General features: G+C 67.2%; 53 protein-coding genes and 1 pseudogene (2 of these 54 running past the window's edge). 15 read left to right on the top strand and 39 right to left on the bottom strand.

Annotated elements, in window-relative coordinates:
- From ACP15I_RS17195 to ACP15I_RS17175, 5 genes are all read right to left on the bottom strand, one after another.
- Positions 1 to 1,289: the 5' portion of a TRAP transporter large permease gene (locus ACP15I_RS17195; RefSeq protein WP_424965533.1), read on the bottom strand. Its footprint begins 1 nt before the window's first position; only the first 1,289 of its 1,290 coding nucleotides appear in the window; the start codon lies at positions 1,287 to 1,289; only part of the stop codon is in view: it crosses the left edge, with 2 bases visible at positions 1 to 2.
- A gap of 1 nt (position 1,290) precedes the next feature.
- On the bottom strand, positions 1,291 to 1,881 hold the full coding sequence (locus tag ACP15I_RS17190; RefSeq protein WP_424965531.1) for a TRAP transporter small permease: 591 nt from the start codon (positions 1,879 to 1,881) through the stop codon (positions 1,291 to 1,293).
- 75 nt (positions 1,882 to 1,956) lie between these two features.
- On the bottom strand, positions 1,957 to 2,490 hold the full coding sequence (locus ACP15I_RS17185) for a flavin reductase family protein (protein ID WP_424965530.1): 534 nt from the start codon (positions 2,488 to 2,490) through the stop codon (positions 1,957 to 1,959).
- A gap of 1 nt (position 2,491) precedes the next feature.
- The gene (locus ACP15I_RS17180) at positions 2,492 to 3,382 is read right to left on the bottom strand and encodes an aldo/keto reductase (RefSeq protein WP_424976023.1); all 891 of its coding nucleotides are present in this window, start codon (positions 3,380 to 3,382) and stop codon (positions 2,492 to 2,494) included.
- A complete protein-coding gene (locus tag ACP15I_RS17175; protein WP_424976022.1) occupies positions 3,382 to 4,536 on the bottom strand; it encodes an LLM class flavin-dependent oxidoreductase in 1,155 nt (384 codons plus the stop codon). The genes ACP15I_RS17180 and ACP15I_RS17175 overlap by 1 nt, the downstream gene beginning before the upstream one ends.
- A 90-nt stretch (positions 4,537 to 4,626) precedes the next feature.
- Here ACP15I_RS17175 and ACP15I_RS17170 point away from each other — a divergent pair, with 90 nt between their 5' ends.
- Together ACP15I_RS17170 and ACP15I_RS17165 are read left to right on the top strand one after the other, a co-directional pair.
- Positions 4,627 to 5,367 carry a GntR family transcriptional regulator gene (locus ACP15I_RS17170; protein WP_424976021.1) on the top strand — a complete coding sequence of 247 codons (741 nt, stop codon included), beginning with the start codon at positions 4,627 to 4,629 and terminating at the stop codon, positions 5,365 to 5,367.
- Positions 5,360 to 6,481, top strand: coding sequence for a Gfo/Idh/MocA family protein (locus ACP15I_RS17165; RefSeq protein WP_424976020.1), 1,122 nt, complete (start codon positions 5,360 to 5,362; stop codon positions 6,479 to 6,481). Before ACP15I_RS17170 ends, ACP15I_RS17165 begins: the two co-directional genes overlap by 8 nt.
- Before the next feature lie 51 nt (positions 6,482 to 6,532).
- Here the strand turns inward: ACP15I_RS17165 and gph are convergent, their stop codons facing one another.
- Complete coding sequence (gene gph, locus ACP15I_RS17160; RefSeq protein WP_424976019.1) at positions 6,533 to 7,186, bottom strand: phosphoglycolate phosphatase; 654 nt, start codon at positions 7,184 to 7,186, stop codon at positions 6,533 to 6,535.
- A gap of 79 nt (positions 7,187 to 7,265) precedes the next feature.
- Positions 7,266 to 9,206: an acyl CoA:acetate/3-ketoacid CoA transferase gene (locus ACP15I_RS17155; RefSeq protein WP_424976018.1), complete on the bottom strand. Its 1,941-nt coding sequence runs from the start codon at positions 9,204 to 9,206 to the stop codon at positions 7,266 to 7,268.
- Between the two features lie 123 nt (positions 9,207 to 9,329).
- On the opposite strand from ACP15I_RS17155, the gene ACP15I_RS17150 reads away from it, so the two are divergent.
- The gene (locus ACP15I_RS17150) at positions 9,330 to 10,217 is read left to right on the top strand and encodes a lysophospholipid acyltransferase family protein (protein ID WP_424976017.1); all 888 of its coding nucleotides are present in this window, start codon (positions 9,330 to 9,332) and stop codon (positions 10,215 to 10,217) included.
- Between the two features lie 76 nt (positions 10,218 to 10,293).
- Positions 10,294 to 10,503, top strand: a complete 210-nt coding sequence (locus ACP15I_RS17145) for a hypothetical protein (RefSeq protein ID WP_424976016.1) — start codon at positions 10,294 to 10,296, stop codon at positions 10,501 to 10,503.
- An 18-nt stretch (positions 10,504 to 10,521) separates the two neighbouring features.
- Here ACP15I_RS17145 and ACP15I_RS17140 read toward each other — a convergent pair whose 3' ends face one another.
- From ACP15I_RS17140 to ACP15I_RS17125, 4 genes are read right to left on the bottom strand one after another with little or no spacing between them, the layout of a single operon-like run.
- Positions 10,522 to 11,442, bottom strand: coding sequence for a hypothetical protein (locus ACP15I_RS17140; protein WP_424976015.1), 921 nt, complete (start codon positions 11,440 to 11,442; stop codon positions 10,522 to 10,524).
- A gap of 44 nt (positions 11,443 to 11,486) precedes the next feature.
- Entirely contained in the window at positions 11,487 to 12,158 is a 672-nt protein-coding gene (locus ACP15I_RS17135) for an acetyltransferase (RefSeq protein ID WP_424976014.1), read from the bottom strand.
- Positions 12,155 to 13,564, bottom strand: a complete 1,410-nt coding sequence (locus tag ACP15I_RS17130) for a glycosyltransferase family 61 protein (RefSeq protein WP_424976013.1) — start codon at positions 13,562 to 13,564, stop codon at positions 12,155 to 12,157. The genes ACP15I_RS17135 and ACP15I_RS17130 overlap by 4 nt, the downstream gene beginning before the upstream one ends.
- Before the next feature lie 2 nt (positions 13,565 to 13,566).
- Positions 13,567 to 14,706, bottom strand: a complete 1,140-nt coding sequence (locus tag ACP15I_RS17125) for a DegT/DnrJ/EryC1/StrS family aminotransferase (RefSeq protein WP_424976012.1) — start codon at positions 14,704 to 14,706, stop codon at positions 13,567 to 13,569.
- A 194-nt stretch (positions 14,707 to 14,900) separates the two neighbouring features.
- On the opposite strand from ACP15I_RS17125, the gene ACP15I_RS17120 reads away from it, so the two are divergent.
- From ACP15I_RS17120 to ACP15I_RS17110, 3 genes are read left to right on the top strand one after another with little or no spacing between them, the layout of a single operon-like run.
- Positions 14,901 to 15,836: a glycosyltransferase family 2 protein gene (locus ACP15I_RS17120; RefSeq protein WP_424976011.1), complete on the top strand. Its 936-nt coding sequence runs from the start codon at positions 14,901 to 14,903 to the stop codon at positions 15,834 to 15,836.
- On the top strand, positions 15,836 to 16,483 hold the full coding sequence (locus ACP15I_RS17115) for a WbqC family protein (RefSeq protein WP_424976010.1): 648 nt from the start codon (positions 15,836 to 15,838) through the stop codon (positions 16,481 to 16,483). Before ACP15I_RS17120 ends, ACP15I_RS17115 begins: the two co-directional genes overlap by 1 nt.
- Complete coding sequence (locus ACP15I_RS17110) at positions 16,483 to 17,121, top strand: class I SAM-dependent methyltransferase (RefSeq protein WP_424976009.1); 639 nt, start codon at positions 16,483 to 16,485, stop codon at positions 17,119 to 17,121. The genes ACP15I_RS17115 and ACP15I_RS17110 overlap by 1 nt, the downstream gene beginning before the upstream one ends.
- Here ACP15I_RS17110 and hypE read toward each other — a convergent pair whose 3' ends face one another.
- The 27 genes and pseudogenes from hypE to ACP15I_RS16975 form a co-directional block, all read right to left on the bottom strand.
- On the bottom strand, positions 17,122 to 18,153 hold the full coding sequence (gene hypE, locus ACP15I_RS17105; RefSeq protein WP_424976008.1) for a hydrogenase expression/formation protein HypE: 1,032 nt from the start codon (positions 18,151 to 18,153) through the stop codon (positions 17,122 to 17,124).
- Between the two features lie 69 nt (positions 18,154 to 18,222).
- Complete coding sequence (hypD, locus tag ACP15I_RS17100) at positions 18,223 to 19,371, bottom strand: hydrogenase formation protein HypD (RefSeq protein ID WP_424976007.1); 1,149 nt, start codon at positions 19,369 to 19,371, stop codon at positions 18,223 to 18,225.
- Positions 19,368 to 19,667, bottom strand: coding sequence for a HypC/HybG/HupF family hydrogenase formation chaperone (locus ACP15I_RS17095; RefSeq protein WP_424965509.1), 300 nt, complete (start codon positions 19,665 to 19,667; stop codon positions 19,368 to 19,370). The genes hypD and ACP15I_RS17095 overlap by 4 nt, the downstream gene beginning before the upstream one ends.
- Before the next feature lie 12 nt (positions 19,668 to 19,679).
- A complete protein-coding gene (locus tag ACP15I_RS17090) occupies positions 19,680 to 21,164 on the bottom strand; it encodes a sigma-54-dependent transcriptional regulator (RefSeq protein ID WP_424965508.1) in 1,485 nt (494 codons plus the stop codon).
- Entirely contained in the window at positions 21,161 to 21,997 is an 837-nt protein-coding gene (gene hypB, locus ACP15I_RS17085) for a hydrogenase nickel incorporation protein HypB (RefSeq protein ID WP_424976006.1), read from the bottom strand. Before hypB ends, ACP15I_RS17090 begins: the two co-directional genes overlap by 4 nt.
- A gap of 1 nt (position 21,998) precedes the next feature.
- Positions 21,999 to 22,340 carry a hydrogenase maturation nickel metallochaperone HypA gene (hypA, locus tag ACP15I_RS17080; RefSeq protein ID WP_424965506.1) on the bottom strand — a complete coding sequence of 114 codons (342 nt, stop codon included), beginning with the start codon at positions 22,338 to 22,340 and terminating at the stop codon, positions 21,999 to 22,001.
- The gene (locus ACP15I_RS17075) at positions 22,333 to 23,250 is read right to left on the bottom strand and encodes a hypothetical protein (protein WP_424976005.1); all 918 of its coding nucleotides are present in this window, start codon (positions 23,248 to 23,250) and stop codon (positions 22,333 to 22,335) included. The genes hypA and ACP15I_RS17075 overlap by 8 nt, the downstream gene beginning before the upstream one ends.
- Positions 23,251 to 23,254: 4 nt before the next feature.
- Positions 23,255 to 24,130 (bottom strand): [NiFe]-hydrogenase assembly chaperone HybE, encoded by an 876-nt coding sequence (locus ACP15I_RS17070; protein ID WP_424976004.1) that lies wholly within the window; start codon positions 24,128 to 24,130, stop codon positions 23,255 to 23,257.
- On the bottom strand, positions 24,127 to 24,969 hold the full coding sequence (locus ACP15I_RS17065; RefSeq protein ID WP_424976003.1) for a hydrogenase expression/formation C-terminal domain-containing protein: 843 nt from the start codon (positions 24,967 to 24,969) through the stop codon (positions 24,127 to 24,129). Before ACP15I_RS17065 ends, ACP15I_RS17070 begins: the two co-directional genes overlap by 4 nt.
- Positions 24,970 to 24,979: 10 nt before the next feature.
- Positions 24,980 to 25,354: a hydrogenase accessory protein gene (locus ACP15I_RS17060; RefSeq protein ID WP_424976002.1), complete on the bottom strand. Its 375-nt coding sequence runs from the start codon at positions 25,352 to 25,354 to the stop codon at positions 24,980 to 24,982.
- 5 nt (positions 25,355 to 25,359) lie between these two features.
- A complete protein-coding gene (locus ACP15I_RS17055; RefSeq protein ID WP_424965501.1) occupies positions 25,360 to 25,680 on the bottom strand; it encodes a HypC/HybG/HupF family hydrogenase formation chaperone in 321 nt (106 codons plus the stop codon).
- A 4-nt stretch (positions 25,681 to 25,684) separates the two neighbouring features.
- Positions 25,685 to 26,292, bottom strand: a pseudogene (locus ACP15I_RS17050) (HyaD/HybD family hydrogenase maturation endopeptidase).
- A gap of 271 nt (positions 26,293 to 26,563) precedes the next feature.
- Entirely contained in the window at positions 26,564 to 27,346 is a 783-nt protein-coding gene (gene cybH, locus ACP15I_RS17045) for a Ni/Fe-hydrogenase, b-type cytochrome subunit (protein ID WP_424976001.1), read from the bottom strand.
- Positions 27,347 to 27,356: 10 nt separating this feature from the next.
- Positions 27,357 to 27,548: a HupE/UreJ family protein gene (locus tag ACP15I_RS17040; RefSeq protein WP_424965498.1), complete on the bottom strand. Its 192-nt coding sequence runs from the start codon at positions 27,546 to 27,548 to the stop codon at positions 27,357 to 27,359.
- Positions 27,549 to 27,562: 14 nt separating this feature from the next.
- Positions 27,563 to 29,356 carry a nickel-dependent hydrogenase large subunit gene (locus ACP15I_RS17035; protein WP_424976000.1) on the bottom strand — a complete coding sequence of 598 codons (1,794 nt, stop codon included), beginning with the start codon at positions 29,354 to 29,356 and terminating at the stop codon, positions 27,563 to 27,565.
- A gap of 3 nt (positions 29,357 to 29,359) precedes the next feature.
- Positions 29,360 to 30,451: a hydrogenase small subunit gene (locus ACP15I_RS17030; RefSeq protein ID WP_424965496.1), complete on the bottom strand. Its 1,092-nt coding sequence runs from the start codon at positions 30,449 to 30,451 to the stop codon at positions 29,360 to 29,362.
- Between the two features lie 231 nt (positions 30,452 to 30,682).
- Positions 30,683 to 32,947 carry a carbamoyltransferase HypF gene (hypF, locus tag ACP15I_RS17025; protein ID WP_424975999.1) on the bottom strand — a complete coding sequence of 755 codons (2,265 nt, stop codon included), beginning with the start codon at positions 32,945 to 32,947 and terminating at the stop codon, positions 30,683 to 30,685.
- Position 32,948: 1 nt separating this feature from the next.
- Positions 32,949 to 34,382: a nickel-dependent hydrogenase large subunit gene (locus ACP15I_RS17020; RefSeq protein ID WP_424975998.1), complete on the bottom strand. Its 1,434-nt coding sequence runs from the start codon at positions 34,380 to 34,382 to the stop codon at positions 32,949 to 32,951.
- Positions 34,379 to 35,386, bottom strand: coding sequence for a HupU protein (locus ACP15I_RS17015; protein ID WP_424975997.1), 1,008 nt, complete (start codon positions 35,384 to 35,386; stop codon positions 34,379 to 34,381). Before ACP15I_RS17015 ends, ACP15I_RS17020 begins: the two co-directional genes overlap by 4 nt.
- Positions 35,383 to 36,711, bottom strand: coding sequence for a sensor histidine kinase (locus ACP15I_RS17010; protein WP_424976099.1), 1,329 nt, complete (start codon positions 36,709 to 36,711; stop codon positions 35,383 to 35,385). The genes ACP15I_RS17015 and ACP15I_RS17010 overlap by 4 nt, the downstream gene beginning before the upstream one ends.
- 72 nt (positions 36,712 to 36,783) lie before the next feature.
- Positions 36,784 to 38,301 (bottom strand): AMP-binding protein, encoded by a 1,518-nt coding sequence (locus ACP15I_RS17005; protein WP_424975996.1) that lies wholly within the window; start codon positions 38,299 to 38,301, stop codon positions 36,784 to 36,786.
- Positions 38,302 to 38,363: 62 nt separating this feature from the next.
- A complete protein-coding gene (locus ACP15I_RS17000; protein ID WP_424965491.1) occupies positions 38,364 to 39,677 on the bottom strand; it encodes a TRAP transporter large permease in 1,314 nt (437 codons plus the stop codon).
- 12 nt (positions 39,678 to 39,689) lie between these two features.
- Positions 39,690 to 40,196, bottom strand: coding sequence for a TRAP transporter small permease (locus ACP15I_RS16995; RefSeq protein WP_424965490.1), 507 nt, complete (start codon positions 40,194 to 40,196; stop codon positions 39,690 to 39,692).
- Positions 40,197 to 40,249: 53 nt separating this feature from the next.
- Positions 40,250 to 41,260, bottom strand: coding sequence for a TRAP transporter substrate-binding protein DctP (gene dctP, locus ACP15I_RS16990; RefSeq protein ID WP_424965489.1), 1,011 nt, complete (start codon positions 41,258 to 41,260; stop codon positions 40,250 to 40,252).
- 93 nt (positions 41,261 to 41,353) lie between these two features.
- Positions 41,354 to 42,007, bottom strand: coding sequence for a 3-isopropylmalate dehydratase small subunit (gene leuD / locus ACP15I_RS16985; protein WP_424975995.1), 654 nt, complete (start codon positions 42,005 to 42,007; stop codon positions 41,354 to 41,356).
- On the bottom strand, positions 42,004 to 43,401 hold the full coding sequence (gene leuC, locus ACP15I_RS16980; protein ID WP_424975994.1) for a 3-isopropylmalate dehydratase large subunit: 1,398 nt from the start codon (positions 43,399 to 43,401) through the stop codon (positions 42,004 to 42,006). Before leuC ends, leuD begins: the two co-directional genes overlap by 4 nt.
- Positions 43,398 to 44,210 (bottom strand): GntR family transcriptional regulator, encoded by an 813-nt coding sequence (locus ACP15I_RS16975; protein ID WP_424965486.1) that lies wholly within the window; start codon positions 44,208 to 44,210, stop codon positions 43,398 to 43,400. Before ACP15I_RS16975 ends, leuC begins: the two co-directional genes overlap by 4 nt.
- A gap of 166 nt (positions 44,211 to 44,376) precedes the next feature.
- On the opposite strand from ACP15I_RS16975, the gene ACP15I_RS16970 reads away from it, so the two are divergent.
- The 6 genes from ACP15I_RS16970 to ACP15I_RS16945 are packed head-to-tail and all read left to right on the top strand — an operon-like array spanning position 44,377 to position 51,577.
- Entirely contained in the window at positions 44,377 to 44,964 is a 588-nt protein-coding gene (locus ACP15I_RS16970; protein ID WP_424975993.1) for a nuclear transport factor 2 family protein, read from the top strand.
- Positions 44,961 to 46,667, top strand: a complete 1,707-nt coding sequence (locus ACP15I_RS16965) for a hydantoinase B/oxoprolinase family protein (protein ID WP_424975992.1) — start codon at positions 44,961 to 44,963, stop codon at positions 46,665 to 46,667. The genes ACP15I_RS16970 and ACP15I_RS16965 overlap by 4 nt, the downstream gene beginning before the upstream one ends.
- Positions 46,664 to 48,739 carry a hydantoinase/oxoprolinase family protein gene (locus tag ACP15I_RS16960; RefSeq protein ID WP_424975991.1) on the top strand — a complete coding sequence of 692 codons (2,076 nt, stop codon included), beginning with the start codon at positions 46,664 to 46,666 and terminating at the stop codon, positions 48,737 to 48,739. The genes ACP15I_RS16965 and ACP15I_RS16960 overlap by 4 nt, the downstream gene beginning before the upstream one ends.
- A complete protein-coding gene (locus tag ACP15I_RS16955) occupies positions 48,739 to 49,350 on the top strand; it encodes a cysteine hydrolase family protein (protein ID WP_424975990.1) in 612 nt (203 codons plus the stop codon). Before ACP15I_RS16960 ends, ACP15I_RS16955 begins: the two co-directional genes overlap by 1 nt.
- The gene (locus ACP15I_RS16950) at positions 49,347 to 50,213 is read left to right on the top strand and encodes an isocitrate lyase/PEP mutase family protein (RefSeq protein WP_424975988.1); all 867 of its coding nucleotides are present in this window, start codon (positions 49,347 to 49,349) and stop codon (positions 50,211 to 50,213) included. The genes ACP15I_RS16955 and ACP15I_RS16950 overlap by 4 nt, the downstream gene beginning before the upstream one ends.
- Entirely contained in the window at positions 50,210 to 51,577 is a 1,368-nt protein-coding gene (locus tag ACP15I_RS16945) for an FAD-dependent oxidoreductase (RefSeq protein ID WP_424975987.1), read from the top strand. Before ACP15I_RS16950 ends, ACP15I_RS16945 begins: the two co-directional genes overlap by 4 nt.
- Here the strand turns inward: ACP15I_RS16945 and ACP15I_RS16940 are convergent.
- Positions 51,574 to 52,341, bottom strand: a complete 768-nt coding sequence (locus ACP15I_RS16940) for an ABC transporter permease (RefSeq protein WP_424966019.1) — start codon at positions 52,339 to 52,341, stop codon at positions 51,574 to 51,576. The genes ACP15I_RS16945 and ACP15I_RS16940 overlap by 4 nt on opposite strands.
- Before the next feature lie 124 nt (positions 52,342 to 52,465).
- Here ACP15I_RS16940 and ACP15I_RS16935 point away from each other — a divergent pair, with 124 nt between their 5' ends.
- Positions 52,466 to 54,556, top strand: coding sequence for a 4Fe-4S binding protein (locus tag ACP15I_RS16935; protein WP_424975986.1), 2,091 nt, complete (start codon positions 52,466 to 52,468; stop codon positions 54,554 to 54,556).
- On the top strand, positions 54,553 to 55,012 hold the 5' portion of the coding sequence (locus tag ACP15I_RS16930) for an FAD:protein FMN transferase (protein ID WP_424975985.1). Its footprint extends 452 nt past the window's final position; the window shows 460 of its 912 coding nt (coding positions 1-460); its start codon is at positions 54,553 to 54,555; the stop codon falls past the right edge of the window. Before ACP15I_RS16935 ends, ACP15I_RS16930 begins: the two co-directional genes overlap by 4 nt.

Genomic DNA, 55,012 nt, shown 5'->3' with positions numbered 1-55,012 from the left:
CATTCGACAAAGCCGGTCAGGCGGGGAATGGTCATGGAAATCGCGGGGACATAGGTGATCAGGAAGATCACGAAGATCTCCACCGCGAGGAAGGGCAGGATCGCCTTGGCGATCCGTTCCACCCGCTCGCCCGACACCGAGCTTGCCACGAAGAGGACAAGCCCCATGGGCGGCGTTGCCAGCCCCACGGTCAGGTTCACGCTCATGATGATCGCGAAATGGATCGGGTCGACGCCCAGATCGACGAAGATCGGCCCAAGGATCGGCCCCAGAATGATGATCGCCGGCCCCGCATCAAGGAACATCCCCACCACGAACAGCAGCAGGTTGATCAGCAGCAGAAGGATCAACGGGTTGTTCGACAGCGAGAGCATGAAATCGGCCATGATCTGCGGCGCGTAGCTCAGGCTGACCACGGTCTTGAACGCCATGGCCGCCCCCACCAGCAGCAGCACCACCGCCGAGGTGATCCCGGCCCGGCCCAGAATATCCGGCAGCTCGGACACCTTGAGCGTCCGCAGCACGAAGAACCCGATGAAGAGCGCATAGGCCACGGCCACGGCGGCGGCCTCGGTCGGGGTGAAGACGCCTACGAGGATACCGCCCAGAATGATGACCGGCGTCATCAGCGGGAAGAACGCCTTGAGGCTCGCTTGGCCCCGCTCGCCCCAAGTGGTCTTGGCCGAGGCGATGGGGAAGTCGTATTTGTCCGCCATCACCTTGACCATGAGCATCAGGCCCACGCCCACCAGAATCCCCGGCACGATGCCCGCGAGAAACAGCGCCGCGACGCTCTCGCCCATCACATAGGCATAGATGATCATGATGCCCGACGGTGGAATGATCGGCCCGATCACCGAGCTGGCCGCCGTGATCGCGGCGGCAAAGCGTCGGCTATAGCCCTGCTTTTCCATCGCCGGGATCAGCATGGAGCCCAGCGCCGAGGTATCGGCCACCGCCGAGCCCGACAGCCCGGCAAAGAGCATGGAGGACAGGATGTTCACATGGGCCAGACCGCCCCGGAAATGCCCCATCAGGGCCTGGGCGAACTCGACCAGTCGCATGGTGATACCGCCGCGGTTCATCAGCTCGCCCGCGAGCATGAAGAACGGGATCGCCATCAGCGGGAAGCTGTCCATCCCGTTATAGACGTTACGATAGAGCAGCGTGATGTCGCGCTCTTGCCCGTTGAGCCAGAGCAGCAGACCGGGCGCGGCCAGCAGACCGAACACCACCGGCAGGCCGATCATAAGGAAGAGCAGGAAAAGAGGCAGGAACCAGATCAGCATCTCACTCGGCCCCCGCCATCTCTGCGCCGGGGATGGCCGGCAGTTGGTCACCGCCACCCAACAGGGATATGACAGCGCGCAGGATCAGCTCGATATTGGCGGAAATCATCATGATGATCCCCACCAGCAAAGACGCCATCATCCAGCTGCGCGGCACCCGGAACCACTCGGTGAAGCCGAGATCCAGCGGCACATAGAGAGAGGCGGTCGCGAATTTGCCACCGAACCCGGTGACCTCGGACCAGCCGATCTGCACCGAGATCACCAGCACCAGCAGCATCACGAATAGCAACAGCAGCGAGAGCAGCGCGCCGACCTTCTGGGGCAACATCCGCACCACCATGTCGATCGCCACGAACCCGCCGCGTCGGAACGCCGTGGGTGCCATCAGCCCGGTCATCCACAGCATGGCGAAGCGCGCGGCCTCGTCCGGCCATGGGAGCGCGTTGTTCAGAACATAGCGGAAAAACACCTGGATCAGGATCGCGACCACCATGGCGGCCACGCAGATCACCCCGATCCCGCGGCCGAGCTTGAACACGGCCTCGTTCACGATCCGGAACGGTGCAAGCACCGCCAGTAATGCGCTCATGGCGCGTCCTCCTCCCATTGGCGGGCGGGGATCATTTGGCGTCCCCGTCTCCGCGTCCCCTTCAGGCCCGAAGGCCTAGTGACCGACGAAGCGGCCGAACATGCCTTCGCTGAAGACAAGCGCCTCGCCATCGCGATAGCCAGCTTCCAGGACCTCTCCGACGACGATCATATGATCGCCCGCATCATGTGTCTGCACTGTTTTGCATTCGAACCGGGCCAGGCAATCGGCCAGCAGCGGCACGTCATGGGGGCACGGATCAAGCTCCAGCCCCGCAAAGGCGTCCGCCCGCTGCGCGAAGCCGCGCGCGACCTCCATCTGGCCCTGACCGAGGATGTGGATGGCAAAGCGATCCGCCCCGGCAAAGGCGTCAAACCGGCTTGATTTCTTCGCCGGGCACCACATCAGAAGCGGCGGGTCGATCGACACGCTGGAAAAGCTGTTGGCGGTAATCCCCATGGGCCCGTTCGGCCCCTGCACGGTCACGACAGTGACCCCGGTCGGGAAACGCCCCATGGCGTTGCGAAACTCCCGGGCGGTCTCGGGACCGGGGGTGAAAGGCGCAAGGCGGGTCATGTCGGTCATATGCGGGGCTGCTCCATCGGCCATGTCAGGGAACCTCCGCCCCATTGGCCGCCTCATAGAGGGCAAACCATGTCTCGCGGTCCATCTTCACCTTCAAGGCATCGGAGAAGGTCGCGATGCGGTCAAGCTTGTTCGTCCCCATCACCGGCACAATTCCCGCCGGATGGGCCAGAAGCCAGGCCACGGCAACCGCCGCGCGATCCACGCCCTGCGCGTTCGCCACCTGATCGAGCGCCTTGCCCGCCGCGTGGTCACCGGTCATCAGCGACCCGCCACCCAGAGGCGACCAGGCCATGGGGGCCACGCCACGTTCCTGCAGGAAGGCGAGATCACCATTGGTGAAGGCGGCATTCGTGCTCAGGCTGATCTCGATCTGATTGGTGACCAGCGGGGTCTCCATCGCCGATTGCAGCAATGTCCAGTCATGGAGCTTGAAGTTCGACACGCCCACGGCGCGCACCTTGCCCGAGGCCACAAGGCCGTCCAGCGCCGCGCCGGTCTCGCGGTGATCCATCATCGGGTCGGGACGGTGCACCAGCAGCAGGTCGATCTGCTCGATATTCATCAGCCGCAGGGAATGCGCGACGGAGGCTTCGATATGCGCCCGCGATGTGTCGTAATGCTTTACCTTCGCGCTGGCATAGCGGCCCACGGGCGCCACGATATCGCATTTCGTGACGATCTCGCATTTCTCGCGCAGACCCGGGGCTGCCTTCAGGGCCGCGCCCAGCAGCTCCTCAGCCTCGTAGCCGCCATAGATATCGGCCTGATCCAGTGTGGTGATCCCCTGCGCGAGGCAGGCTTCGATCTTGGCCTGAATATGGGCGGGCGAGGTGTCGCTGTCCTCGTCCAGACGCCACATGCCATAGACGATGCGGCTCATGCTGAGATCTTCGGTAAGTTGGGTGCGGTCCATCAGCGGCGCTCTCCGGCGGCAAGGGGTGTGGCAGGGGGGCTGGCGGGGACGCGCCCGTAAGCCTCCGGCATGGAACAGGTTTTCAGCTCGGGCAGGACGAGGCGCCCAAAATGCTCGGCCTCCTCCAGATGGGGGTAGCCCGAGAAGATGAAGGCCCGGATGCCCATCTTCTTGTACTCTTCGATCTCCGACAGGACCTGATCGGCGGAGCCCACGAGGGCGGCCCCGCAGCCCGAGCGCGCGCGCCCGACCCCGGTCCAGAGATGGGGCTCCACATAGCCGTATTCATCTGCGATATCGCGGTTCTTGGCCTGATGGGACACGCCCAGCGAGCCCGAATCCAGCGCCCGTTCGCGGATCGCGCGGCCATACTCGTCATCAAGCTTCGAGGTGATGTGCTCGGCGTATTCCTTCGCCTCCGCCTCGGTGTCGCGGACAATCATATGCACCCGCAGCCCGTAATCGAGGGTGCGGCCCTTCTCGGCCGCGCGGGCATGGACGGCTTCCATCCGGCCCTTGATGTTCTCCTTGGGCTCCGGCCACATCAGGTAGACATCGCAATGCTCGGCGCACAGATCGAGCGCGTCGGGGCTGTACCCGCCAAAGTACAACAGCGGCCCGCCGGTCTGGTAAGGGCGTGCGGGATCCGTGGTCAGGCCCGAGAAGTTATAGACCTCGCCCTCGTGATTGATCTCGTCGCGGGTCCAGGCCTGCTTGAGGATCTCCACCACCTCGCGGGAGCGCTGATAGCGATAGGGGCTGGGTTCCTTCTGGCCCGGGAAGTCCGAGCTGATGATGTTCACCGTCAGACGGCCCTGCAGCATGTGATCGAGCGTCGCTATGGTGCGCGCCAGCATGATCGGCTGCATCTCGCCGCAGCGCACGGCCGCCAGCATGTTGATGGTCTCGGTGATCGGCGCGCAGCCCGCCACGAAGCTCAGCGTATCCTGACCCACCTGGTACGAGGACGGGCAGAGGATGTTGCGAAAGCCCAGCCGCTCGGCGGTTTTCACGATCTCGCTGCAATGGGACCAGGACGAGCGCAGGTCGCCCTCCGGCACGCCCAGATAGCGGTAATCGTCCGAACACAGGGCAGCGAACCAGGAAACCTCGGCAGCGTCGAGATCAGCAGAGGTGACAGGTACGACGGTCATGGAAAGCGTCTCCGGAAGGTGCGATTTTCATTGTGCGTAGCATCCGCCTTGATGTAGATCAATCCTGTATCAATTTTATTCCGGTCCCCGATGCCCGCCCTCGCCGCCCTTCCGAAACACATGCAGATCAGCGAAATTCTGATCCGCGACATCACCGCCGGGCGGCTGGCCGAGGGCGCGCGCCTGCCGCCCGAACGGGATCTGGCGGTGCAGATGGGCACCTCCGTCGGGACCCTGCGCAAGGCGCTGGCGCATCTGACCGAACAGGGGCTTTTGCACCGGATCCAGGGTTCGGGGAATTACGTGCGGCGCGGCGGACCTGCGGCAGGGGTCTATGCGATGTTCCGGCTGGAGCGGCTGGGCGGCGGCGGGCTGCCCCGGGCCGAGATGCTGGACAGGGCCTTTATGACCAAGCCGGTGGACCTGCCCGAATTCGGGCGCAGCACCCTTGCGACACGGTTTCGCCGGTTGCGCTATCTCGATGACCGCCCCATCGCCGCCGAGGAGATCTGGCTCGATGCCGGCGCCGGGCAGCTCGACGAAGGACCGCTCTCCGAATCGCTCTATCGCAGCTACGCGGCCCGGCTCGGGCTGACGATCACCCGGGCCGAGGACCGGGTGCGGCTCGCGCCCTTTCCGGACTGGACGCCCGCGGCCCTGCCCGCACCCGGGACCACGGCGGGTTATGTGGAACGGTTCGCCTGGGGCGGCCCCGGGGCGCCCGTGGAATACTCGCGCACCTGGTTCGATGGGACCTGCGCGCATTACGTGCAACGCCTGAACGAAGCGGCCCGAGAGACGGGCCCAATGACGGAAGACACCCATGACTGACGTAATCCGGTACGGCCTGATCGGCTGTGGCATGATGGGACAGGAGCATTTGCGCAATCTCGCGCTCCTACCCGGGGCCGAGGCTGTCGCGCTCTTCGAGCCGGACCAGGAGATGGCCGAGGCCGCCCTTGCGCTGGCCCCCGGTGCGGTGCGCGCATCGAGCCTGAGCGAGATGCTTGCGATGCCAGCGCTCGATGCGCTGGTGATCGCCAGCCCCAATTTCCGCCATATGGAACAGGTGGCCGAAATCGCCGCGACCCGCCCCCTGCCCCTGCTGGTGGAAAAGCCGCTCTATACGGATCCCGCAGACCTGCCCCGGGTCAAAGCGCTCTTTGCGCGCTACCCCGCCCCGGTCTGGGTCGCGATGGAGTATCGCTACATGCCGCCCATCGCCGCCTTCCTCGACCGGCTCGATCCCGTGACCGGCGGCGTTCAGATGTTCTCGATCCGCGAGCATCGCTTCCCGTTTCTGCAGAAGGTCGGCGACTGGAACCGCTTCAACCGCTATACCGGCGGCACCTTTGTCGAGAAATGCTGTCATTTCTTCGACCTGATGCGTTTTGCCCTGAAATCCGAACCCACACGGATCATGGCGAGCGCAGCCCCGGTGCTGAACCACCGCGGCGAGGTCTATGGTGGGCAATCTCCGGATATCCTCGATGCGGGCTATGCCATCTGCGAGTTCGAAAGCGGCGCCCGCGCCATGCTGGAGCTCTGCATGTATGCCGAGGGCGCGCGCTATCAGGAGGAACTGAGCGCCGTGGGCCCGGCAGGCAAGATCGAGGCCCGCGTCCCCGGCCCCGGCCGCTTCTGGCCCGCGGATCTCGGCCCCGCACCGGTCCCGCAGCTTGAGATCAGCCCGCGCAGCCCGCAACGCCCCGAAGTGCTCGAGGTCCCGGTGGACCCTAGATTGCTAGAGGCGGGCGACCATAACGGCGCGACCTTCTACCAGCACCAGAAGTTCCTGGCGCTTTTGCGCGGCGAAGCCGACGCACCGGAGGTCAGCGCCCATGACGGCTGGCGCGCGGTGGAAATGGGTCTGGCCGCCCAGCGCTCGATCGCGACCGGCCTGCCGGTGAGCCTCGCTCAGGATGCTGCCGAGATCAGCGCCTGAGCGACGCGCGACCGCGCGGTCCACATGTGGACCGCGCCGACCCGCCCGGCCTCAACCGTTCAGGACCAGCGGCCCCACCAGCGCAGGGCGCGCCACCTGATAGGTCGGCGCGAAATCCGGGATCGGGCGGCTTTGATAGCCGCCTTCCACGAAGACGAAATCGATCCCGGCCGCTTGCGCCGTTGCATAGTCCGTACTGCTATCCCCGACATAGAGCACATCCTCAGGCGCCACCCCCAGGCCCGCAATCGCGTGGTGCAGGGGCGCGGGATCCGGCTTCAGCACGGGCAGGGTATCCCCTCCGACCAGCACCGGAAAAAACGGCAACAGCCCCAGATGGTCGCAAAGCACCCGCGCCGGCCCCTCGGGCTTGTTCGTGCACAGCGCCAGGGCCAAACCTGCCGCGCGCAGATCGCCCAGCATCTCCATCACACCCGGATAAATCGTCGTCTCGTGGTCCACCCCGGTCTCGTAGAGCTCGAGGAACCGCGCCAAACCGGCTTCCTCATCGGCGATCCCACCGGTCGCGCGCAGGCTGCGCTGCACAAGGATCCGCGCCCCCGAGCCGACGAAGCTCACCGCCTCGGGCAGGGTCAGCGTCCGGCGCCCGCGCTCTTCGAGCATCCCGTTGATCGCCCGCCGCATGTCCGGCGCGCTGTCGACCAGCGTACCGTCCAGATCAAACACCACCGCCTTGTACCGCATGTTCCGCCTCTTTCCCTGATCCTGCTGACCTCGCGCGGACCAGCCTGAAACTCAAGCGCAAAAGCATCCGCGATCCGGATCAGAGCGCCGCATTCGCCCCGGAAAGAAACGCCCGCGCCTCGGCCGCGGTCTCGAACACATGGGGGCGGACCTCGCGAGCAAAGGCATCGCCCAGCTTCATGCGCATGAAGGCCGATCCCGAATAGCGCGTGACGGTTCCGTAATACCGGTCCTCGAGCCCGTGGACCATGGCAACCCAGGCCTCCTGGATGTCCTCATCGATCCGCGCACCATCGTAATTCACGATCACATCGACCCGGTGGCCCAGCGGCGCGCAAAGCGCCTCGACCCCCTCGCGCACCCGCGCCACATCGGCAGCCCCCCGCACGCGCATCTTCTCGAAATTCAGGAACAGCTGCTTGCGATCCGGCGAAAGCGCCATACGATCCCCCAGATCCAGATGCAGCAGATCCACGCGCAGCTCCATCGGCGCCTCATGGAAAATCCGTCCATCCATCTGGGCCAGATCCGGCGCGATATGGGGGCGGAAGGCCATATGGGCGAGGATATCCCGCTCCAGATCCATGCCCGGCGCGATCTCGATCAGTTCCAGCCCATCCCCGCGCAGCCGGAACACCGCCCGCTCGGTGACATAGAGCACGGGCTTGCGCGCGGCAGCGGCCAGCGGGCCGGAGAAGGTGACCTGCTCCACCGCGTCCACGAACTTGGCCACCCGCCCCTCGCTGCGCAATGCGAGCCCCGCATCGCTCACGGCCATATCGAGCCCAACGGAGGTGAACGTCCCGGCAAAGACCACCGCGCGGGCGTTCTGACTGATATTGATAAAGCCCCCCGCCCCGGCCAGCTTAGGCCCGAACCGCGAGACATTCACATTGCCCGACCGATCCACCTCGGCCATGCCGAGCACGGCGATGTCGAGCCCGCCCCCGTCATAGAAATCGAACTGCGCGCCCTGCGGAACGATCGCATCGGTGTTGATCGCCGCCCCAAAATCGAGCCCCGAAGCCGGTTGCCCGCCGATCACGCCCGGCTCGGCGGTCAGGGTGAGATGGGGCAGAAGCCGCTCTTCCCCGGCCACGGCGGCCACCCCTTCGGGCATCCCGATCCCGAGATTGACCACACCATTGATCGGCAGCTCGAAAGCCGCGCGCCGGGCGATGACCTTGCGCACGGTCAGGGGCATCTCAGGCGCGGCGTCGGCCTCGACCCGGAACTGCCCGGAAAAGGCGTGGCTATAGGGCGTAGCAAAGGTCTGGTGGTGGTTCTCGGGCCGGGCAACGACAACGGCATCCACCAGTGCGCCGGGGATCACCACGTCGCGCGCATTGAGCCCGCCACGCGCCACCATCTGTTCGACCTGCACGATCACCACGCCGCCGGAATTCTTGGCCGCCATGGCCTGGGCCAGATTGTCGATGACCAGCGCCTCGCGCTCCATCGAGATGTTGCCCTCCGGATCCGCCGACGTCCCCCGCAACAGCGCCACCTGGATCGGCATCGCCTTGTAGAACAGATGCTCCTCGCCGCCGATCTCCATGACCGAGACGATATCTTCGGGCGTGGCGTCGTTGATCTTGCCCCCCTGCAGGCGCGGATCCACGAAGGTGCCCAAGCCCACCCGGGTCAGGGTGCCGGGCCGCCCCGCCGCGATGTCGCGATAGAGATGGCTGATCACGCCTTGCGGCAGGTTATAGGCGGCAATCTTGCCCGCCGTGGCGAGGGCCGCGACCTTGGGGATCAAGCCCCAATGCCCGCCCACGACCCGCGACAGCAGCCCCTCCTGCCCCAGACGGTTCAGGCCCCGCGTCTTGCCATCGCCCTGCCCCGCCGCAAAGAGCAGCGTCAGGTCCCGCGGCGTCGCGGTCTCGGCAAAGCGCGTCTCGAGCGCGGCCAGCAGCTCTTCGGGTACGCCGATCCCGACGAACCCGGATGTGGTGACGGTATCCCCATCGCGAATCAGATCCGCTGCGGCCGCAGCGGAGATGCGTTTGTTCGGCATAACACCCTCTCAGCTTCCCCGCCGCGCAGTGTATCGCCGATCGCGGACAAGACCAGACCCCGCTTGCCGCCGATCCGGCCCGAGCGTCACGGCCCTGTTGCAAAGCTTTGCTCAAACACCCCCATGCAGGACAGGTTGGATCCCCTGATTGCCGAACGTGCGCCCTGGTTGTTCCGGACCGGTCCGGGCACGGCCCTGGCGCGGCGCGCGCTGACCGGGATGCTCGGCTACCGGCGCACTGTGGCGCTCGGCACCCGGCTCGCCCCGAAACCCGCCGCCGAGATCATGGAGACCATGGGCCAGCTGCTCGCGCGGGATGTCCGGGTCCGCGGGCTGGAGGCGCTGCCCCTGCACGGGCCCGCGCTGGTCGTGGCGAACCATCCGACCGGGATCGCCGATGGGATCATCCTGCATCACGTATTGGCGCCGTTGCGGCCCGACCTCTTCTTCTTCGCCAATTCCGACATCCTGCGGGTGCTGCCACAGATGTCCGCACTCATCGCGCCGGTGGAATGGCGGCCCGAGAAGCGCAGCCTGACCAGAACGCGCGAGACCATGGCCTATACCCGCAGCGCGCTTGAGGCCGGGCGGCTCGGCGTGATCTTTCCCTCGGGGCGGTTGGCCAAGCGGCGCGGGCTGCGGCTCTTCGAGCGTCCCTGGATGGCGTCGGCGGCGATGATCGCCCGGAAATTCGACGTCCCCGTCATCCCCGTCCATATCCGCGCGCGCAACTCGGCGCTCTTCTACCTCTTTGACCGGATCCACCCGACCCTGCGGGACATCACCCTGTTTCACGAGACCCTGAACAAGGCCCGCCAGCCCTTCGAGATCACAATGGGCGAGGCGATTTCCGCCGCCGCCCTGCCCGCCCGCAGCGCGGAGGGAATCGATATGTTGCGGGACGCGACCCTGGCCTTGTCGGACTCTGCGGCAGGCTTGTCGCTTTGGCAGGCATCCCGGCGGCCCGGGTGGGTCCGAGCGCCGCAGGCGCTCATGTCCGGGTTGAATTGACTCGCCCCAAGACGCGCGCCTCTGATAAAATCCGACCGGGGAATGGAGAAGCTTTCTCTCGGAAAGGTGCTGTCACATGCAACAAGATATCCGGCCTGCGGCCACTGACATTCTGGCCCTTGGGGATGACGATATCGGGGACTTTCTGCGGGATTTGATCGCGCAGAAACGCCTGAGCGATCTGGTCCACGCCCTGAACGAAGAGATCCTCGAAGGCACGGCCGAAATGGCACAGGCGGCGGCCCGCGCCCTGACCCGTCTGGGATTCGTGGACGAGCTTGCCTGAGCCCCGCCGGGCCCTGCGCTAGAGACCGCGCGTGGCCCAGCCGAAGCCGGTCTGGCCGAAACCATTGCCGTTATAGAGCATTACATGCCCCTGCCCCAGCGGCAGGACCGTGGGATAGGCCTGCATGAACCCGTCCCAATCCTCCGCGCCGGGCGGGTTGGCAAAGACCAGCGGCTCGGCTGGCCCCGCGGGCATCCCCGCCGCGTCGAGCGGCAGGGACAGGATGCGATAGGCCGCAGCACTGTCCGTGCGAAACGCACTCCGCGCGCGGTAGGAGAAAAAGAGCCGCTCGGTGCCGTCGATCCGCGCCCGCCACGGGCGTGCCAGCCCGCCGCCCTCGGGCAGGGCCGATATGCCCGGCGCGACCATCACATCCTGCGGGGTCCAGCGCAGCCCGTCCTCCGACACCGCCCGTCGCAGCCCGTAATCCGCATCCGCCGGGCCATCCGGACGCGCGGTCCAGCCCGTGGCGCTCATGTACCAGGCAGAGTACCCCTCAGGCTCTGTCTGGATATGGGCCAGCGAGACGAAATAGGGGTCTTTCGGGCCAACCGACAGGACCGGCCCCGTGCTGTGTCGTGTGAACTCTGCACCGTCCGGGCTCGTGGCGAGACCGATGGCCAGCCCATAGGGCACATCCCGGCGCAGATGCATCCCCATGTAATAGAGATGCACGCGCCCATCCCGCCACAGGGCCATGCTCGGCCCCTGTCCGGCGCTGTCGAAACAGCCCGGCGCCCCGAGCGGCAGGATGGGGGTGTCCGCGCGCGCCAGCACCCGCATCTCGTCCAGCGGGTCCACATCGACCCAGAGTATGCGCGCCCGGTTCTCCTGATCGCGGACGGCGTAGTAAAGCCGCCAGCGCCGGTCGTGAAAAATGAGTGGCGTGGGGTTCTGCGCATGGCTGCGCCACCCCGCCTCGCCCGGCTCGGGGGCCATCTGGATCACCCCGCGCCGCTGCCACCGATCTGCACCGGGGCCGCTCACAACAACCTGCGCATCCGGCTGCTCTTGAAGGGTTTGGTCTCGGGAGCAGGTCCCACGACAACGCCCTCATCGGGCACGTCCTGCGAGACCAGCGCGGCATTCAGCAGGGCGGCCGCCCGCCCGATCCTGAGCCCGTGGGTCACCGCCACCTGCCCCGCCAGATGACACTCGTCCCCGATCACCGTGGAGCCCGCGACGCCCACCTGCGACGAGATGAAGACGTGATCGCCGATGGTGACATGGTGGCCGATATGATTGCCGCTCCACAGGATGCAATTGTTCCCGATCCGGGCGAAGGGCTGGATGATGTTCCGCTCGAGGATCACGCAGTTCTCGCCGATGCTGTCCCCGTAATAGTGGCAATCCGGATGCAGAAAGCGCGCGAAATCATAGCCCCGCGCCTTGCCTTCGAGGTAGCGGTCCCGGCGGATCGTGTTCATCCGCTGATAGGTGAGCGGGCCCAGCAACTGCACCTTGTCGGGCGGGAACCGTGCCTCCAGCTGCGACCAAGGCACGAGCGGCAGCCCGTCATGGGTCTCAGCCGTGCAATAGGCATCGTCCAGCGTATAGCCAACGATGTTCAGATGGGGCGCCTCGGCCCGGATATACACGGCCACGACCGCCGCCATGTCGCCGGCACCGAACAGAACGATATCCGTCTGCGTCATGATCCACCCTCCTTGGCGGGGCCGTCCAGCCACCCCAGTGCCGTGTCGAAATCCGCGGCCGCGATCCGGTAATTCGACTGGTCCACCCAGCGATCCGTCCGTTTCGAAAACGCCCCGGCCAGAACCCGCATCTCGACCCCGGTCTGGGCATGGGCCTCGATCTGCATGGCCAGCCGCGACATGTCCGGGTGGCTGAGATACAACAGCCGCGTCCCCGCCGCCGCCAGAAGCAGCCCCAGCGAGCCCGACCCGTTCTGCACTACGATCCGGTCCGCGCCATGGATCGCGGCCATCTGTTCGGCAAAGCTGAGCTCTTCGGGAAAACAGGTGACATAGCCGCGCTCGGTGAGCCAGCCCGCCACCTCCTCCCAGTTGTCGATGGCCCGGTGACGCTCGGGTTTGCGCGCCCAGAAGAGCCGGCGGCTCTGCCCGAGACCTGCAGGCAGGGCGGGCGGCGCGGCGGCAAAGCGCGCGGCGATCTCGGCGCTGCCCGCGCGGCACAGCACCGTCAGGGCCTCGATCGTCGGGTGGATCGCGGCAATGTCGAGCCCCTGATCCGTGGTCAGCAGGTGCGGTGCGTAGAACCAGTTCTGCACCGCATAGAGCCGGTCCACATGGACCCGGTGCCCGCGCGGGATTTCGACCAATTCGATGGCCCGGTCCCCGGCGAAAAAGCGCAGGGATTGCCGATGCTGGCGCGGCATGTGCTGATCGATCAGGATCGGTAGAGGCCCCGCCCCGGGGGCGAGCCGATCCCCGAGCCGGGCACGGGCGGCGAGAAACTGCGGAAGTTGCTCCATCATCCAATGACCGAAGGACACCGTGTTGATGCCCAAGAGCGACAACGCCTCCGGGATCCGATGCGCCCGCTCCGCCGCGTCATCCTCGAGAAACATCACCTCACCCGGTCCGCAGCGCCGGAAAATCACCGGATCGAACGCCATCTCGACCGGCAGGGCGCTGGCCTCGTCCTCCTGCGCGTCAAAGAGCAGCCTCCCCTGGTGCAGCACCATGGCGGAGCGTGCGAAAACCGTCGCCTGTCGGAGCCACCCCGACCGGATCCGCCGCGCGCGGTTGCGGATCTCGGGCACCGAGGCGGGGCCATAGATCACCGGTGTCCGGTTGTGCAGATCGCCCTGCCCGTCATGAGCAATGGTGAGCCCCTCGGCGGCCTCTTCGAGCGCCGCGCCCAGACTGCCAAGCGGCAGCCGCCGCAGGGATAACCCCGTCCCGTCCCGCATCAGTTCCGCGTAGCAGGACAGCGCCTGATCCTCGGGCAGATGGGCGCACAGCTCTGTCTTGATCTGCATCGCCGCGATCAGCGAAATGGGCTTGGCCGCATCGGGGGGCGGCGCGCGCTTGACCAGCCGCGCCCAGACCGCCTCGGGCACCTGATCGGGCCGCATTCTCACCCCGCAGACCGCGAAATCGGCGGGGATACGGGCGCCACACACGCCGCGACATCCGCGATCAGCGATGGCGCAAGATCCGGCGCCATGGGCAGACCAAAGAGGCGCAGGCCCAGATCCTCGGTCACCGGCAGCGGATCGCGCGGGCAGGCGGCGAAATGGGCCATGTTGTGCAGCCCGTGCTCGTACCAGCGCCGCCAGCCGAAACTGGCCCCGGACAGGACCGCATGCAGATGCTCGGCACTGGCGCGATCCTCGGCCTCCAGCAGGGCATAGGCCGAGCTCACCTCAGGCGACACAAAGAGCCGCCCGGGCACATCGCGCGCGTCAAAGGCCGCGCGGTAGCCGCGCGACACCTCTGCATAGGCCGCCGCGCGCCGCGCATACATGTCGAGCATCGCGTGGCCGACGGCGGCGTGATACTCGCTCATCTTTCCGTTGAAGCCCGACATCCGGCATTCGCGCGAGTTCAGAAATCCGAAATTCGTCGCTTGCGAGATCAGCTCCCGCCCGGGCTGGGTATCCCAGACCACGGCGCCGCCCTCGCCGGTGGAAAAGGTCTTGGTCGCGTGAAAGCTCAGGCAGATCGGCAAGGACGAGGATCGGGCGACAGGGGTGCTCAGCACGGCCTCGAACGCCGCCGCCGCATCGACCACGACCGGCACCCCGGACTGATCCCGAAACACCTCGAACGCGGTCAGATCCGGCAGGCGTCCGTAAGGGGCCACCACCAGGACGACGCCCGCCTGCGCCAGGACCGGATGGTCGGCAAGCGCTGCGGGGTCAAGCGCCCAGCTCTGCGGGTCGACATCGACGAAGTAGGGGGTGTAGCCGCACCGATCGGCGGCAAGGGCCGTGGCCGCAAAGGTGTAGGACGGCAGCAGGGCCAGAGGCTTCTCCGCCGTGGCGCGCCCGGCGGTCGCCATGATCGACGCCTCCAGCGCGGCCGTGCCCGAGGCGGCGGTGGTCACCACATCCCGATCCGCGCCCAGCGCCTTGGACAGCCGCGTCTCCAGCCGCTGCACCAGCTCACCGCGATTGGCATACCAGCGATTGCGGTCCGGCACATCGAGATAGCCCATGATCTCCTGCGCGGTCGGCAGGAGCGGGTCGCAGACTTTGCGCAGATCCGAGGTCATGGCACTCCGTTGATCTGTCCGACGGACGGGCGCCGAAATGGGCGCGCGTGGGACGTATGACGTAACCTGCCTCGAAACCCACCGATATTGCAAACAGATCACGTGCCCCGCGCGGCTTGAGTAACCCGGCATGGGCCGTATGATCACGCAAGGCCCGACCATTGGCGTCGGAAAACTGGGGCTGCGCGCAATCCATGAAAATCAGTGTCGTCATCTGGGTCAAGGACGAAGCCGATGTCCTCGCGCTCGCCGTGCGGCAATTGCTGCGGGGGGGCGTGTATTCGGTGAACATCATGGATGACGGGTCCACCGATGGCACCGCGCAGGTCATCGCGGATCTCTGCGCCGCCCATGATCAGGTCCACCCGATCCCCCGCACGCAGATCCTGTCCGAGGCGCTGCAGCTGGACGGGCCGGTCTTTGGCCCGGTCGTCGCGCGGGACGGGTCGGACTGGCTGATGGTCACCGATCCGGATGAATTCTGGCTGCCGCGCAATGGCGATCTGCGCCAGACCCGCGCGCTGGAAAACCATGACGTGGTCGTGGTCGAACGGTTCAACGCGGCCTTGCCTGTGGGGCCCGTGGCGCTGGACCCGCTCGGCACGGATGCAGGGCTGCGCGATCTGCCCCTGCTGGTGGCGCGCACCCCGCTTTCGCGTCAGGCCATGGCCGAGGATCCCGACCTGCGCTGGGTCACCCACCGGATCGGGCCCAAGCTGATGGTGCGCCCCGAAACCGTGCAAAGCTATGGGCTGGGCATGCATCAGGTCGCCACTGCGGATGAAAGCCTGCTGCGCCGGGCCCGGGGGCAGGATATCGTCGTGGCCCATCTGCCCTTCACCACCTATGCGCGCTTCGAGCGCAAGGTGCAGAACATCGCCCATGTCTTCGACCGGTATGACGACGCCCATAGCGGCAACATCGCCTGGCACTGGCGGCGCTGGCTCGAGATCTACCGGGCGGGCGGGCTGCGTGCGGAATTCGACCGGCAGTTCTACACGCCCGAAGACCTCGCCGCGATGACCGAGGCCGGCAGCGTTCGAACCGCCCACGGGATTTTCGAGGACCGGCGGGCCGAGGCCCTGGCCCGTCGCGCCGCACGCGCAGCCGCCGAGGCGGGCGGGTCCTGATGCGGGTCGCGGTGATGCAGCCCTATCTCTACCCCTACCCGCTCTATTTCCACCTGATCGCGTCGGTAGACCTCTTCGTGCTCTTCGACTGCGTGCAGTTTCCTCGGCGCGGACGGATCCACCGCGCCCCCCTGCCGGACGGGGGCTGGCTCACCCTGCCGCTGTCGCGCCAGCCGCGGGACACCCGCATCGCGGACCTCGCCTTCGCTGACGACGCCCCCACGCTCTGGGCCGAGCGCTGCGCCGCCCTGCCCTGGCTCTCGGCCGAGATGGCAGAGACGCTCGCGGCCCCGTTCGCGCAAGGCGTGACCACCTATCTGGAGGGACAGCTCCGGCGCGCCTGTACCATGCTGGGGATCGAGACGCCCTTCCTGCGCAGCTCGACCCTCGCATTGCCCTCGAATCTGCGCGGTCAGGACCGGGTGATGGCCGCGGCCAGGGCGGTGGAGGCGACCACCTATGTGAACCTGCCCGGCGGACGCGAGCTCTACAGCCCCGCCGCGTTCCGGGCCAAGGGGCTCGGGCTTGCCTTTCTCGAACCCTATGCGGGCCCGCGGGTCTCGCTCCTCCATGCCCTGTCGACAGAACCCCATGATGCACTGCGCGCCGAACGTGCCGCGCTGCCCCCGCCCCAGGAGGCCCTCTGATGATGGATCACAGCCCCGAGGCGCTGCAGCGCTACTACGACACCCGCCTCGCGGATCATGGCGACACCGCCCAGGGCGCAGGCTGGCCGAACGAGGCCGACCGGCAAACCCGGTTTCAGGTGATGCGCGCGCTGGCCCCGGAGGGCGGGATGAAGGACCTCTGCGATCTGGCCTGCGGCACGGGCGCGTTTCTCGATCACCTGACCGCAGCCGGCCAGCCGCCCCGGCGCTATCTCGGCCTCGACATTTCCGACAGCGCGATCACCGCCGCGCAGGCCAAACACGACCCCGCGCAGTTCCAGCGTCACGACATCCTGCGCGACCCCGCGCCGGGATCCTTCGACTATGTGGTCGCCAACGGGCTCTTCACCGTCAAGGACAGCCTCAGCCATGAGGAAATGTGGGCCTTCCTGCGCGCCACCACCACCGCCATGTGGGGCATGACCCGCGTCGGCATGGCCTTCAACGTCATGTCCGCCGTGGTCGATTGGCAGCGCGACGACCTCTTCCACGTGGAAAGCGACGCGCTGTTGCGCTGGCTCTACGGGCTGGCCGGGCGGCGGGTGATCCTGCGCGCGGATTACGACCTTTATGAATACACCGCCTATGTCTATCGCGCGCCGGTTTCGGAACGCTGATCAGCAGATGCGCGGCAACTGCTCGCCCACAAGCATATCGACGATCCGCGTGCCGCCGAACAGGGTCGTCATGACCACGCGTCCTGGATGCTCGGCCACCGCGCGCCCGACGATGCAGGCCGCGCGCCCGGCCTCGGTGGCTTGCATGGCGGCCAGTGCGGCGGCCGCCTCCGCCTCGGGGACAAAGACGACCAGCGTGCCCTCATTGGCGAGATAAAGCGGATCGAGCCCGAGGATCTCGCAAGTGCCGCGCACCTCGTCGCGCATGGGGATCGCCGTCTCTTCCAGCACCACGCCCACGCCCGCCGCCTCGGCAATCTCGTTGAGCGCCGAGGCCAGACCGCCCCGCGTCGCATCCCGCGCGGCCCGCGCATGGGGCGCGGCAGCCAGAACCGCCTCCATCAACCCGTTGAGCGACTGACAATCCGAGGAAATCTCTGAACTCAGCGCCATATCTCCGCGCGCCGCGAGGATCGTCGCGCCATGGTCGCCCAGCACGCCGTTCACGATCGCCACATCCCCGGGGCGCACATGCCCCGCCGCCAGATCCCGTCCCGGCGGGATGACCCCGACCCCCGAGGTGGTCACAAAAATCTTGTCCGCCGAGCCGCGCCCAACCACCTTGGTATCGCCGGTCACGATGCGCACCCCGGCTGCCGCCGCCTCCCGCGCCATGGAGGCAACCACCCGCTGCACCAAGGCGATCTCCACCCCCTCCTCAAGAATAAACGCAGCCGAAAGCCACAGCGGCTGCGCCCCGCCCACCGCCAGATCATTCACCGTCCCGCAGACCGCGATCTTGCCGATATCTCCGCCGGGGAACTCCACCGGATCGACCACGAAACTGTCCGTGGTGAAGGCCAGCTGCGCGCCGGGCTCGGCCAGCGCATCGGCGGTCAAACGGGCCTGATCCTCCATCCCGTCGGGCTCGAAGACCGAGGTGAACACCACCTCGATCAGATCCCGCATCGCCTTGCCACCGCCCCCATGGGACAGGGTCACCGCCGTGTCGCGCAAGCTCTTGGCCGTCATCGCGCCCACCTTCTCATTGTTCGTCAAATACTCCGGGGGAGCGCGCATCGCGCGCGGGGGCAGAGCCCCCTACTCCGCCGCCACAGGGTCCAGCGCCCGGGCCCCGCCATACTGGTAATAGGCCGCACAGGCCCCTTCCGAGCTGACCATCAGCGCGCCCAAAGGCATCTCCGGCGTGCAGCCCCGGCCGAATTGCGGACATTGCACGGGCTTCATCCGCCCGGTCATCACCGCCCCGCATTCGCAGCCCTCGATCTCTTCGACCACACGGCGCTCGGCGCCATAGCCGATCTCGAACTTCTCTTCCGCGTCGAACGCCGCATAGGCCGCGCGGATCCGCAGACCGCTCGCATCGATCTCGCCCAGCCCGCGCCACTCGAACGTCGGGCGCGGCTCGTAGACATCGGCAATCGCCGCAAGGCTCACCGGGTTGCCATGTTCGGGCACCACACGGGCATACTGGTTCTCGATCTCGGCGCGCCCGTCGCGGATCTGCTCCAGCACCATGAGCACCGATTGCAACAGATCCAGCGGCTCGAACCCGGCCACCACCAGCGGCTTGCCATACTCCTCGGCGATGAAGTCATAAGGATGGATCCCGATCACCATGCTCACATGGCCCGGCCCGACAAACCCGTCGAGCACCATATGCGGATCATCGAGCAGCGCCTTGATCGGGGGCGGCACGGTGATGTGGTTGCAGAACACGCTGAAATTCGTGAGGCCCTCGCGCGCGGCGGCCTGAATGCTCAGCGCGGTCGAGGGCGTCGTGGTCTCAAAGCCCAGCCCAAAGAACACCACCTCGCGATCCGGGTTGCGCCGCGCCAGCTCCAGCGCGTCGAGCGGGGAATAGACCATGCGGATATCCGCCCCATCGGCTTTGGCCTGGAGCAGGGACTTGCGGGTCCCCGGCACGCGCATGGCATCACCAAAGGTTGTGAAGATCACCTCCGGACGTTCGGCCAGCTCCACGCATTCATCGACCCGGCTCATGGGCAGCACGCAGACCGGGCAGCCCGGCCCATGGATGAACTCGATCCCCGGCGGGGTCAGCTTGTCGAGCCCATAGCGAAAGATCGCGTGGGTGTGCCCACCGCAGATTTCCATGATGTGGACGGGTTTCTCGGCGGTCGCACCGATCTCGTCGCAGACTTTTTCAATTGCTGCGAGCACGCCCTTGGCCGCCTTGGGATCCCGGAATTCCTGAACATATTTCATCGCGCACCCTCCCCGGCGAGCATGGCATTGGAGGCCTGCATGGCCTCGATCTCTTCCTGGGCCTCACCCAGTTCGCGCAAGGCCTCCAGCGTCTTGGCGGCCTCGTCGGCATCAATCGCGCTCATGGCGAAGCCCACATGGATCAGCGCCCAGGTCCCGATCAGCTCCTCAAGCGGTCGGTTGCCCGCGACGCAGGCCACATTGACCTCGCGCTTCACGCCCGACACATCGACCTGCGCCATTAGGCGCTCGGGGTCGGTGATGGCCGTTATCTGGCCCGGAATTCCTAGACACATTGGGTTTCCTCCTCAGTCCAGCTCGCGCGCGGTGGTCTCCGGCGCGGGCGTGATGCCGTAGCGGTCGAGCTTGGCGCGCAAGCCGACACGGCTCAGCCCCAGTTCCGCCGCCGCCCGGCTCTTGTTCCATTTCAGCCGCGTGAGCGTCTCGCGCAGGATGCGCATCTCGATCAGCTCGACCCGATCCTTGAGCGAGCCATCGGTCATCGCCGCGGGATCCGCCATCCGGTCATCCGACCCCTCGCCCGGAGCGGTCTGCAGGATATGGCGCGAGATCAGCTCGGCCCCCAGCACATCCTCCTGAGCAAAGATCAGCATCCGCGTGACCTCGTTTTCCAGCTCGCGCAGGTTCCCGGGCCAGTCGTAGTTTTCCAGGAACGACAGCGCGCCATCGGTGAAGCCGCGGACCTTCTTGCCATGCTGGCTGGCCGCTTCGAACAGCATATGGGTCGCAAGGATCGAGATGTCCCCGGGCCGCGCCCGCAGGGGCGGCATGGTCAGCTCGGTCGAGGCCAGCAGGTAGAACAGATCGCTCCGGAACCGGCCCTCGGCCATCATCGCGCGCAGATCCTTGTGCGTCCCGGCCAGAAGCCGCACGTTGGTGGTCTGCACCTCCGTCGCGCCCACGGGCTGGAACGCGCCCTCGCTCAGCACCCGGGTCAGCCTGAGCTGGAATTCCGGGCTGAGCGTGTCGATCCCGCCGAGATAGAGCGTCGCCTGATCGGCCTTGCGCAAAAGCCCGATCTTGTTGGCATTGGAATGCTCCAGCGCGCCGCGGCGCGCGCCAAAAAGCTCGGCCTCCAGAAACGCATCCGGCAGGCCCGCGCAGTTGAACGCGTAGAAGGGGCGATCCGCCCGCAGGGAGGCGTAATGCATCGCCCGCGCCAGATCGGTCTTGCCTGTTCCCACCTCGCCCGTCAGCAGCACGGGCACATCGAAACTCGCGAATTGCCGCGCCTGGGCCACGGTTTCGTTGGTGGGAGAGTTGGTCGCGCGGAGGATGGTCTCGAACCCCATCCCCTCGCGCAGAGCGGCGCGCTGTTTGTCCAGCTTGGTCTGTGCCGTGGTCCCGAGATAGCGCATCTCAAGGCTCATCCGCTCATTGTCACGGCTCAGAGAAAAAAGTTCGGCAGCATTCCGGGCCACCATCAGAAGCTGGTCGGGATGCCAGGGCTTGGGAACGAATTGATAGATCCCCGCCTCATTGATCGCCGCGACCATGGATTCGCCATCCGTATAGCCGGTGATGATGATCCGCACGGTTTCAGGCCAGCGCTCGCGCACATCCGACAGAAGCTCGACCCCCGTCTTCCCGGGCATCCGCTGGTCGCAGAAAATCACCTGGATCCACTCGCGCTCGAGGATGTCCCAGGCCGTCTCTGCGTCAGGCGCGGTGAAGATCTCGAACTCATCCTCCAGCGCCATCCGCATGGAGGTCAGCGAATGCGCCTCGTCATCGACGAGCAGCACCGCTGGCAGGGGCGGTGCCTTGGTCATTCCGCCGCCGCCGCGGTCGCGGTCTTGGCGGCCAGCGCGCGGTGCAGCCAGGCGATCCAGTCGTCCATGCCCTCGCCCGTGCGGGCCGAGACGCGCAGGATCTCGATCTCCGGGTTGACCCGGCGCAGGTTCGTCTCGATCAGGTCGAGATCGATATCGCAATAGGGCGCAAGATCGATCTTGTTCAGGATCGCGAGCCTGGAGGCCGTGAACATATCCGGGTATTTCAGAGGCTTGTCCTCGCCCTCGGTCACCGACAGGATCGCGACCTTGGCGTCCTCGCCCAGATCGAACGCCGCCGGGCAGACAAGGTTGCCGACATTTTCGATGAACAGCATCGCACCCGGATCCAGCGCCAGATGCTCCAGCGCATGGCCCACCATATGCCCGTCCAGATGACAGCCCTTGCCCGTATTGACCTGCACCGCCCGGGCACCGGTCTCGCGGATCCGGTCTGCATCCGCACTCGTCTGCTGGTCGCCCTCGATCACCGCCAGCGGCTGATCGCCCAGCGCCTGGATCGTCTTGCAGAGCAGCGTCGTCTTGCCCGAACCGGGCGACGAGACAAGGTTCAGCGCCAGCGTGCTCAGCTCGGCGAGCTTTGCGCGGTTCTGGTCCGCATAGGCGTCGTTCTTGGACAGGATGCTGGTCTCGATCTCGATCAGCCGCTCCTGACTCATTCCCGGCACTTCCACCCCGGCAGGGCCCTCGCCGAAATGGATGTCGTGACCGTGGTGGTGGTGATGATGGTGATGATCCTGTCCATGGGCATGGCTGTGCCCGCCCGCCTCGATCTTGGCCCCATCGCCGTCGCATCCGCATACCGTGCACATCTCAAGCCACCTCCATATCCTTGATCCGCATCTCATCCCCACCCTGGGGCATCATCTTGCCGCTGCCGCAATCCGGACAGGGGTCCAGGCGGTCATTGATCTCTTTTTCGCTCATGCAGTCATAACAAAGTGCGACCCCCGGCAGGTCGATCAGCTCCAGCGCCGCGTTTTCAGCGGGCGAGCCGCGCATGACCACTTCGAAGGCAAAGCGCAGGGCCTCCTTCTCGACACCGGCAAAGCGCCCAATCTCGAGCCGCAGCCGCGTCACCCGGTCAAAGCTGTGGGTCCGGGCCTGATCCTCGACAATGCCGCGGATCCCTTCGCAGAGGGACATCTCATGCATGGGCGGGCTCCGGTTGTTCGGCAACGGGGGCGCAAGGGTCGAGGATCGCCAGCAGCAGGCCGACCCGCGCCCGCGTCGGGGTGTTCAGCCGCGCGAGGGCCTGATGCATCGGGCCCTCCGGAGCGGTGCCGTGATCCGTGGGGGTCGCACGGGCAAACTCCGTGACCCGACCTTGCGCATCGCAACGGGCGCGACAGAAATACGTACCACGCGCGGCGGCAACCTCGGCGGTGCCATCGGCACGGCGGCGCGCGCGGGGCTGCCAGCCCTGGGCCAGCGCCTCGGCCTCCAGCGCCCGGGCCGTCGCACGCCAGAGGGGGCCACGGCCATAGAACCCTTCGATGTCACTCAGCAGCGGATGATCGCCCCGCCGCCCGGCCGCCGAGTTCTCACACGCGGCGCCGTTGAATGGATCGCCGGTGCCGGCCAGGGGCAGCGGCGCGCAGACCGCATCGCCCGGCCCGAACTGCGCCTCGATCCGGCGCAGCACCGCTAGCCCCGGCGCATCCGCATTGCGCAACAGGTCGAGAAAGCTCGTCAGCGTATGGGGCAGCGGGTCCGGACCAAACAGCGCCGCGCGCAAGCCCTCCCCCGCCAGGTGGAGCAGCTCGGGGCGGGCAGAGAGCCCCAGATGGCCGGGCCAGCGCAGGGCAAAGACCAGCACATGCTCGCGCAGGATCTCGGCATGGAGCGCCTGCCCCTCGCCCGGCAGGGGCGGCAGGTCCAGCGCCAGCCGCGCCGCCACCCGCTGGGTCACCGCGCAGACATTGAAGATCCGGGGCAGCAGCACGGCGGCCTCCTCGGCGGGCCGCCCGGACAGGTAGGCCCCGATCGGCATCGCAGCCCCGGGGATCAGGCGCGGGGGGGCGCCTGCCTCGGTCCAGTGCAACTGCAGCCCGGTGCCCGCCATGATCTCAGCTCTCGCCCCCGGCCAGACCACCGGAAATTACCGCCCGGCGCGATGGGGCCTCGGCAAGGATCGCGGCCTTGGCGGCCTCGGTCTCGGCCACCGCGCGGGCCTTGGCCTCCGCCTCGGTCTCTGCATCCGCCGCCGCTTCGGCCTCGGCCACCGCATCAAGCTCGGCCTGCCGGGTCGCGCGGATCTCGGCGGCGCGGTCGGTCTCGGCCCGGTTGTTCTCGTCAAAGAGCGCAACCATCACCGCGCGGGCCGTATCCAGCGCCTGCATCTGGCTGTTGAAAGCCTCCATCGGCGAGAAGAGCGAGCAGGCCTTGTAGCCCCCCACGGTCTCGCGCGTGTTGTGCAGGAACTCATAGGTGCCCGAGGGGAAATCGTGGTTCTCCTTGGCGCCGGGGGTCAGGTCGGCCCAATCCTCCTCGCGCCCGGGCAGCAGAACGAGGTTCATGAACCAGGGCGACACCAGCACGCCGAGATAGCCCGTCCCATGGCCGCGGAAGCCCACGGCCTCCACATGGAGCGCCTTGTTGATGATCGGCACGTCGCGCATCTTGGCATGATAGATCTCGGTGAAATCCGCCACGAGAGCGCGCACGGCCTCCTCCATATGGGCGGAGGTCTCGGCGGCGACCGAGCCCGGATCGTCCAGAACCAGAAACTGCTCCTTGGGCGCGTCGCAATTGGGGCAGGACCAATCCTCGGGCAGCGCGCTGAAAGGTGTGCCCGGCAGGACCTGACGATGCTCGTCGCCCTCGGCCGGATCATAGGGGGTCCAGCAGATCTTGCACTCCATCACCGCCTGGGCGCTGATCTTGGCATCCGCCCCCATATAGGAGCCTTCGAACCCGGGGGTCATGCCCTGTGCCGTGCTCATCGGATCGCCTCCAGCACTTCGCGCAGGCGCTCGGCACTGTCGATCAGATCCTCGGAGGCGGCCAGCGCGACCTCGGGCATGGCACCTACTTCGTAGGTATCCAGAATGCGCGTATCCATCGAGTTGAAGAACTGCACATGCCAGACATGGGGCGTGGCCGTGGCCGTCACCCGGCAATTGCCATAGCCCCGGCTGAGCACATCGACCGAGCCCGTCCCGAGCGTCGCGGCCAGCCAGTCGAGATCGGCCTCCGTATGGGGCAGCAGGGTCAGGTTCACCACATGGGTCTCGACCCCCGGCCCGAAAGCGGCGGACTTGTCGCGCAGCTCGGCCAGAAGCGCCGGGGCATTCACCACCTGCGCGGTCAGCGGCGCATCGGTGCCAAGCGCCGGGGCCACCGGGTCAAAGGCCCGGTCCCGCGCGGCCTGCGGCACGGGCGCGATCTCGATCAGATCGACCTCCGCGCCCTTGATCTGCCAGACACCGGCAAAGACGCTTTCCTGCACGGCTAGCGCCGGCACCCCGCGCAGCTTCATCGACACCTCGCCATCGCCCATGGTCTCGGCCATCAGCGCCCGGTTCGGCCCGTCCAGCGGCCGCAGGTCGAACTGCTCGGGCGCACCGCCAAGCCCGACCCGGTCAGCGGCATCCGCCATCTCGGCCAGCATCCGCAGGGCGGTGCCGACATCCGCTTCGATCTCGTCGATCTCGGGCAGATGGGTGGAATAGGTCCGCATCCCCGAGGGCAGCGGCATGTATTCGAGCTCGGGCCCCTCGCTGGGATCGGGTTGCGAGCCGGGGCCAAACCCGGTGGGCGGCAGGTGAAAGTTCTGTGCCATGGCGCCCTCCTCAGGCGGTCTCAAGTTGCAGGATGCGAGTGACGCGGGCCATGTAATCGTCCCAGTCGCGCACCTTGGGGATCGCGCCGATCATGGCGCCATCGCGGAAAAAGATCAGGCTCGGCGTCTTGAACACGCCCGCCGCCTTGAGGATGTCCTGCTCCACCGCCGGGGTGGCGATGGCCACGTCGAACCGGTTCTGAAAGGCCTGCCGGATCTCGGGCAGGATCACCGCCACATCCGTGCTCTCGAGGTTGCGTGCGGGATCGCCGGGGGCAAAGACGCAATGCGCCCCGGGCGCGGCAAGCAGCGCCTCGAACGCGCCGAGATCCTCCAGCCGTGCCCAGCCCAGCTCGTCGGTCAATCGTGTGATCAAAAAGGCCATGGGGATTATCCTGTGGTTTTGCCAGCGGCTGCCGCCGCGGCGAGATGGGGGGGAAGTTGCGGGCCGCGCGCCTCGAGATCGGCGAAGGCATCGCCCAGCCCGTCTCCGGCCATGAGCGATCTCAGACCACCCAGCGCCGCCGAGATCTTGGCCGCCTCATCCGCGTCGAGCACTTCGCGCGATGCCCCGAGAAAGGTCAGCAGCCAGACGCCGGGGATCGCGTCGGGGGTGAGCGAGATATCGATCAGCTCTTCGCGCTGGCCATCGCTGCATTGGGCGGCAATCCCGTCGATCGAGATCACCTGCATGGGGACGCCGAGGCACATGGGCTCAGGCTCCCGCCGGGAAGAACCGGGCATCGCCCGTGCGGCAGGCCTCCTCCTCGGAGGGGCGACCGGCTTCATAGGCATCGCGCAGGATCGCCGGGTCCGCCAGCAGGTCCGCAGCACTCTGGCCGGGTTCCGCCGTGACCCCGTGGCGCGCCAGGTAGTCCAGCGCGATCTCAATGGCCGGGGCGATCCGCTCGGCCACCAGCGGGCGCAGACCCCCGCCGTAATCCTCCAGCTCGACCGGCTGCACCCCGATCAGGCACAGCTTCTCGGGCACTGATCCATCAGTTGCGCCGTGGCGATCACATCCTGAAATCCGGTCTGGTGCAGGCTCATCTTCTTGGCGCCCATGAAGCGGGGCACCTCGTCATCCTCGACCACCTTGATGGTGCCGGGCTCCAGCCCGTAATCCACCGCGTCAAAGACCAAGAGCACATCCGCCTCTTCGAGAAACGGCAACAGGTAGAGCCCCTGCGTCCCGCCATCGAGCAATGTGACATGGTCAGGAAATTTCCACCGGCGGGCCAGCTCCTCTACGGCGCGCACGCCAAAGCCTTCATCCGCCCAAAGCACATTTCCGATCCCGAGGATCAGCACACGCTGTGTCATTCTGTCAATTCCCCCCGCAGACCGGTTTGTTTGTTTCCGATTTCTACCGCGAATGTTCAAAGCGTTGTCAGTTGCGCGGAAGTTGTCAGGCAGACTTTCTGCCGCACCACCTCAAACCCTTGATTTCAGGATACTATTGCATGCAATTCCTGTGTTTTTCCGGAATTAGCATGAAAAGTTTCTTTCCACTTTGTGGATCAGACGGATGCTTTGATGCCACAACAGAAAAGGGCGCCCCGAAGGACGCCCTCTGGGGGGATATGATTCCACCTTACTCGGGGCGGTCATCCTTGAAGGTCCGATGCCCGGAAATCATCGTCGAAACCATGGATTGGCGTGACATGATATCCTCGCGGATCGCCGCGTAGATATGGATGATCGCGAAGACCACGATCGCCCACATCCCCAGATGGTGCAGCGTGTGCATCGTCTGGCTGCCACCGACCCAGACCAGAAGCGGCCCGAAGATGCTCTCGAGCGTCGAGCCCGCGCCGATCCCCTCGGCATAGAGCGCAAAGCCCGTGACGATCATGAAGCTGAGCCCCACGGTCATGAAGAAGAACATCGCCACTTGCGCCAATGGGTTATGGCCCACGTATTTCTTCGGCTCCTTTTCCAGGAACATGTACCAGCGCAGCTCGAACAGGATCTCAGCCCACCAGTGCCGGTTGAAGATCGGCAGGTAGAACATCTGCCGCGCATGGTGGTTGCCCACCATCGCCCAGTAGATCCGCCCGAAAAAGCCGATGGTCATGATCATGGCCGCCGCGAAATGGGCAAAGCGGATATAACCGAAGACGAACTGGTCCGTGGCCTCGCCGATGATCATCGTGGGCGGCGGGGAGCCGATGAAATAGCCCGTCACGCAGAGCACGACGATGGCCAGCGCATTGATCCAGTGCCAGAGCCGGACAGGGGCCTGGTAGACATAGACCGAGGTGCGGCGGCGGATGCTGTCGATATCCTCCGCCGTGGCATCCCCGGTCAGCCGCGAAGAGGGCAGCGGCTCCACCTCGGCGTTGGGCTTGTGGATGGTGCGGGTGCTGGTGTTCATGGCAGCCCCCTCATTCCGACTTGCGGCCAAGCCGCGCCCGCAAGGCCGGCAGGGCCAGCCCGAATGCGTAGCCCAGCGCGGCCACGACCAGCAGGTGGTCGACCGATGTGAGCCAATGGATCACGCCGGCCTCGGCCTCGGGGTGGCCGGGATGGGCAAGTGCCGCCCCGGCCGTCAGCAGGTAAATCGCTGCGGTTTTCATGATCACGCCCTCCCTCAGCGTACTTTGACAGTGGTCAGCTCATCCCCGTCCGGCGACATCACATGGGTCGAACAGGCAAGGCAGGGATCGAAGCTGTGCAGCGTGCGCAGGATCTCGACCGGCTCCTCGGGCCGCTCCATGGGGGTGTTCATCAGACTGGCCTCGAAGGCGCCGATATTGCCGTCCTTGTCCCGGGGCGAGCCGTTCCAGGTGGTCGGAACCACGCATTGGTAGTTCTCGATCCGGCCATCCTTGACCTGCACCCAGTGGCCGAGCGCGCCGCGCGGGGCCTCGGTCATGCCGACGCCCTTGGCCTCTTTCGGCCAGCTCGACGGATCCCACTTCTCGATATTCGCGGTGCTCTCGTCGCCGTTCTTGATGTTGGTGACGAGCTTGTCGAAGAAGTATTTCTGCAAGCGTCCGCAATACTCGGACTCCAGCGCCCGCGCCGCGGTCCGCCCCAGCGTCGAGAAGAGCGCCTTCACCGGCAGATCCATGGTCCGCAAAAGGCCCGTGACCTGTTCCGAGATGTCCTCGTGGCCCTTGGCATACCCGATGATGTAGCGCGAGAGCGGTCCAACCTCCATCGCGTGACCCCGCCAGCGCGGCGCCTTGATCCACGAGTATTTCGCGGCCTCGTCGATCTCCTTGATGTTGGTCTTGGTGCCCTTGAGGTTCGGTCCCAGCTCGAACTTCGCCTCGGTCACCCCGTCCCACGGATGCAGGCCCTTGCCCGGCTCGCCATAGTCATACCAGGAGTGGTCGACGAATTCCTGAACCTGCTCGGGATCGCGCACATCCACGTCATGGACTGTGCTCAGATCCCCGTTGATGATCGCTCCGCGCGGCAGGTGCAGCTGGTCCGCGTCGAAATTGTTGGCATGCTCGGGGATATCCCCATAGGCCAGCACCGCCTGCGAGCTCAGACCACCGCCATAGAGCCAGGACTTGTAGAACCCGCCAATGGCGATCACGTCCGGGATATAGACGTTCTTGTTGAACTCGATGCACTTGTCGATGATGGAGCTGACCATGTTCAGCCGCTCCATGTTGATCGCGCCGGTCGCGCCATCGCCATGGACGTTGATCGGGCACGGCACCCCGCCCACCAGCCAGTTCGGATGGGGGTTCTTGCCGCCAAAGATCGCGTGGACCTTGACGATTTCCTTCTGGAGATCCAGCGCCTCCAGGTAGTGGGTCGTCGCCATCAGATCCGCTTCGGGCGGCAGTTTATAGGCCGGGTTGTCCCAATAGCCGTTCTTGAACAGACCCAGCTGCCCGCTTTCCACGAATTTCTTCAGGCGGTTCTGCACATCGCGGAAATAGCCCGGCGAGGACATGGGATGGCTCGGCGAGACCATCTGCTGCAACTCCGAGGTCGCCTTGGGATCGGCCCGCAGGGCATTGACCGGGTTCACCCAGTCCAGCGCGTGCAGATGATAGAAATGCACCACGTGGTCATGGATCTGCAGGTTGAGCTGCATGATATTGCGGATCGAGTTGGCGTTATCCGGGATGGTGATCCCCAGCGCATCCTCGACCGCACGCACGCTCGTCAGCGCGTGGGTCCCGGTGCAGACCCCGCAGATCCGCTCGGTAAACGCCCAGGCGTCGCGCGGGTCGCGCCCCTTGAGGATCACCTCGAGCCCCCGCCACATGGTCCCGGTCGAGACCGCGTTGCGGATCACCCCCTCGTCATCCACGTTCACTTCGCAGCGCATATGGCCTTCGATCCGGGTGACCGGATCGACGACGATCCGCTTGCCCGAGTTGTCCAGCGTGTAGCCGTTTGGTGTTTGAATGGTCATCTATCAGACCTCCTCGGACGCATCGGATTGCGTTTTCTTCTGGGCCGCTTTCAGGGCCGACACCGCCGCATGAAGCGCCACGCCCCCGCCCACGACACCGGCGGCCGCAAGGCCCACCTGGTCGGCGTTTTTCTCGATCCCGAATTGCTTGATGTCAGTGAGCCGGTCGTAGAACGACCCCTGATCCCAGAACCCGTCCTCGGAACAGCCGATGCAGCCATGGCCGGACTGGATCGGGAAGGATGTCCCCTCGTTCCAGCGCACGGTCGAGCAGGCGTTGTAGGTGGTCGGCCCCTTGCAGCCCATCTTGTAGAGACAATAGCCCTTGCGCGCATTGTCATCGTCCCACTCCTCGACGAACTGACCCGCGTCGAAATGGGGGCGGCGATAGCACTTGTCGTGGATCCGCTGGGAGTAGAACATCTTCGGGCGGCCCTGCCGGTCGAGCTCGGGCATCCGCTCGAAGGTGAGCATATAGGTGATCACCCCGGTCATGACCTCGGCGATCGGCGGGCAGCCGGGCACCTTGATGATCGGCTTGTCGGTGATGACCTTGTGCACCGGTGTGGCCTGGGTCGGGTTCGGCTTGGCCGCCTGCACACAGCCATAGGAGGCGCAGGCCCCCCAGCTAATGATCGCCTTGGCATCCTTGGCCGCGTATTTCAGCTTCTCGACAAAGGGCTTGCCGCCGGAGATGCAGAACATTCCGTCCTCGTTCAGGGGCGGGTTGCCCTCCACCGCGAGGATGTAGTTGCCCTTGTACTTCTCGATCGTGTCCGCCATCGCCGCCTCGGCCGCATGGCCCGCCGCCGCCATGAGCGTATCGTCGTAATCGAGGCTGATCATCGACAGGACCACATCTTTGGCCAGCGGATGGGCCGAGCGGATGAAGCTCTCGGAACAGCAGGTGCATTCCAGCCCATGCACCCAGATCACCGGGGTGCGCGGCTTGGTTTCCATCGCATGGGCGATCTTCGGCACGAAGGACGGCCCGAGCCCGAGAGCCGCCGCCGTCAACGAGCAATATTTCATGAAACTGCGCCGGGTGATCCCCTGTCGCCGCATCACGTCATAAAAGGTTTCGATCTCACTCACCGGGGGTCCTCCATTCACTGTCCCTACGCTCCGGGATCCTTGTGAACGGACCTCTGGACGCGCTTTGGCCCAGTAGGCGCCGGAATGGAAATAAGGGGCAAACGGCTGGGTCGGTATTTGTGTGCGACGGAATACCGTATTGTTTTCAGATACTTGATCCGATTTTCACCAAGGCAACGCCCGAAAAGCCGGTGATCGGGTTTCCAGTTTCCAGCGAGGGGTGGGAAGTTTCTATCCGCCGGGCAACAGCCGCGCTGACGCCACCGCCGCCTGCCCCAGCGCGAGTCCCCCGTCATTGGCAGGCACCTTGGCATGGCTCAGAACAGGCCCGTCGCCAAGCGCCGCGCGGGTCAGCTCGGACAGGAGCGCATTCTGGAAGCACCCGCCCGACAGGACCACCGCCGACGCCCGCCCGGAGGCAAGACAGGCCCGCGCCGGGGCGGCAAACGCCTCCGCCATCCACAAATGTGCGTTATGGGCCAGCGCCGCCCGGTCCATCCCGGCGTCGCACCCGGCCACCAGCCCTCGGATCAGCGCGCCGGGGTCCAGCACGCCCTCGGCCCTGCCCGCCGCCAAGGCCCACGCCGCCGGCGCTGCCCCGCGCGCCTTGTTCGCCAAAGCCTCCAGCCGCATGGCCGCCTCGCCCTCGTAGCTTTGCCCATCCGGGCAGATCCCTAGGATCGCCGCCACCGCATCAAAGAGCCGCCCGGCACTGGACGAAAGCGGCGCATTCACCCCGGCCTTCGCCGCCTGCCGCAGCAAGGTTCGGGGCCTCTCGGCGAAGGCCTGATCCGCCCAATCGCCCAGACCCGCCGCATCGAGCCGCATCAGGGCATTGCGCCACGGCTCTGCCTGCGCCCGGTCCCCCCCGACCAGCGGCACGGGGCTCAGCCAGGCCAACCGCTCGAAGCTGGCATAGTCCCCCAGCAGGACCTCGCCGCCCCAAACCGTGCCATCGGGGCCGAGCCCCAGCCCGTCCAGAATGATCCCCACCACAGGACCAGCCTCCAGCGGCCAGCCGTTCTCCGCCATGCAGGCCGCCATATGGGCGTGGTGGTGCTGCACCTCGATCAGCGGCACGCCGAGCGCCGCCGCCCGTGCCGCCCCATGGCGCGAGGCGTGAAACTCCGGGTGCAGATCGCAGGCCACCGCCGCAGGCGCATGGTCAAACAGGGCCGCGTAATCCGCATCCGCCTGATCGAAGGCCTCAATGGTCAGCAGATTGTCCATCTCGCCCAAATGATGCCCGAGCAGCGCCTCGCCCCCCTTGGTCAGGCAAATCGCGCCCTTCATCTGCCCGCCATAGGCCACGACGGGCGGCGCATCGCGCAGCCCCTCGGGCAAGGGCAGCGTGCCCGGCACCTGCCCCCGCGCCCGGCGCAGCACCATGGGTCCCGAGGGCAGGACCCGCATCACGCTGTCATCGAGCCGCCGCCGGATTTCCCGGTCATGCATCAGGAAGGCATCGGCAAACCCGCCGAGCTTCTCCCGCGCCTCGGTATTGCCGATCACCTGCGGCTCGCCCGAGAGGTTGCCCGAGGTCATGACCAGTGGCCCGCCAAACGCATCGAGCAACAGGTGATGCAAGGGCGTGTTCGGCAACATCCAACCCAACGTATCCATCCCCGGCGCGACCGCCTCCGGCAAGGCCTCGCCCCGCGCGGGCAGCAGCAGAATCGGCGCAGCCGGGCTCCGCAGCATCGCGACCTCTTCCGCGCCCATCTCAGCATGGCGCGCGATCATCTCCGGCGTTCCCATCAAGGCAAAGGGTTTGGCCGGTCGTCTCTTGCGCTGCCGCAAGCGAGTAACGGCCGAGCCGTTGCGCGCGTCCACGGCGAGATGAAAGCCCCCCAGCCCCTTGATGGCGACCACCTCACCCGCCGCGAGCGACCGCGCGGCCATGTCAATGGCCGCGCCACCGACCTCCCCCGCGCCACGCTCGAACCCCAGGCGCGGCCCGCAATCCGAGCAGGCGATCGGTTGCGCGTGAAACCGGCGATCCTCCGGATCCTCGTATTCCGCCCGGCACGCGTCACACATCGGAAACGCCGCCATGGCGGTCTGACCCCGGTCATAGGGCAGCGCATCGATGATCGTCAGCCGTGGCCCGCAATGGGTGCAATTGGCAAAGGGATAGCCATAGCGCCGCTCGGTCGAGTCCCGGATCTCGGCCAGACAGGCGGCACATGTCGCGGCATCCGGGGTGATCCGCGTCTGGTTCCCGGCCCCGGCGCTCGCGGCAATCGAGAACCCCTCGGGCGGCACCCCGTCCAGCGGGCCGATCTCGACCGCGCCGACCTGCGCCAGCGGCGGGGCCTTGGCCGTGATCTCGGCGGCAAACCCGTCCAGATCCGCGCCCCAGACATGGATCAGCACGCCTTCAGGGTCGTTCAGAACCTCGCCCCGGAGCCCCCGCGCCCGGGCGAGCTGCCAGATGAACGGGCGAAACCCGACCCCCTGCACCTGCCCGCGCACGCGGATCCGGCGGCCCTCCATGTCAGTGGACCGTGCAAACCATGCAGGGATCGAAACTGCGCACGATATGCTGCACGGCGATCGGGGTCTCTTCCCCCGGCCCCACGGGTGCCCCGGCCAGCGCGGCCTCGACGGCGCCAGGCTGGCCCAGCCGGTCGCGGGGGCTGAAATTCCACGTGGTGGGCGCGATGATCTGATAGCCCGCGATCTTGCCCCTTTCGATCCGCAACCAATGACCCAGCGCGCCGCGCGCCGCCTCCACGAGGCCGACGCCCTCCCCCTCGCGCGGGGTCTCGCCCTGCACCATGAACACCGCCTCGGGCTCCAGCGTCCGGGTCCACTCCTCCAGCAGGAGCTGCGTGCGCGCCACCTCCAGCAGGCGTCCGGCCACCCGGCTGAGCACCGTACTGCCCCCCGCCGCCACCAGCGCGCGGGCCAAGGGATGCCCGTCCACCACTTGCCGCGCAAAGGCCCCGGTTTCGGCCACTTGCCCGGCCAGCCGCGGCGCCTTGCACCAGCTATAGGCGGGCGCGGCCATATCCTCATCCGGTCGGGTCTGCCCGGCTTCGGGATGGGCATCCTCGCCCAGCATCCAGGCATGGCTCAGATCCTCGACCACTTCCGCCGGATCAAAGGGGCGCAACGCGCCATCCCAGACCCCTTGGGCAAAGGCCGGGCCCGCGGCCCCCGCATAGGCCCCGAAGGACAGGTAGCGCCCGGGCCCAATGCCCATCTCGCCCAACCCCAGATCCCGCGCGATCCGCAGGAAGAGGCCGGCATCCCCATCACCCCAATCCAGCAGATCCGAGACCGAGCTGAGACCGGCAAAGGCCTCGACCGGGGCGCCAAAAAGATCCCGCTCCAGAAACCGCCGGAACCCCGCAAGGCTCAGCGCGATCCGCGCCTTGTCCCGCGCGCTCGGGGCCTTGGTCACGCCGCCGGGCTGGATGGCCAGCGTATGGGGCCATTTGCCCGCCAGCAGCCCGAGAATATGCATCAGCTCGGCCCGCGCCGAGAGGGTGGCATGGGCCATGGAGCCCTTGGTGGCCAGAAACCGCTCGGTCACCGCGCCATGCCAGTCCCGCCCCGCGTAATCGGGGCGCGCGAAATCCGGCATGAAGAACAGCGCGAAATGGGTGATGTGATCCGCCAGGTTCTCGACCGCATGGATGATCTGGGTCGCCCGCGCGCCGTTCTCGGTGGGGCCCACCCCCTGCGCTGCGGCCAGCGCCCGGGCCGCCGCTGCCGACTGGCTGATCGAGCAGATCCCGCAGATCCGCGGCGTCAGGGTCAGGGCATCCTGCGGCGCCTTGCCCAAGAGCATCATCTCGAACCCGCGAAAGAGCGGCGAGTTCGCATAGGCCGCCTGCACCCGGTCGCCGGAAATCTCGAGCCGCAGCTCCAGATCCCCTTCCACCCGGTTGAACGGCCCGACCAGAAGTTCCCGTTCCGTCATGCGCCGGGGGGCTTTCGCAAGGTCGGCGGCACCCGCACCCGGTCCGAGGTTGCGTTCTCGCCCACCCGGGGCGGGGTCGCGGCCTTGCTGAGCGAGGCGAGCGCCATGAACCAGGCCTTGGGCATATCCGTGGGCAGACCGACGGGGATCCCGGCGAGTTTCGGGGTCTCGGTGAAGGGGTGGCGCGGTTCCTCGAATTCGGGGGCCGTGCAATTCACGCATGGGTATCCGCCGCGCGTGCAGCTGCCCGATCCGTTCCAGGGGCGGATATTGCAGTCACCGACCGCCTGGGTGCCGACGCAGCCCAGATGCTCCATCATGCAGCCCATCTCCGACAGGGCGCGGGCGCTGGCCTTGTATTCGTAATACTCGTTCTTCGGACAGGCATGGTGCACCAGATGATCCGCGTAGAAGCGGGGCCGCGCGTAGACGTCGAGCGCCTCGGACGTCAGGTCCCCGCCCGCCAGCATCAGCAGCGTCTCGGTCACCCAGTCGGGATGGGTCGGGCAGCCCGCGATATTGACCACCGGCAGCCCCTCGGCACCGCGAAATTCCGGCGGCAGCACGCCGCCCGGATGGGTGCCCTCATATTGCAGGCCCACCGCGTCCGTCGGGTTGCCCCCGGCCGAGGTCACACCGCCAAAGGCCGCGCAGCTGCCCACGGCCAGCACATGGCCCGCATGGGGCGCGAGGCTTTCGACCCAGTCCAGCATGGACCGCCCGGTCCCCGACAGCATCTGGTAGCGCCCGGTGCCCTTCGGCCCCTTCGCCACCGCCCCTTCGACACAGAGGATATCGAGCGGGATCTCTCCAGCTTCGATCCCGGCCAGCAGGGCACGCACCTCGGCCCCGGTCTCGGCACTCAGCGCCGGATGCCAGAGCAGGTCGATCCCCGCCCCCTCCAGCGCGTGCAGAACCCCCGGCGCCTCGGCACACAGGAGCGACATGGTGCAGCCTCCGCAGCCCGCGGATTGCAGCCAGAGCATACTCCTCCGCCGGGTCATGGAATCGTCACCACCGGCAGTTCCAGCCGCATGCAGGTCCCCTCATCGGTCGGCACATGCAGCAGCCGCCCGCCATGCTCATCGGCGATCTTGTGGGAAATCGCGAGGCCCAGCCCCGTCCCCTGCCCCACGGGTTTCGTGGTGTAGAACGGATCGAAGATATGGGGCGCGACATCCGCCGGAATGCCCGGCCCCGTATCGGTGACATCGAGGGTCAGAAAATCCCCGGTCTGACGTATGTCCAAATGCAGCGCGGCATCCTCCTGATCGGCCATGGAATCCACCGCGTTCTGCACCAGATTCATGACCACTTGCTGAATATGTCCCGGCTTGCCCGCGACCGGAGCCGCATCGAGCCCCATGAAGGTGATCCGCAGCTCACCCTTTGCCCCGCGCGCGACCCAGCTTGCCGCCGTGCGCGCCGCCTCGGCCAGATCGAACTCCTCGGTCTCACCGGACCCTTCCGCCGAAAGCCGCCGCAGATCGGCCACGATATCGCGCACCCGCTCGGCCCCGTCCCGGGCCCCGTCGATCGCCTCGCGCAGATTGCGGATCTCGCGGTCGAGCTTGAGCTCCTCGCGCAACGAGACCAGCTCCTCGCGGTCCGCGCCCTCCTGCACCCGCTCGAAATAGGTCTCGAACTTGGTGGCGTAGCGCTCCATCGCGTGGGCGTTGGCATAGACAAAGCTGATCGGATTGTTCAGTTCATGGGCCACCCCGGCCAGCAGGCGACCGAGCGAGGCGAGCTTTTCGTTCCGCACCAGCTGGGCCTGGGTCTGTTGCAGGGCGTCATGGCTCTTAGCGAGCTCGGCATAGGCCTGGCGCAGCTCACCCACGGGCCGCCCGGTCAGCACCGCGCCCGTCGCGCGCCCGCGATCATCGAGCCGGGGGGCAATGCTGAATTCCAGCGTCGCCGCCCCCTCGGTCCGGTCGAGATCCGCCTCGAAATCCACCCGCGCCTTGGCCGAGATCACCGCCTGCAGGGCATCGGCCAGCCGGGGCCTGTCCGCTTCGGCAAAGAGCGCGGCGATGGGCTTTTCGAGAATATCGTCGCGATCCCGCTCGGCGAGCCGCAAGAGCGACGCGCTGCATTCCTGCAGATCCCCGGTCCGCGACACCACCAGCAGCACATCCGAGACCGAGGCCATGACCGAGCCCATGAAGCGGCGCAGATCCTCCAGCTCGCGGTTGCGCGCCTCCAGCGCGGTCTGGTTCTCGATCAGCGCCGAATAGGTGTCATCCACCGCCCGCAGCACCTCGGACCAGGCGGACTCGTCGATCCCGGACACGGTGCTCGCCGGTTGCGGCGTGGAGGGCGGCTCGATGCGCATGGCTCAAAGCCTAGTCCCAATCGCCGGTTTAGGCGAGGGGATGATCTGGCGCAGGGCCACGACCGGTCAATCCGCCGCCAACCGCGCCCGCAGATCGGTCTTGAGGACCTTGCCGTAATTGTTCTTCGGCAGCTCCGCGATGGCGATATAGGCCTTGGGCCGCTTGAACCGCGCGATCTGATCGAGACAGAGCGCGTCGAGCTCGGCCTCGGCCAGTGCGGCACCCGGCGCGGGAACGACAAAGGCCACAACCTCCTCGCCCCACTCCGGATGGGGCCGCCCCACGACCGACACCTCGGCGACGCCGCCATGGGTCAGAAGCACCTCTTCAACCTCGCGCGGATAGACATTCGAGCCGCCTGAAATGATCATGTCCTTGGACCGATCCACCATGGTCAGATAGCCATCCTCGTCGAGCCGCCCCATATCCCCGGTCCAGAGCCAGCCGTCGCGGATCGTCTCTGCCGTGGCCTCGGCCCGCTTCCAGTAGCCCAGCATCAGCCCCGCACCGCGCACGGCAATCTCGCCGGTCTCGCCCACAGGCACGGGCGCGCCGCTCTCGTCGAGGATCGCGACCTCGCTGATCGTCTGGGCCGTACCCACGGAGGCCAGCCGCGCCTGCCAGTTCGGGTGGCTGCGATCGCTGACATCGGCCCGGCTGAGCGCGGTGATCCCCATGGGGCACTCGCCCTGCCCGTAGACCTGCACGAAGCGGTCGCCCAGAACGTCGACCGCCTCCATGATATCGGCCACGTACATCGGCCCGCCCGCATAGACGACGGTCTTGATCCCGTCCCCCGTGGCGCCCGTCGCCTTGGCCACATCGATCATCCGGCGCACCATGGTGGGCGCGGCAAACATGCTGATCGCGCGCATCTCGGCGGCCAGCGCAAAGATCTCCGCCGGCTCGAACCCGCCGCTTTCGGGCACCACATGGCGGGCCCCGCGCAGCACATGCATGAAGTTATAGATCCCCGCCCCATGGCTCATGGGCGCGGCATAGAGGATCGCATCCTCGGCGCTGACCTCGTCCACATCAACGAAATAGCTGAGCGTCATGGCGGTGATGGTGGCCGTGCTCATCATCACGCCCTTGGGCTTGCCCGTGGTGCCGGAGGTGTAGAACAGCCAGGCGAGATCCTCACGCGCCATCTCCACCGGCTCGGCCATGGGAGACGTGGCGAGCATCGCGGCGAAATCGGCAGTGCCACTGATCACGCAAGGGCAATCCGGCGCAACCTCGGCCAGCCCCTCGGCCAGATCCGGCGTGGCAAAGCACAAAGCGGCCTGCGCGTCGGACAGGATCCACTCCGCCTCGCGCGGATGAAGCTTGGAATTGATCGGGATCGCTGCGGCCCCGCTCCACCAGATCCCGTAGAGCACGCGCAGATAGTCGGTGGAGTTCTTCATGAACACCCCCACCCGGTCGCCCTTGCCGATCCCGCGGGCGGCCAGCGCCGCGCCGATCCGCGCCGCCTGGTCCGCAAACCCCGCGTAATCGGTCTCGAGCGTGGTGCCGGTATAGAGGGCCGGAGCCTGCGGGCTGCGGGTGGCCGTCCGGGCCAGCCAAAGGGCGAAGTTCATGAAATCACGTCCTCGAAATACGACATCAACGGCGCAGGCTAGTCCGCGCGGTGCGCCGCTGTCTAGCCGCCGCGTCCGGGCAACCATGTGGCCAGCGGCGGGAAGAGGATCAGCAGCGCCACCACCGCCAGAGAGCACAGGATGAACGGGATCGCCGCCAGATAGATCTCGCGCATGGTCGTGCTCGGCGGGGCCACCCCCTTCATCACGAAGAGCAGCAGCCCGAAGGGCGGCGTGGTAAAGCTGATCTCCAGAGCCAGCAGCATGATCAGCCCGAACCACACCAGATCAAAGCCGAGACTGTCCGCGAGCGGAAAGAAGATCGGCACGGTTAGTAGCATGATCGAGATCTGCTCCATGAACATGCCCAGCACCAGCAGGACCCCGAACATCGCCAGCAGCATCCAGATCGGGTCGAGCTCGAACCCCGTCGCCCAGCCGATCAACCCGCGCGAGGCACCGGAGAAGGCCAGAAGCTGGCTGAAGGTCGCCGAGCCGAAAACGATCATGTAAGCCATGAGCGTGACCTTGAGCGCCCCCACCACCGAGGCCTTCAGGGCCTTGAAGGTCAGGCAGCGAAACAGGGCCGCCAGCACAATCACCCCCAGCGCGCCAAAGGCCGCCGCCTCCGACGGGGTGACGATGCCGAAGATCATCATGCTGACGATCACCACCATGACCCCGACCATGGGCACCACGTCCCGGACCAGCAGCCCGAGCTTGGCCAGCGCCGGGATCGGCGTCACGTCATAGGCCGGGGCAGCACTCGGGTCGCGCCGGGTCTGGATGTAGATCGTCGCGATGTAGAACCCGGCGAGGATCAGCCCCGGAAACACCCCCGCGATCAGCAACGCGCCCACATCGATCTGCGCCAGCGTCGCCAGCAGAACCGCGAGGGCCGAGGGTGGAATGATGATCGCAAGCCCGCCCGTGCCGAGGATCGGCCCGATGCTCATATGGGATTTGTAGCCCCGCGCCTGCATCTCCGGTACCATCAGGCTGCCCAGCAGCGCGGTGGAGCCCATCGACGAGCCCGACAGGGTCGAAAACCCGGTCCCGCCCAGCACGGTGACATAGCTCAACCGCCCCGGCAGACGCCCCAACAGCCGGTCGATGGCATTGAACATCCGTCCGCCAAGGCCGGTGTGGAAAAAGATCTCTCCCATCAGCAGAAAGAGCGGGATCGGCACCAGCGCGAATTTCGTCAGCGCGCCGAGCCCGTTGTTCAGCAGCTGCACGACCCCCCGGTCACCGCCCATGAACACCCAGGCCCCGAGGATATTCGCCGCCAGAAAGGCCAGCGCCACGGGCATGCCCAGCGCCATGAGCGCCACGATCGCGCCCAGCAGAAGGGCCAGCGCCTCAAACCATTCCATCGGGCCCGTCCCTCACTCGTGGATCCCCGCTTCGCCCGAATGCAGGATCTCGCGCCCGACCACGAAACGGCTGAACTCGAGCGCCATGAAGCCAAAGGCGATGGGGAAGGAAATCGTCAGCATCCAGCGCGGAAAGAAATAGGCCCGGACGTCGTAGTCATTGCGCTCCAGATTGCGCAGGCACAGCTCCACACCCTTCCAGGCGAGGATCACGCAGACCAGCACACACAGAAGCGCAACCGCCCGGCTCACCACCTGCCGCAGCCCCTCGGGCAGGGCGGCGGTGACCAGCTCGATATGCACATGCCCCTTCTCGCGCACGAGCCAGGGCGCGCCCAGCATGGTGAGGTAAAGCAGGCTGTATTCGGCCGATGTGAACAGCCAGGCAAAGGGCTGCAGCCCCGCATTGCGCATGGCCACCGACACGATCACGGAGACCATCAGCCAGACAAGCCCGAGCCCGGCGAGGGCGGCCATCCCGACGATCAATCCGTCATAGAGTTTCCTGAGAACGCGCATGGGGCGGGACGGGTCCGCGCCGACGGGCTTGTCCCGTCGGCGCCTGTCTCAGATCAGTCCTGCGCCTGATCGTAGAAGAGCGAGATCAGCGTGTCGTAATTGCCGTCCCCGGACGGATGCTCGGCCATCAGCCCCTTCATCCGCTCCCAGGTCTTCTCGCGCGCCGCCGCGAGATAGCGCGCCTTGGCATCCCCCTCGAGGCTCACAACCTGCATGCCACCCTCTTCCAGCGCCTTGAAATCCTCGTCGCGCTTGGCCGTCAGGGCGGCGACACTGTCCTTCTCATGCTGGATGGCCACATCCTGCAGGATGGTGCGGGCCTCCTCGCTGAGGCTCTCCCACTTTTCGAGATTCACGATCACCCCGAGATCCGTCGAAAAGAAGCTCGGCTCGATCCGGTAGTTCAGGAACTCGTTCCATTTCAGGTCGATCAGACCGATCTGGGTCCAGCCCGTGGCATCCACCACGCCCCGCTCCAGCGCGGCATAGACATCCGTGGTCGGCAGGTCGATCACCTGCGCGCCGAGATACTCAGTGAAGAACGCGTTGTAGACCGCATTGCCGCGCAGCTTGATGCCCGCCACGCTCAGATCGCCGTCATCCTCGAACTGCGGCTCATCCACGGTCCAGAGGTTGTAGCTCACCCCGCTGTCGAACCAGCCGAGATACTTGAGCCCCATCTTCTCCTGATGGATCTGGTCGATCAGCTCGGTGCCGCCATTCATCCGCGTCTCGACCGCCGTGAGGTTCGAGGCCACCATCGCGTCCTTCTCCGGCAGCGCACCGCCATAGAAAGAGCCGGGCGTATAGACCATGTCCACGATCCCGTCGCGCACCGCGTCGGGCTGCTGGAACATGCCGATCGCCTCGGGGCCGCCCCGGACCTCGATCTGCACGACGCCCTCGCCCGCCGCATTCACCTTGTCGACGAATTCGAGAAAGCTCTTGGTGTAGATCAGCGTGGTCGGAAAGGCATGCACCGCGGTCAGCGTATCCATGGACCATGCGGCTCCGCCCAGACCAAGGCTCCCGGCCAGCACGGTGCCCAATACCGTATGTTTCATCACTTCGCTCCTTCATGTTCGGACCGCGCGGCGGCGACCCAGTTCCCTGTTGTGGCACCTGTCAGGGGCGATGCCGATGCCCCTCCGCCGCGCTCAGACGCGGTCTGTTCTTGTCCTTTGCACGATCCCCGGCGGGCGCAGCCGCGCCCAGGGCCGCGCCTGTGCATCCCGGTCCCGAAACGCGGCAATATCCGCGCTGTAGGCCCGGGTCAGATCGATATCGTCCCAGCCTTCCATCAGCTTGTGCCGCCAGACCGGGTCCAGCGCGAAGGGAATCCGGCAGGCCGGACCGATGATCTCGCAACTCTCCAGATCCACGCTCACCCGGCGCGGCGCTTCGGCCAGCGCGTCGAGCATCGAGGCACTCGTCGTCTCGCAGACCTGCGCCGGGCAAAGGCCGTTATTGACCGCATTGGCCGCAAAGATATCGCCAAAGCTCGGGGCCACGACCACCCGGATCCCGTAATCCACAAGGGCATAGACCGCCGCCTCCCGCGAGGAGCCGCAGCCGAAATTCCGCCCCGCCACCAGCACGCTCGCCCCGGCGCTCCCGGCGCGGTTCAGCGCGAAGTCCGGACGGGCCGCGCCCTGCGCGTCACAGCGCAGATCATGCAGCAGGAACCGGCCATAGCCCTGATCCCGCGGCGTCGCCATGAAGCGCGCCGGGATGATCTGGTCCGTGTCGATACCATCCATGGGCAGGCCCACGGCCAACCCCTCGTGGTGCTGCCAGCCGCGCGCGCTCATGCGACTGCCCTCCCGGCAAGCAGGGGGCGCACATCGGTGATCTCTCCGGTGACGGCGGCGGCGGCCACCATGGCCGGCGACATCAGATGGGTGCGCGCCCCGGGGCCCTGACGGCCCTTGAAGTTGCGGTTCGTGGTCGAGGCGCAGCGCGCGCCCGGCGGGACGAGATCGCCATTCATGCCAACGCACATGGCGCAGCCTGCCCCGGTCCAGTCGAGCCCGGCCTCGGTGAAGATCCGGTCGAGCCCCTCGGCCTCGGCCTGCGCCTTGACCCGGGCCGAGCCGGGCGAGACCTGCCCCGGCACCTTGGCCGCGCGCCCCGCAAGCACCGCCGCCGCCGCCCGCAGATCCTCGATCCGGCCATTGGTGCAGGACCCGATAAAGACCTGGTCCACCGCCACGCCCGCAATCGGGCGACCCGCCTCTAAACCCATGTAAGTTAATGCAGAATTAACCTCTGAACCTTCCCCGCGGGGAAGGTGGCCGGTCACCGGGATCGCCTGATCGGGCCGGGTGCCCCAGGTTACGACCGGGGCGATCTGCGCGCAATCGAGGCTCTCTTCGCGGTCGAACGCCGCCTCCGGATCGCTCTGCAGACTGGCCCAATCCGCGCAGGCCCGGTCCCAGGCCGCGCCCTGCGGCGCATGGGGTCGGCCCGCGAGATAGGCAAAGGTCGTCTCATCCGGCGCGATCAGGCCCAGCTTGGCCCCGCCCTCGATCGACAGGTTGCACAGGGTCATCCGCCCCTCCATCGAGAGGCCGCGCACCGCCGCGCCGGTATACTCGATCGCGTGGCCCCGTGCGGCATCCGCCCCGAACCGGGCGATCCAGGCGAGCGCCATGTCCTTGGCCCCCACGCCGGGCCCAAGCGCCCCGTCGAAACGCAGGCGCAGGGTTCTGGGCCGGGCCTGCCAGACGGTCTGGGTGGCCAGCACATGGGCGACCTCGGTCGCGCCGATTCCGAAAGCCAGCGCGCCGAACGCGCCATGGGTCGAGGTATGGCTGTCGCCGCAATTGATCGTCAGCCCCGGCAGGGTCAGCCCCTGTTCCGGCCCGATCACATGGACGATCCCCTGATCCGGGTCCATCAGGTCAAACAGGCGGATCCCGTGGCGCGCCGCATTCTCCCGCAGCCGGGCGATCATGTTGCGGATCTCGGGCGTGGTCCCGCCCTCGGCGCGGTTGCGCGTGGGGGCATAGTGATCGACCACGGCGAAGCTCTGCTCCGGCACCGCCACCGGCAGGCCGCGCGCGGCGAGCTTGGCAAAGGCGTGGTGCGACCCCTCATGCAGCAGATGCCGATCCACCCACAAAAGCGAAGTGCCATCCTCGCGCTGCAGCACCTCATGGGCACGCCAGAGCTTGTCCAGCAGGGTTTGCGGCGCGGCGCTCATGCGGCGCCCTCGGTCGGGTTGGGCGGCTCGCTCAGCACCGGCTCCCAATGGCGGTTGTCCTCGGCGCCCACCCGGCAGAGGGTCATGTCCAGCCGGTAGAGATCCGGCCGGTAGAGCGCCGAGAGATACTCGACCCCCTGTCCTTCCACATCATGGACGACCCGGGTCAGCGCGGTCAGGGCCGAGCCCACGGCCACGTCCAGCGCATCCGCCACTTCCGGCGTCGCAAGGGTCGCGGTCACCGATTGATGGGCCGAGGCGATGCGGACCCCGCTGCGCTCCAGCAGGCGAAAGAGCGGCGTGGTGGCGAGATCCGCCTCGGAATAGTTCGTCGCGATCCGCGCGGGCACATGGGTGGTGAGATGCGAGAACGGCACCCCGCCCAGCAGACGGACCCGGGTGGCGGTCTGCACCTGCTCGGACGGATCCAGCGCCAGCGCCTCGACCACCGCCCCCGGTGCTGCGCCGTAGGAAAACGCCAGAAGGCGCGCCTCGGTCCGCTGCCCCATCTCGACCAGTTGCGGCATGAGCGAGGCCAGGTTGCCCGTCAGGACCGAGCCCGCCGCCCCCGGTGCGCGGACCACGCTGCCCGCGCCCGCGCGCTTGTCGATCAGCCCGTCCTCGGCCAGCGCCTCGAGCGCGCGGCGGATCGTGACACGGCTGACCCCGAAACGCGCCGCGAGCTTCTGCTCACCCGGCAAGAGGTCGCCGGGACGCATGGCATCCTGCACGAGCATGTCGCGCAACTGCAGGTAGACCCGCCGTGCCTTGCCCCCCTCGGGCAGATGTGTGCCGCTGCCGCCATCCATGGTGCGATGCCCTCTCTTCCCCGGTGCGACCTAGTCCGGTTCTCCGCCTGCGCAAGATTTTGGATCACGAACCCTACCCTTTTTGGTCTATCGCCATAGCTTCACCTGTATCAAAAAGCAGACAGGTCACCGAGAGATCAGGTCTGCAGCGGGGGGACGACAGCAGATGCCAGTGATCGAACTGCACCTGATCGAGGGCTATGACATCGACACAAAGACCCGGTTGGGGCGCGCTCTGACCGATGCGGTGCGCGGGGTGATCCCGGCCGATCCCGACGCGGTGACGGTCCTCACCCACGAGATCAGCGCCGCAGGCTACATGCGCGGCGGCCAGCCCCGGACCCCGGCCCCTGCCCTGCCCGACCCGGTCACAATCGTGCGCGACTTTCTGCGGGCCATGGAAGCGCGCGATCTGGACCGCGCCGCCAGCTACCTCGCCGAGGGGTTCGAGATGACCTTCCCCGGCAATGTGCGCATGACCCGGCTCGACGCGCTCATCGCCTGGTCCAAGCCGCGCTATGCCCGCGTAGCCAAGACCTATACCGGCTTCGATACGGCCATGACCGAGGGCGATCCGGTGGTCTTTTGCCGGGGCACCCTCGCCGGGGAGTGGCCCGATGGCGCGCCCTTTGACGGCATCCGCTTCGTCGACCGGTTCACCTTGCGCGCGGGCAAGCTCTGGCGGCAGGAGGTCTGGAACGACATGGGCGAGGTTCGCGGGGGCGAGGTTCGGGGAAGCGAGGTCCGGTCATGAGCACGCCGGCGACCCCCGAAATCGACCCGATCACCCTCGCCGTGCTGGCCGGGCGGATGGAGCAGATCGCCGACGAGATGGACGCGACGCTCTTTCGTGCCGCCTTCAACCCGATCATTGCCGAGGCCCATGACGCCTCCCACGGAATCTACCATGCCGAGACCGGCGACACGCTGGTGCAGGGCAAATCCGGCCTGCCGATCTTCGTCGGTGTGATGGCCTTTGCGGTCAAGGCGGTGATCGAAAAGGCGGCCCGGGATGGCGATCTGGCCGAGGGCGATGTCTATATCTTCAACGACGCCCATATTGGCGGCACCCATCTGAGCGATATGCGGCTGGTGCGCCCGGTCTTTCGCGATGGCGCGCTGCTGTGTTTCCTCGCCTCGGTCGGCCATTGGCATGATGTGGGCGGCGCGGTGCCGGGCAATTACAACCCCTCGGCGACGGAGGTCTTTCAGGAGGCGTTTGTCCTGCCACCGGTCAAGCTGGTGCGCGCGGGCGTGCTCCAGACCGATATCGTCGATATCCTGATGCGCAACACGCGCCTGCCGGCCTCGGCCCAGGGGGATCTGAACGGTCAGCTCGGCGCGCTGGATCTGGGGGTCAAGCGGCTCGACGCGCTCCTGTCGGATTACGGGGTGGAGACGGTGCAAGGCGCGCTCACGGCCCTGACCGACCGGGCAGAGGCCCTGATGCGGGCCGAGATCAGCGCCCTGCCAGATGGCCGCTGGGAGGCGGTGGATTACCTCGACAATGACGGGATCGACCCGGAGCCTTTGGCCATCAAGGTCGCGCTGGAGGTGTCGGGCGACCGGCTGAGCCTCGATTTCACCGGCAGCGCGGGGGTGGTGAAGGGGCCGGTCAATATCGCCCTGCCGACGACGATTGCCACGGCCTATGTGGCGATGAAGCATATCTTCCCGAGCCTACCCGCCAATGCGGGTGTGATGCGCCCGATCACAGTGACCGTGCCCGAGAGCTCGATCCTCTCGGCGGAGTTTCCCGCCCCCACGGGTGGCTATACCGAGACCATCCTGCGGATGATCGACGTGATCTTCTCGGCCGCGGCGCAGGCCATTCCGGACCGCGTGGTGGCCAATGCCTATGGCACGATCAACGCGCTCTCGATTGCCGGGCGGCGGGCCAATGGCGGGCGCTGGGTGATGTTCTCGTTCTATGGTGGCGGCCATGGGGGCAGCCCCGAGAGCGACGGGCTCAACCACGGGAACGCGCCGATCTCGACCGCGACAATCCCGCCTGCGGAGATCCTCGAGGCGGCCTATCCGGTGATGTTCCGCCAATGGGCCCTGCGCCCGGACAGTGCGGGACCCGGTGCCCATCGCGGCGGGCTGGGCGCGACGTACGAGATCGAGCTGCTGGAGCAGGAAGCCGAAGCGTTTTTGTTCGGCGAGCGCGGGCGCTTTGCCCCCAAGGGCGTGGCCGGCGGGGATGACGGGGCGCTCAACCGGTTCACCTATGAGCAGGCGGATGGCTGGCACAGGCCGCCGCTCGCCTCCAAGGCGGTGGGGATGCGCCTGACCAAGGGCCAGTGCGTGCGGCTCGACACGCCCGGTGGCGGCGGCTACGGCGCGGCGGCGACCCGCCCGCCCGAGGTCGTGGCCCGGGATGTGCGGCTGGGCTATCTCAGCCCCGAGACCGCCACCGCCCAATACGGCCCCGCCTGGCAGGAGGTCACAGCATGAGCGTGTTGATCGGCGTCGATGTGGGCGGGACCTTCACGGATGTCTTCGTGCTCGACGAGGCGACGGGCCGCGCTCGGGTCGCCAAGGTGCCGACCTCGCGCCCGGACCAGTCGGCGGGGTTTCTGGACGGGATCGGCGTGCATGTGCCCGATCTGGGCGCGATCGGTGCGGTGGTCCATGGCACCACCGCCGGGACCAACGCCCTGCTGGAGCGCAAGGGGGCCAGGACCGGGGTGATCACCACCCAAGGGTTCCGCGATGTTCTGGAGATGCGGCGCCGGGACCGGCGCGACACCTGGGGGCTGCGCGGCGAGTTTCACCCGGTCGTGCCCCGGGATCTGCGCCGGGAGGTGCCCGAGCGCGTGCTCGCCGACGGGACGCTGCACACGCAGGTCGATCTGGACGCGGTCCGGGAGGCCGCCGAGAGCCTGCTGGCCGAGGGCTGCGCGGCCATCGCGGTGCTGTTTGTGAATAGCTATGCGAACCCGGCCAACGAGGCCGCGGCCCTGGCGGCGGTGCGGGCGGTCTGGCCCACGCCCCATGTGAGCGGGTCGTCCGAGATCCTGCCCGAGATCCGCGAGTTCGAGCGGTTCTCGACCACCGCCCTGAATGCCTATCTGCAGCCCGAGGTGGCGGGCTATCTCGACCGGCTCGAAGCGGCTCTGGAGCGCGGCGGGTTCGGCGGCGAGTTCCTGATCGTGCAATCCAATGGCGGCGTCATGAGCGTCGAGACCGCCTGCGCGCGGCCCGTGCGCACGGCCCTGTCGGGGCCTGCGGCGGGGGTGACGGCGGCGGCCTATATCGCCGAGACGGCGGGCTATCCGGACGTGATCACCGGGGATATGGGCGGCACGAGTTTCGATGTGTCGCTGGTGACCGGCGGCAGCCCCGCGCTCAGCCCGCAGACGGCGATCGATTTCGGCATGGTGATCCGCACGCCGATGATCGAGATCGCCACTATCGGCGCGGGGGGCGGGTCAATCGCCTGGGTGGAAAAGGGCGGATTGTTGCAGATCGGGCCCGAGAGCGCGGGGTCGACCCCCGGTCCCGTGGCCTATGGTCAGGGCAACACGCGGCCCACGGTGACGGATGCCAATGTGGTGCTGGGGCGGATCGATCCGGACAATCCCATTGGCGGCAGCCTCGACCGGCTGGATGTGGATGCCGCGCGCAAGGCCATCGCGACCCATGTGGGCGCGCCTTTGGGTCTCGATGATCTGGCGGCGGCGGAGGCGATCCTGACCGTGGCGAATGCCCGGATGGCGGGGGCGATCCGGCTGGTGAGCATCGAGCGCGGGCATGACCCCAAGGGGTTTGCCTTCATGCCCTTTGGTGGGGGCGGCGCGCTCCATGCGGGGGCGATGCTGCGCGAGGTGGGGCTCGCCCGGGCGATCATCCCGCGCTACCCGGGGGTGACCTCGGCCATGGGCTGCGTGATCGCGGATATGCGGCAGGATTTCGTGCAGACCCTGAACATGATGCTCGGGGATCTGACGCCCGAGATCCTGGCCCCGATCCTGACCGACCATGTGACGGCGGGGCATGCGACGCTGGACGCCGCGCGCAGCCCCTTTGCCGCCCGGGTGGTGGAGGTCAGTTTCGACATGGCCTATCTCGGCCAGACCCATACGGTTGCCGTGCCCGTGCCCCTGCCTGCGCAAGACGCGGGGGCGATCACGCCCCCGGATGCCGAGGCCATCGCCACGGCCTTCGATGCCACCTATCGCGCGGCCTTCGGGCGGTTGCTGGAGGGCGGGCAGCGGCGCGTGCTGAACCTGCGCAGCTCCGTCACCGGGCAGCGCCCGAAATTCAACCTCGAGACCATCGCCCCCGAGGATGGCACCCCCGCCGAGGCCGCGCGCCATGGCAGCCGTCCGGTGCATTTCGGCGCAGGCTGGCAGGACACAGCACTCTATCACCGGCTCGCCCTGCCCGTGGGCAGCGTGATCCATGGCCCCGCCATTCTCGAACAACCCGACACCACAATCCTGATCGAGCCGGGCTTTGAGGGGCGCGTCGACCCCTATGGCAATCTCATCCTGTCGATCACCCAACGCGAAGGGAGATCCTGATGGCCCAGCCTCTTACGACCCTGACCCCGCAGCGCACGGCGTTGCTGACCATCGATCTGCAGAACGATTTCCTGCACCCGGAGGGGGCCTATGGCCGCGCGGGCCAGACCGGCGAGGCGCTCACGGCCCTGCCGGCGCGGATCGCCCCGCTGCGCGACAAGCTCTGCGCCGCCGGGGGGATCTATATCTCGGCCCAGTTCACGCTGGTGCCCGGGCGCGATGGAGAACCCCTGATCGCGCCCCATCTCAAGGCGCTGCGCCCCTTTCTCGGACGCGGGGATTTCTGCCCCGGCGCCTGGGGGCACGGGCTGGTCGACACGCTCGCGCCCGCCGATTTCACCATCGAGAAGGTGGCCTATTCCGCGCTCTACCAGACCCGGCTGGAATACATCCTCCGCGCGCTTGAGATCGACCGGCTGATCATCGGCGGGATCGTCACAAACGGCGGCGTGGCGTCCACCGTGCGGGACGCGCATCTGCGCAATCTCGACACGGTTCTGCTGTCGGATGGCTGCGCGGCCTTCGACCCGGCGGTCCATGCGGCCACGCTCACCTCTCTGGGCACGGTCACGCATATCGCCAGCTGCGCAGATGTGGAGGCGCTGCTATGAGCCTGCGCGCGCGCCTTGCCGATCCGTCGATCCTCGTGGCGCCGGGGGTCTATGACGCCCTGACGGCGGCGTTGGCTGCCGAGGCCGGGTTCGAGGCGCTCTACCTTTCGGGGGCGGCGGTGTCCTATACCCGGCTCGGGCGCCCCGATATCGGCCTGACTTCGGTGACCGAGATGGCCTCGACCATGGCGCTGGTCCGGGACCGGGTGGACATCCCGGTGATCATCGATGCGGATACGGGCTTTGGCAACGCGCTGAACGCCCAGCGCACCATGCGGCTCTATGAGCGGGCCGGGGCGAGCGCATTGCAGATCGAGGATCAGACCTATCCCAAGCGCTGCGGGCATCTGGCGGACAAGGTGCTCGTGCCGGTGGCGGAAATGGCGGGCAAGGTGCGGGCCATGGCAGATGCGCGCCTGTCGGACGAAACGCTGATCGTGGCGCGCACGGATGCCATCGCGGTCGAGGGGCTGGAGGCCGCGCTCGACCGGGCGGAGGCCTATCTGGAGGCCGGGGCGGATGTGCTCTTCATCGAGGCGCCGCGCTCGGACACCCATATGACGGCGATTGCCGGACGCTTTGCCGGGCGCGTGCCGCTGCTGGCCAATATGGTCGAGGGCGGGGACACCCCCCTGAAATCCGCGACCGAGCTGGAAACACTGGGCTTCGGGGTCGTCATCTTCCCCGGCGGCATCGTCCGGGCCCTCGCCCATACGGCGGAGGCCTATTACCGCAACCTCGCCGCCACGGGCTCCAACGCGGCCTTTCAGGAGCGGATGTTCGATTTCCGCGCGCTGAACGCCCGGCTCGGCACGGCCGAGATCCTCGCCGCGGGCAAGACCTATGAGGGGGACCCGTCATGAGCGTGATGCCCCCGCCCGAGGATGGATTTCCCCTGCAGTTCGACACGGTCATCGTGGGCGGCGGTGCCGGTGGCATGGTCGCCGCCCTGACCAGCGCGGAGAAGGGGCGGAGCTGTCTGATCCTTGAGCGGGACGCGGTGCAGGCGGGCTCCACGGCGCTGTCGGCGGGGCTGATCCCGGCGGCGGGCACCTCGATGCAGGCTGCGGCCGGGATCCGGGACAGCCCCAGCGCCTTTGCCACCGACATCCAGACCAAGGCGCGCGGCGAGGCCGATGGCGCCGTGGTCCAGCAGCTCTGCGTGCAATCGGGGCCGACCATCGAATGGCTGACCGAGACCCATGGCATGCCCTTCTCGGTGGTCACTGATTTCGACTATCCCGGCCATTCCGCGCGCCGGATGCACGGGCTGCCAAGCCGCGCGGGTCAGGAGCTGGTGGACCGCCTGCGCGAGGCCTGCGCCGCCGTGCCCGAGATCGAGACCCTGACCGGCGCGCAGGTCACAACACTCTTTGCCGAGACCGGCGGGCGCGTCACCGGGGTCGCCTATCGCCGCCCGGACGGGAGCAGCGACCGGGTCGGCTGCGACCGGCTGATCTTGGCCTGCAACGGGTTTGGCGGCAATCCCGAGATGGTGGCCGCGCAGACCCCCGAGATCCGCGAGGCGCTCTATTTCGGGCATGACGGCAATCAGGGGGACGCGCTGGTCTGGGGCGCGGGTCTCGGGGCGGCGACCCGGCATCTCGACGCGTTTCAGGGCCATGGCAATGTCGCCCATCCCCACGGGATCCTTGTGACCTGGGCGGTGATGGCCGAGGGCGGGATCCAGGTCAATCGCGAGGGCAAACGGTTCTGGAACGAAAGCCAGGGCTATTCGGAGGCCGCCCGCGAGGTGCTGCGCCAGCCCGGCGGCGAGGCCTATGCCATTTTCGACAGCCGGATCGCCAGCATCGCCCGCCAGTTCGAGGATTTCCGCGCCGCCGAGACCGCCGGGGCCATCGTCACCGCCGACACGCCCGAGGCCCTGGCCGCGCGGCTGGGCTTGCCGGGACCGGCGCTGGTCGAGACCATGCTGCGGCTTGAGAGCATGAAGGCCTGCAGCTTTGGCCGGATCTTCGACCCCACCAAGCGGCTGCGCCCGCCCTATCACGGGGTGCGGGTCACGGGCGCGCTGTTTCACACGCAGGGCGGGCTCGACATCACCCCGGACGGGCAGGTCAAGCGGGCGGCGGGCGGCGTGCTGCCCAACCTCTATGCCGTGGGCGGGGCGGCTTGCGGGGTCTCGGGCTCGGGCGATGCGGGGTATCTGTCGGGCAATGGCCTGCTCAGCGCGGTGGTTCTGGGCCGTCTGGCCGGCGCAGCCTAGGGCGTGGCCACCCGGCGCCAGCGGCGGGCGCGCGCCTCCCAGGGCTGCACGAGCGCGTATTCCAGCGCCAGCATGATCGCCACGAAGCTCAGGGCATAGGCCAGCACATAGCCGGTCTCGAAGAGCTGGAAATAGAGGTGGATCTGAAAGCCCACCCCGTTGGAGCGGCCCAGAAACTCCACCACCAGCACGATCTTCCAGATCACGGCGAGCCCGTTGCGCACGGCGGTCGAGATGAAGGGCGCGAGCTGCGGGATCAGCACGTGGCGCATCCGCCCCCAGGCCGAAAAGCGATAGACCCGCGCCATCTCGGCCACATTGGGATCGAGCGCGCGCACGCCCTCGCGCATGGTCACGATCACCATGGCGGTCTTGTTCAGGGCGACGGCAACGATGGCGGCGGTCTCGTTCAGACCGATCCAGAGATAGCAAAGCACGATCACCACCAGCGCAGGCAGGTTCAGAAAGAACACCACCCAAGGGTCGAGCCAGCGGTCGAGCCAGGGCAGCTTGCCCAGCACCACCCCGATCACCGAGCCGAGCCCCATGGCCAGCCCAAAGGCCGCCGCCACGCGGATCAGGGTCTGGCTGGTATGAAAGGCCAGCTCGCCCGAGGCCCATTCGGCCGCGATGATCCTCCACACGGTCAGGGGCGAGGGCAACACCGCCGGGTCGGCCAGCGCCAGCGCCCCCAATTGCCACGCCACCCCGAGCGCGATCAGCGACAGGAGCGTGGTGCGGAACTTGGTGAGGCCAGCCTGCATGTCCATGGCGCAACTCTGGCAGGTTCGCGGTCTCAGGCAAAGCCTCATCAACCTGTTGTGAGACACGGGGTTTTGCGACCTTGGTCCAATTCGCGGCATCGGAGCCCGCGCCTAGTGTCCGGGGATGCGCGCCCTCATCCTCCGCATCCTGCTGCTGTGCCTTCTGGTGACCAGCGCCCCCGCGCGGGCCGAGCCCCTGGATCGGGACGCCATGGCTGCGCGCATCCTGCCGCCCTTCACCCTGGGCGAGCCCCTGAACGACAAGGGGGTCTGGTCGCTTCTGAATGCCGGGGGCGCGCTGGCAGGCTATGCCTTCGAGACCGAGCCCATGGCCCCCCTGCCCGGCTTTTCCGGCAGCGCGATCAACCTGCTGGTGCTCCTCGATCTCGAGGGGCGGTTCGAGCATGTGCTGCTGGTGTCCCATAACGAGCCGATCTTTGTCTCGGGGCTCGGTGAGGCGGCGTTCCACAAATTCTTCGAGCAGTATCGCGGGCATTCGATCTCGGACAGCCTCGTGGTCGGCACGCCCTATGGCGGCGGCGGCGCCGGGGGCGGGCTTGTCTATCTCGACGGGGTGACCAAGGCCACGGCCAGCGTGCGGATCGCGCACGAGTCAATCCTCGCCGCTACGCTGCAAGTCGCCCGCGAGAAGATGCAGGGCGTGGCCACGGGCCCGCCCGCCTATCCCGACCCCGACCATCAGGAGGACCTGGATTTCGCAAGCCTGCAGGCAGAGGGGCTGATCCGCCGCACGACCGTCCGCAACGCCGACGTTCAGGCGCAGTTTGCAGGCACCCTCTGGGAAGACGACGATCCCGAGGCGCTGGAGAACCCCGACGCGCCTTTTCTCGACCTCTGGATCGCGGATCTCGGCCCGCCTGCGGTGGCGCGCGCGCTGCTGTCGGAGGATGGCTTCGCCGAGCTGCAGGATTTCCTCGAAATCTCGGGCTCGGATGAGCCGATCCTCGTGATCGAGACCGCGCGGCACGGGCTGGTTTCACCCGATTTCGTGCGCAACACCTCCCCGGCCTGGCTGTCGATCACCCAGGACGGGCTGCCGGTGGCCCTGCGCGACAGCGATATCTTCGTCGAGCTGCATCCGGACCTGCCCGAGGCGCTGCAGGACGGGGTCGCGATGGTGCTGCGGACGGACCGGCGGCTGGGCTTTGATCCGACCCGGGACTGGACCCTCGGGGTCGAGGCGGTGCGCAGCCACGGGATGCTGCAGCCCCAGATCGGCAGCGTCACCCTGACCACGACCTATGCCTCGGACCCGCGTTTCTTCCTGCGCCCCGAGATCACGACCCCGCTCGCCCCCTGGCAGGAGGCCTTGCTGAACCGGCAGAGCGACCTGATCCTGCTGGCGGTCTTCCTGACCGGGCTTGTGGCCCTTTTGGCGGCGCGGATGAACTGGCTCGCAGGGCTGGCGGAGTTCACGCCGGTGCGGCTCGGGATCCTCGCGGTGGTGACGGGGTTCATCGGCTGGTGGGGACAAGGGCAGCTGTCGATCGTGACGGTGCTCGCAACCCTGCGCACCGCGTGGGAGGGGGCGAGCTTCGCCTATCTGCTCTATGATCCATTCTCGCTGATGATCTGGGCGGTCGCGATCCTCGGCTTTGTCGCCTGGGGGCGGGGGCTTTTTTGCGGCTGGCTCTGCCCCTTTGGCGCGTTGCAGGAATTCGCCCACCATCTGGGCCGCCTGCTGCGCCTGCCGCAGATCGAGCCCTCGGCGGTCTGGGACAAACGGCTCAAGAGCGTGAAATACATCCTGCTGGCCGGGTTGGTCGCGACCGTCTTCATCGCGCCGACACAGATCGACACCGTGGCCGAGATCGAACCCTTCAAGACCGCGATCACCGTCTTTTTCATCCGCGAATGGTACTATGTGGCCTATGCCGCGCTCTGGCTCGTGCTGGGCATGGTACTGTTCAAGGGGTTCTGCCGCTATGTCTGCCCGCTGGGGGCGGTCATGGCCATTGGCGGGCTGATCCGCGGGCGGGACTGGATCGCGCGGCGCGAGGCCTGCGGCTCTCCCTGTCAGCTGTGCAAGGTGAAATGCAAATACGGCGCGATCGAGCCCTCGGGCAAGGTCGCCTATTCCGAGTGCTTCCAGTGCCTCGACTGCGTGACCATCCATGACAGCCCAAGCCAATGCGTGCCCCTGATCCTGGCCGCCCGCCGCGAGGAGCGCAGTTACGGAGTGGCCGCGAAATGACCCTGAGCCGTCGCCGTTTCCTGACCATTTCCGCCGGGGCGCTGGGGCTTGGGGCCTTTGGGGCCGCGCGCGCGCGGGCCGGGGCGGGCTTCACCCATTGGGAGGGGCAGGCCCTGGGCGCGGCCTGCAAGATCACCCTGCGCGCGCCGCCGCAGCGGGCGCAGCCTGCGCTGGATGCGGCGCTGGCGGATCTGCGCGCGGTCGAGCGGCTCTTCAACCTCTATGATCCGGGCTCGGCGCTCTCACGACTCAACGCGGCGGGGCATCTGGCCCGACCCGATCCACGCTTCACCGAGCTCGTGGATCTCGCGGATCAGATGCATGATGCGACCGAGGGGCGGTTCGACCCGAGCATCCAGCCTCTCTGGTCCGCGCTGGCTCGGGGCGGCGATGCCCGTGCAGCCCGGGCGCGCGTCGGCTGGGACCGGGTGCGCTGGCAAGACGGGGCGCTGCGGC

The organism is Dinoroseobacter sp. S124A (assembly GCF_049801015.1).
GTDB lineage: Bacteria > Pseudomonadota > Alphaproteobacteria > Rhodobacterales > Rhodobacteraceae > Dinoroseobacter.
This window is presented reverse-complemented; position numbering and strand designations above follow the sequence as displayed.

What these genes read in the sequence shown, in the direction of transcription:
- ACP15I_RS17190 (WP_424965531.1), bottom strand. Translation starts at nt 1,881, where the DNA reads ATGAGCGCATTACTGGCGGTGCTTGCACCGTTCCGGATCGTGAACGAG.
- ACP15I_RS17185 (WP_424965530.1), bottom strand. Translation starts at nt 2,490, where the DNA reads ATGGCCGATGGAGCAGCCCCGCATATGACCGACATGACCCGCCTTGCG.
- ACP15I_RS17180 (WP_424976023.1), bottom strand. Translation starts at nt 3,382, where the DNA reads ATGGACCGCACCCAACTTACCGAAGATCTCAGCATGAGCCGCATCGTC.
- ACP15I_RS17175 (WP_424976022.1), bottom strand. Translation starts at nt 4,536, where the DNA reads ATGACCGTCGTACCTGTCACCTCTGCTGATCTCGACGCTGCCGAGGTT.
- ACP15I_RS17170 (WP_424976021.1), top strand. Translation starts at nt 4,627, where the DNA reads ATGCCCGCCCTCGCCGCCCTTCCGAAACACATGCAGATCAGCGAAATT.
- ACP15I_RS17165 (WP_424976020.1), top strand. Translation starts at nt 5,360, where the DNA reads ATGACTGACGTAATCCGGTACGGCCTGATCGGCTGTGGCATGATGGGA.
- gph (WP_424976019.1), bottom strand. Translation starts at nt 7,186, where the DNA reads ATGCGGTACAAGGCGGTGGTGTTTGATCTGGACGGTACGCTGGTCGAC.
- ACP15I_RS17155 (WP_424976018.1), bottom strand. Translation starts at nt 9,206, where the DNA reads ATGCCGAACAAACGCATCTCCGCTGCGGCCGCAGCGGATCTGATTCGC.
- ACP15I_RS17150 (WP_424976017.1), top strand. Translation starts at nt 9,330, where the DNA reads ATGCAGGACAGGTTGGATCCCCTGATTGCCGAACGTGCGCCCTGGTTG.
- ACP15I_RS17145 (WP_424976016.1), top strand. Translation starts at nt 10,294, where the DNA reads ATGCAACAAGATATCCGGCCTGCGGCCACTGACATTCTGGCCCTTGGG.
- ACP15I_RS17140 (WP_424976015.1), bottom strand. Translation starts at nt 11,442, where the DNA reads ATGGCCCCCGAGCCGGGCGAGGCGGGGTGGCGCAGCCATGCGCAGAAC.
- ACP15I_RS17135 (WP_424976014.1), bottom strand. Translation starts at nt 12,158, where the DNA reads ATGACGCAGACGGATATCGTTCTGTTCGGTGCCGGCGACATGGCGGCG.
- ACP15I_RS17130 (WP_424976013.1), bottom strand. Translation starts at nt 13,564, where the DNA reads ATGCGGCCCGATCAGGTGCCCGAGGCGGTCTGGGCGCGGCTGGTCAAG.
- ACP15I_RS17125 (WP_424976012.1), bottom strand. Translation starts at nt 14,706, where the DNA reads ATGACCTCGGATCTGCGCAAAGTCTGCGACCCGCTCCTGCCGACCGCG.
- ACP15I_RS17120 (WP_424976011.1), top strand. Translation starts at nt 14,901, where the DNA reads ATGAAAATCAGTGTCGTCATCTGGGTCAAGGACGAAGCCGATGTCCTC.
- ACP15I_RS17115 (WP_424976010.1), top strand. Translation starts at nt 15,836, where the DNA reads ATGCGGGTCGCGGTGATGCAGCCCTATCTCTACCCCTACCCGCTCTAT.
- ACP15I_RS17110 (WP_424976009.1), top strand. Translation starts at nt 16,483, where the DNA reads ATGATGGATCACAGCCCCGAGGCGCTGCAGCGCTACTACGACACCCGC.
- hypE (WP_424976008.1), bottom strand. Translation starts at nt 18,153, where the DNA reads ATGACGGCCAAGAGCTTGCGCGACACGGCGGTGACCCTGTCCCATGGG.
- hypD (WP_424976007.1), bottom strand. Translation starts at nt 19,371, where the DNA reads ATGAAATATGTTCAGGAATTCCGGGATCCCAAGGCGGCCAAGGGCGTG.
- ACP15I_RS17095 (WP_424965509.1), bottom strand. Translation starts at nt 19,667, where the DNA reads ATGTGTCTAGGAATTCCGGGCCAGATAACGGCCATCACCGACCCCGAG.
- ACP15I_RS17090 (WP_424965508.1), bottom strand. Translation starts at nt 21,164, where the DNA reads ATGACCAAGGCACCGCCCCTGCCAGCGGTGCTGCTCGTCGATGACGAG.
- hypB (WP_424976006.1), bottom strand. Translation starts at nt 21,997, where the DNA reads ATGTGCACGGTATGCGGATGCGACGGCGATGGGGCCAAGATCGAGGCG.
- hypA (WP_424965506.1), bottom strand. Translation starts at nt 22,340, where the DNA reads ATGCATGAGATGTCCCTCTGCGAAGGGATCCGCGGCATTGTCGAGGAT.
- ACP15I_RS17075 (WP_424976005.1), bottom strand. Translation starts at nt 23,250, where the DNA reads ATGGCGGGCACCGGGCTGCAGTTGCACTGGACCGAGGCAGGCGCCCCC.
- ACP15I_RS17070 (WP_424976004.1), bottom strand. Translation starts at nt 24,130, where the DNA reads ATGAGCACGGCACAGGGCATGACCCCCGGGTTCGAAGGCTCCTATATG.
- ACP15I_RS17065 (WP_424976003.1), bottom strand. Translation starts at nt 24,969, where the DNA reads ATGGCACAGAACTTTCACCTGCCGCCCACCGGGTTTGGCCCCGGCTCG.
- ACP15I_RS17060 (WP_424976002.1), bottom strand. Translation starts at nt 25,354, where the DNA reads ATGGCCTTTTTGATCACACGATTGACCGACGAGCTGGGCTGGGCACGG.
- ACP15I_RS17055 (WP_424965501.1), bottom strand. Translation starts at nt 25,680, where the DNA reads ATGTGCCTCGGCGTCCCCATGCAGGTGATCTCGATCGACGGGATTGCC.
- cybH (WP_424976001.1), bottom strand. Translation starts at nt 27,346, where the DNA reads ATGAACACCAGCACCCGCACCATCCACAAGCCCAACGCCGAGGTGGAG.
- ACP15I_RS17040 (WP_424965498.1), bottom strand. Translation starts at nt 27,548, where the DNA reads ATGAAAACCGCAGCGATTTACCTGCTGACGGCCGGGGCGGCACTTGCC.
- ACP15I_RS17035 (WP_424976000.1), bottom strand. Translation starts at nt 29,356, where the DNA reads ATGACCATTCAAACACCAAACGGCTACACGCTGGACAACTCGGGCAAG.
- hypF (WP_424975999.1), bottom strand. Translation starts at nt 32,947, where the DNA reads ATGGAGGGCCGCCGGATCCGCGTGCGCGGGCAGGTGCAGGGGGTCGGG.
- ACP15I_RS17020 (WP_424975998.1), bottom strand. Translation starts at nt 34,382, where the DNA reads ATGACGGAACGGGAACTTCTGGTCGGGCCGTTCAACCGGGTGGAAGGG.
- ACP15I_RS17015 (WP_424975997.1), bottom strand. Translation starts at nt 35,386, where the DNA reads ATGACCCGGCGGAGGAGTATGCTCTGGCTGCAATCCGCGGGCTGCGGA.
- ACP15I_RS17005 (WP_424975996.1), bottom strand. Translation starts at nt 38,301, where the DNA reads ATGAACTTCGCCCTTTGGCTGGCCCGGACGGCCACCCGCAGCCCGCAG.
- ACP15I_RS17000 (WP_424965491.1), bottom strand. Translation starts at nt 39,677, where the DNA reads ATGGAATGGTTTGAGGCGCTGGCCCTTCTGCTGGGCGCGATCGTGGCG.
- ACP15I_RS16995 (WP_424965490.1), bottom strand. Translation starts at nt 40,196, where the DNA reads ATGCGCGTTCTCAGGAAACTCTATGACGGATTGATCGTCGGGATGGCC.
- dctP (WP_424965489.1), bottom strand. Translation starts at nt 41,260, where the DNA reads ATGAAACATACGGTATTGGGCACCGTGCTGGCCGGGAGCCTTGGTCTG.
- leuD (WP_424975995.1), bottom strand. Translation starts at nt 42,007, where the DNA reads ATGAGCGCGCGCGGCTGGCAGCACCACGAGGGGTTGGCCGTGGGCCTG.
- leuC (WP_424975994.1), bottom strand. Translation starts at nt 43,401, where the DNA reads ATGAGCGCCGCGCCGCAAACCCTGCTGGACAAGCTCTGGCGTGCCCAT.
- ACP15I_RS16975 (WP_424965486.1), bottom strand. Translation starts at nt 44,210, where the DNA reads ATGGATGGCGGCAGCGGCACACATCTGCCCGAGGGGGGCAAGGCACGG.
- ACP15I_RS16970 (WP_424975993.1), top strand. Translation starts at nt 44,377, where the DNA reads ATGCCAGTGATCGAACTGCACCTGATCGAGGGCTATGACATCGACACA.
- ACP15I_RS16965 (WP_424975992.1), top strand. Translation starts at nt 44,961, where the DNA reads ATGAGCACGCCGGCGACCCCCGAAATCGACCCGATCACCCTCGCCGTG.
- ACP15I_RS16960 (WP_424975991.1), top strand. Translation starts at nt 46,664, where the DNA reads ATGAGCGTGTTGATCGGCGTCGATGTGGGCGGGACCTTCACGGATGTC.
- ACP15I_RS16955 (WP_424975990.1), top strand. Translation starts at nt 48,739, where the DNA reads ATGGCCCAGCCTCTTACGACCCTGACCCCGCAGCGCACGGCGTTGCTG.
- ACP15I_RS16950 (WP_424975988.1), top strand. Translation starts at nt 49,347, where the DNA reads ATGAGCCTGCGCGCGCGCCTTGCCGATCCGTCGATCCTCGTGGCGCCG.
- ACP15I_RS16945 (WP_424975987.1), top strand. Translation starts at nt 50,210, where the DNA reads ATGAGCGTGATGCCCCCGCCCGAGGATGGATTTCCCCTGCAGTTCGAC.
- ACP15I_RS16940 (WP_424966019.1), bottom strand. Translation starts at nt 52,341, where the DNA reads ATGCAGGCTGGCCTCACCAAGTTCCGCACCACGCTCCTGTCGCTGATC.
- ACP15I_RS16935 (WP_424975986.1), top strand. Translation starts at nt 52,466, where the DNA reads ATGCGCGCCCTCATCCTCCGCATCCTGCTGCTGTGCCTTCTGGTGACC.